A 55,914-nucleotide genomic window follows, 5' to 3' on the forward strand; every position below is an offset into this window, starting at 1 on the left:
CCAGCAGCGCGGCGCCGATTCCCTGCACTGCCCTGCAGACGATCAGCACGATCGCTGTCGGCGCCAGTGCCGCGCCCAGGGAGGAGAACGCGAACAGGCCGATGCCGAGCAGAAACACGCGGCGAAGCCCGTATACGTCGCCGGCGCGCCCGCCCGGCAGCAACAGCGCACCGAAGACCAGTACGTAGGCGTTGATCGTCCACGCCTGGCCCGTGTCCGACAGACCGAGCCCGGCCCGGATCTGAGGGAGGGCGACGTTCACGATCGAAGTGCTCAGCACGACCAGGAACTGGGAGGTGGCCAGAACCGCCAGCGATGTCCAGCCGGTGGTGATCGGTTGCCTTGCGGTGCGGGTCATGGCTCGACACTCGCAGCGAGCGCCCGCCGCTCGCGTCGGTGGTCATCGCCTAGATGACTCCCTGCGGGACGGCTTCTGGGCTACTGGAATCTGTTCTGGATCTCCCTGCGGCGCACAACACAACCGCATAGGTTTCGGACATGCCCGAGACACACACGGATGAGCTGATCGGTCGTCATGACGAGATACGGCAGCTCGACACCCTGCTCGAAGCGGCGCGGGACAGCCGGGGCGGCGCGCTGGTCCTGCGCGGTGAGCCGGGCATCGGCAAGAGCGCGCTGCTGCGGCACGTGGACGAGTCCGCCACCGGATTCCTCGTCATGCGGGCGTCCGGCGCGGAGTTCGAGACGGAGTTGCCTTTCGCCGCGCTGCACCAGTTGCTCGCGCCCGTAACGGACCGGCTGATGGCACTGCCCGCGCCGCACCGCAAGGCGCTGGAGATCGCCTTCGGCCTCGACACCGGCACACCCGATCCGTTCCTGGTCGGCGTCGCGTCGCTGGGCCTCCTGGCGGAGACCGTGCGGGAACGCCCGCTCCTGTGCGTCGTCGACGACGCGCATTGGCTGGACCAGGCGTCGGCCAAGGCGTTGGCCTTCCTGGCCCGCCGCATCTCGGCCGAGTCGATCGCCCTCGTGTTCGCGGTGCGCGAGCCGAGCCGCCTGCCCGAGCTTGACGAACTGCCCGGCCATTCGCTCAAGGGCCTTGGCGAAGCGGATGCCCGCGCGCTGCTGGCCGCCGCGATACGCGCTCCCTTGGACGAGCGGGTGCGCGACCGCATCCTGGCCGAGGCGCGCGGCAACCCCCTCGCCCTGGTGGAGCTTCCGAGGACCGCCGGACTCGGCGGGATGGCGGGCGGATTCGCCCAGCCCGACTCGGTGCCCCGCGTGATCGAGCGGAGCTTCCGGTCCCGGCTGGAGCTCCTGCCGCCGACGGCCCGGCTGCTGGTGACCGTCGCCGCCGCCGACCCGATCGGCGACCCCGGTCTGCTGTGGCGCGCGGCCGAACTCCTGGGCATCGACGCGGCTGCCGCCGCGGAGACCGCGCCGCTCGTCGAGTTCGGTACCCGGATCCGGTTCAGCCATCCCCTCGCCCGCTCGGCCGCGTACCGCGCCGCGGCGCCGGAGGAGCGGCGAAGGGCGCACGAGGCGCTGGCCGCCGTGTCCGACCCGGTCGCCGACCCCGACCGGCGTGCCTGGCATCGCGCCCAGGCCAGTACCGGACCGGACGAGCAGGTCGCAGCCGAGCTCGAAGCCTCCGCCACCCGCGCCCGCGAACGTGGCGGTGTCGCGGCGGTGGCGGCCTTCCTCGAACGCTCGGCCGCGCTCACGATCGCCCCGTTCCAACGCGCCGAGCGGGTCCTCGCCGCAGTCGAGGCCAAGCTCTCGGTGGGCGACTTCGACACGGCGGCCGAATTGCTCACCACCGTCCGGACCGACGATCCGGGCCAGGCCGCCAGGACCGAACTGCTTTGCGGCAGGCTGTCGTTCGTCCGCCGCCGGGGAGATGAAGGCCCCACGGAACACCTCCTGCGTGCCGCCGGACGGCTGGCGGCCACCGACCCCACCTGGTCACGGGAGTGCTATCTGGACGCCATCGAGATGGGCGTCCTGCTGGGCGGCCTCGACCAGGTGGTTGACGCCGTGAGGGAGGCCCCGCCATCGGATGAGCCGGTGTCCGGCGCGGCGGCGGTCCTGACCGGACTCGCCAGCCTTGTCGGTGACGGGCATCGGGCGGCGGGGAAGATCCTCAGGCCGCTCGTCGGCGACGCCGACCACGAGGTGTGGGCCAGGCGGCCGTCACTGGGCTTCATGGTGGCCACCGAGCTGTGGCACCGCGACGCCCTGTACGGCATCGCCACCCGCGCCGTCGCGGCCGGCCGAGAGTCGGGCTCCTTCCACGCGCTGCCCATCGGACTGGCCATGCAGGCCGCGGCGACCGTGCACACCGGTGACTTCGGTGCCGCGATGGAGCTGATCTCCGAGGAGGAGGCGATCGCCGACGCCACCGGTGCGGCACCACTGGTCTACCCGCGCCTCCACCTGGCCGCGTTGCGGGGGCGGCGCAAGGAAGCCGCCGAACTCTTCGCGTCGGTGGATCACCGGATGAGCCTCAGCGTGCAGTGGGCGACGGCCGTGCTCAGCAACGGCCTCGCCGACTACCCGGCCGCACTGAGGGCGGCGAAGCAAGCGGTCGAGTACGGCGCCGTCGGCACGTCGAGCCTTGCCCTGCCCGAGCTGGTCGAGGCGGCGGTGCGATGTGGCGAGACCGAGGTCGCCGCCGCGGCCCTCGCGTCCCTCCAGGAGCGCACGCAGGCGGGCCGGCAGGCGTGGGGCCTTGGCGTCGCGGCCTATGCACGGGCCCTGGTGACCGAGGACGAGTCCGCCTACCAGGAGGCGATCGGTCTGCTCGACGACGGCGCACTGGTCGTATACCGCGCCCGGGCACAGCTGCTGTACGGGGAATGGCTGCGCCGCCAGGGCCGACGGCGTGACGCCCGGTCCGCGCTGCGCCCGGCGCACGAAGCGCTGTCCGACCTCGGTCTGGAGGCGTTCGCCGAGCGCGCCGCCGGCGAGTTGCGCGCCACGGGCGAGCAGGCCCGCAGCCGCACATCGAAGGCATCGGACCAGCTGACGATGCAGGAGGTGCACATCGCACGCCTGGTCGCCGACGGCGCCACATCCAAGGAGGTGGCGGCGAAGCTGTTCCTCAGCCCGCGGACGGTCGACGCACACCTGCGCAACATCTTCCGCAAACTCGGGCTCACCTCACGCAGGCAACTGCGAGACCTGCCCGACATTCGTTAGCCGCATGGTGGTGGCCGCGGCCTCGGGCCCGTTCAACGACTCCACGGGGCCGGGCCAGCTCAACCCGTACTTGGCCCGGTAGGCACCGGAGACACGCTGGACGAGCTCGGGGTCGTCCACCGGCTGGAAGGTGACGGGCAGCCGGTCCCCGGCCACCTCCACCTCCGTGTCCGCGTGCCGCAGGACCCGGCGGTACCAGGCACTGCGCCGCCCGAAAGCCGAGCGGACATACGCCTCCCCGTCGAGCACCACCACCCAGACCGTCCTGGCCGACCACCGGCCATCCGCATGCCGTACCCACAAAACGATCTCGGCGCGATCCACATAAGCGTTCATGGAGCAACTTTCACCGTGTCGGTACTACGCACGCGTCGGCGGTCTTCACCTAGATAGGCCCGTCGGTGCGTCGGTCCTCCGGGTGCCCGGCTGGGTCATGGTTTCCCGGCACCCGGTGCTGGTGCCGGGAACGCCACAACCCGCCCGCGGGGTCGCCGCGACTCGGGTCCGCCCCAGGTCTGGCCGACGATGAACAGGCGGGGGTCGTCCCCGTGGCTGAGCGCACAGGCGAAGGCGCCGCGATCCAGGTCGACCGTGGCGAGCACCTCACCGCCCTCGCGCACACGAACGCAGTGCCGGTTGCCGACGTCGGCGTACCAGACGGCGCCTTCGGCATCCCTGCAGATTCCGTCCGGGTGATCTTCGGGTGTCCCCGCCCACACGCGCCGGTTGCCGAGGAAGCCGTGGCTGCCGATGTCGTAGGCGGTGAGCCGACTCGAGCACATCCCCGGCAATCGGGAGATCATCGACGACAGTCAGTAACTTCTGCAGGTCTTCGTACCGTGTGTAGGGCCGGTCGTATTCGGCCGCGCCGGCCCGGTAGTAGGCCATCTGCTCTGCAAGGAGAGTGTCGTCATTCATGTCGGTTCCTCTCGTCAGGGTTCGGTCGGTGCTGAGCGAGCTCAACTCGGTCGCCACAGACACTGTCGGCAATCACCTTCGGGCAAGGTCAAGAGCCACCAGGTCCTGGGACCGTCCTCGCCAACCGGCCTCGTATGGTCAGTGAGGGCGGGTGACGGTGACGACGGGCAGGCGGCGTCGTACGGCAAGTTCGACGAGGAGCCGACCCGGCCGGAGCTGGAGCGGTTCTTCTTCCTCGACGACGAGGACCGCGAGGTGATCACTCGGGGATTCTGAGAGATGCTCGTGTCCGCTCCCCACCCTCCCGGGCGGGGACGTGGCTGAGCGTGTCAACGAGTCGGCAGGCCGTGCTCTTGCTCGGAGTGGGTTGCGGGCGTGGGCGTCGGCGGTTCTTGCAGAGCCTTGAACGAGGCCAGGCCGGCCTCGATGAGCTTGGCCGCGCGACGGACGTCGGTGGTCACCGCCTTGTGCACCTGCTCAGGTGTGCGAACGCTCTCCAGGTGCTTTCCCAGGCTCCGGAACTGGATGGGCCACAGTCCGAGCAGAGCCGTTGCCGCGATCTGCGGCTCTGGATCATCCGGACTCATCCCGGTGCGCTGGGCCAGCGCCTCGGCTGCGACGCCGATGAGCTGGTCGGTCATGTCGCGGTGATAGGCCCGCAGTGAGGGCGTGGATCGGGTCAGCTCGCGGAAGCGCCTGATCAAGGCAGCGGCCTGGGCCGGGTCGTCCTGCGCGGCGATCCAGGACGTCATGCCGTGCAACTCGTCCGACAGGACCCGCAGCACCGCGTCGACCGGGTAGCGGCCAGAAGCGGCCAGACCGGTGCGCAGGGCGGTCACCGTGGTCTCGCCGAGGTCCAGGATGAGCGATTCCTTGGTGGGGAAGTAGTTGAAAACCGTCTTCTCCGAGACTCCGCACGCCTGAGCGATCTCTGCTACGCGAACGCCGTCGAAGCCGTGCTCCAGGAACATCTCGGTCGCGGTGTCCGTCAGGCGTTGCCGCATCAGACGCTTCTTCCGCTCCCGCAATCCCTCGGCCGCCGACTCCCCGGCCTGTCTGCGCCATCCCGTCCAGTCCACCGTGCTCACGCGTGACAGCGTAGTCCAGCAAGGAGATTATTACTGCTACTGTATATTTTCAGTTACTGTAACTTTCTTCTCCGGCGAGACGCCCGCACTGCCTTGGGAGCCCCCATGAGCGCCATCCACATCGTCCACGACTACCCGCATTCCTCCACGAAGGTCTGGCGCGCCGTCACCGACCCGGCGCTCATCCCCCTGTGGACGGTGACCGGCGCCGGGGCACGACCGGAAGGATTTGCCACCACCGTCGGCACCGAGTTCCAGTTCATCGCGAAGCCGAAGCCGGGATGGAGCGGCATCGTCGACTGCGTCGTGCTCGAGGTGGACGAGCCGCGACTGCTGCGCTACTCGTGGACCGACCATGGCGGTGGCGAGACCACCGAGGTCACCTACCGGATCGAGCCTCATGCCGCAGGAACGCGCTTCACCTACGACCACACCGGCTTCGCAGGAACCGCAGGGTTTTTCATGGCCCAGATCCTGGGCCACGTCCGGCGCAGGATGCTGCGCGTCGGCTTGCCCGCGGTACTCGACAAGCTCGATGAGGCCGGCAGGCTCCACCCTGGCAGCAGTCCCGAGCGCAAGATCTGACGACTGCGGCAGTGCGCTGGGGGAGTTCCGGAACGCCTTGGGCGCGGGCGTAGGGCTGGAAGCGGGGGAGGAGCCCGCCCCTTGTGGCACGTGTTCGCCCCGCTGGTGAACCAGCCCGACGCCGACAGGGGTTGCGGCTGTCAAATTCGGCTTGATGTGGTCGAGTTGGGCCGGGTCGACTCTGGGTGACCGCCCACAGCTGCCTAAGATCACCTTGTTTGTCTGCCAGCGATTGGAGGCCGAACGCTCATGACTGGTCAGCGTGTTGTGGTCGTGACCGGGGGAGGAACAGGCATCGGCGCGGCAACTGCGCAGTTGCTGCGCGAGACGGGGCACGAAGTGGTGATCTCCGGTCGTCGGCCGGAGCCGCTGGACCGTATTGCCGCGGATACCGGAGCCTTGGCTTTCCCTGCTGACGTCGCCGATCCAGACGCTGTTCATCAGCTGGTTGAGACAACTGTCGCGCGGTTCGGGCGACTCGACGGATTGGTCGTCAACGCGGGAGTGGGACGCAGCGGCGGCGTTGGTGAGCTGTCCGATGAGGACTGGGAGTTGGTCATGCGTACCAACCTCACCGGTCCCTTCCTGCTGATGCGGGCGGCATTACCGCATCTGTTGCGGGTTCGGGGGGCTGTCGTGGCGGTCGCTTCGGTCTCCGCCCTGCGTAACGGGGTAGGCAATGCCGCCTACGCGACGTCCAAGGCGGCGCTGCTTCAGCTTTGTCGGTCGTTGGCTGTGGACTATGGGCCGCGTGGCCTGAGGGCCAACACGGTGTGCCCCAGCTGGGTGCGCACGGAGATGGCGGACCGCCGTATGGCGCGCTTCGCTGAAGACGCCGGGCTGGCTTCCGGTGGTGTCGAGGCGGCATACGAAGAGGCCACCCGCCTACTGCCGGCACGTCGCCCGGGCGACCCGCGCGAGGTCGCCGAGGCCATAGCCTGGCTGCTGTCGCCGGCGGCGTCCTTCGTCAATGGTGCTGCGCTGACAGTGGACGGCGGGGTGACCGCGCTGGACCCCGGGACTGTTCCCTTCGAATTCCGTGTCACCCCGCGAGAAGAAGCGAGTTGATCTCGGCTCGTCATGTGCGTTCGTCTTGTGCGAGACCGCTGAGGTCGACGACGTGGGCTCGAGGTCCATGGCGGTACGACGACACATGTCTTCCTCGGCACCGCAGCTGCGGCGGCCCTCATGATCGGGGACCGGATGGTCCTCGATCATGAGCGGCCACCGAGATCGACTCGACGACGGGCCCCCTCAGACCCGGACGCACCGGGCAGCCTGTTTCTCGGGCGCCTCCAACCCGTCGAGGCGCACCCCTTCGACGACTGACCACCGCCGCCGGCGGCGACGCCTCCACCTACTGCGGCGTGCCCGCGCATACGAGGTCGCAGCGTGCGCGGTTCCCTCACCCGGGGCGCCGGACGGCGCTGCAGGACGTCTCGCCGAGCGCACCACAGAAGTCGAGGCGGAACCACGACTCGTGAACGAAGCCCCGGTTTCCGTCAGTGGGCCAAGGACTTGCACGTTCACGCGCGTGCCCCCAGCGCCGCGCAGACCCAGGCGACGCCACCTGCTTCATCCCTTGACCGCGGAGTTGGCGACCCCTTGCACGAACCAGCGCTGGAAGAAGGCGAAGACGACCAGCACGGGCAGGACGAGGAGAACGCCGAAGGCGAGGATCTGGCCCCAGTCCGGGGGCTGCTGGCCCTGGAAGACGCTGATCTCCAGGGGCAGGGGACGCACAGAGGGGTCGGAGACCATGAGGACCGGCCAGAGGAAGGAACCCCACTGGGTGAGGAACGTCAGGATGGCGACCGAGGCGAACGCCGGCTTGGACATAGGGACGACGATCGCGAAGAAGGTACGCCACGGGCCCGCACCGTCCAGGCGCGCCGCTTCCTCGATGCTGGGTGGAATCGTGCGGAAGAACGTGTGGAACTGGTAGACCGAGAAGGCGTTGGCGACGAACGGGACGGCCTGGATCCACACCGTGTTGCGCTGGTCGTTGAACATGTAGAACAGCGGCACGGCGACCGACTCGAACGGGACCAGCATCAGCAGCAGCACCAGCGTGAAGACGGCTTCCCTCCCACGCCACTTCAGCCGCGACAGCCCGTACGCCGCCATCGAGTTGACGAGAAGCCCGCCGGTGACCACTACGAACGCGACCAGCAGCGAGACGCCCATGAAGCGCCAGAAGTAGCCGGTGCTGTCGGTGTTCAGACTGTCCAGGACAGCGGTGTAGTTGTCGAGGGACAGGTCCGTCGGAAGGAAGCCGGACAGTCCGTTCAGGACCTCGTCGGAGGGCTTGAGGCTGCCCAGGAACAGGTAGATGACGGGCAGGACGAACACGAACGCCAGGAGTGCGAGGACGGCGTAGTCGACGGAAGTCCGCAGGCGCGTGCGGGTCGTGGCCATGGGTCAGTCCTCGTTGTCGGGCCGGACGACGCGGCGCTGGATGAGGGTCAGGACGACGACGATCAGGAAGAAGACGACGGTGATCGCGGCGGCCTGGCCGATGTTGTTCTGGTCGAAGGCGGTGGTGACGGCCTGGTACATCACCGTGCGGGTGGCGTCCTCGTCGAGCCCGCCGCCGCGGATGAGGATGTAGACCTGGTCGAAGACGCGGAAGGACAGCACGGAGGTCAGCAGGGCGACGAAGACGAGGGTGCCTCGAATGCCGGGAAGCGTGACGTGCCGGAACTGCTGCCAGCCGCTCGCACGGTCGAGCCGGGCCGCCTCGTAGAGCTCGTCCGGGATCTGCTGGAGGCCTGCCAACAGGATGACCATCTGGAAGCCGACGCCCTGCCACACCGAGAGCACGATGACCGATGCCATGGCGGTGGCCGCCTCGCCGAGCCAGTCGAAGGCGCCCCAGTGGCCGAAACTCAGCGCGTTCAGCACCGAGTTGAGCATGCCCTGATCGCTACGGGCGAGGATCAGCCGCCAGATCACGGCGACCAGCGCCATGGGGAAGACGACCGGCATGAAGAACAGCGACCGGAACAGGCCAATGGCCTTCAGCTTGCGGTTCAGCAGGATCGCCAGCGCCAGCGCGAGACCGGTCTGCAGCGGTACGACAACCACGGCGAAGGTCAGGTTGTTCAGCAGGGCCCGCAGGAACGGTCCCGACAGGTCCGGGTCGGTGAACAGGCGCCGGTACTGCTCCAGGCCGAAGAAGCTCGGCGCGAGCGGGGAGCCGAGGCGCACGTTGTAGAAGGACAGGACGAGGGCGTAGCCGAACGGGATGCCGACGAAGGCGATGAGTCCGGTGACGGCGGGCGCGGACATGAGCAGACCGTGCAGCCAGTCGCGGTGCCTGCGGACGCGCCGCGTGGCCGGGTCGGTGGAGTACATGGGCGTCCGCTTCCGGCCGGAGGTCGCGGCCTGCACGGGTTCCAGGGTTTTCACGGGGGTCCTGTTCCCGGCGGGGAGTGGGGTGCGGCGGCCGGCATGGCCCCGCACCCGCTCCCCGGCCGATGCGTCCTACGGGATCTTGTAGCCGGCGTTGTCGGAGAAGTCCTGGTCGACTGCGTGAGCGGCCTTGGACAGGGCGTCCTTCGGGTCGGTGCCGCCGTAGACGGAGTTGAGGGCCTCGCCGAACTTGGCGGTGACGGTGGGGTATCCGGCGGTCACCGGGCGGGTGACGGCGACGCAGGACTTGGTGATGTCGGTGTCCCCGCAGGGCTTGGCGAGTTGCTCGGCGAACAGTTGCAGCGGCCCGCCCTGCTTGTAGAGGGCGCTCTTGGTGAGGGCGGACTCGGTGGCGGGCGGAGCGCCGTTGGCCGTCGTCATGGCGGTGACGTTCGTGTCGCTGAGGAGGCTGTCGAGGAAGGCGCCGGCGGCCTTGCCGTTCTTGGTGTCGGCGCCGATGCCCCACGTCCAGGAGCCCTGTCCGGTCTTGGGGCCGTTGCCGAAGTCGGGCAGCGGAAGGACGACCAGGTCCTTGCCGAGGGCCTTGCTGTAAGCCGGATACATCCAGTGACCGACCCAGCTGAGAGGGACGCGGCCCTTGGCGAAGGCGTTGCCGTCGGTGTTGGCGTCGACGTACGGCTTCCAGGACTGGAAGGTCTTCAGTGCCGAGACTACGGCGGGGCTGTCCAGGGCGCCTTCGGCCTTGCCGTCCTTGAGCAGGGAGCCGCCCGCCGACCACACGACGGGCGCGAAGCCGTAGGTACCCCACTCGGTGGCCAGGCCGTTGCCCTCCTGGATGTCGAGGACCTTGCCGTCGGAGTCCTTGGCCTTCAGGGCCTTGAGCGCCGCGGTGAACTGCGCGGCCGTCCAGTCGTCGGCGAGGCCCTTGGGGTACTTCACTCCGGCGTCGTCCAGCAGCTTCTTGTTGCCGTAGATGCCGAGTCCGGAGTCGTACATACCCAGGCCGTAGTGCTTGCCGCCGACCTCGCCCTGGGCTTTGTTCGCGTCGGTGGCGTTGGCGAGGGTCTTCGCAGAGACATAGGAGTCCAGCGGGGCCAGCTTCCTGTTGTAGACGAAGTTGGCCATGGTCGGGCCGTCGAACTCCAGCACGTCCGGCAGCTGGGAGGCGTCCGTGGCCGTGATGGTCTTGGTGTAGTCGTTCTCGGGTATCAGCTTGAGCTGGACCTTGACCTTGTCCTGCGAGGAGTTGAAGGACTTCACCGCGTTCTGCAACGCGGTGGCCTCGCTCTTCTGGCCTTGGTGGGACCAGACGCTGATGGTGCCCTTGCCGCTGCCGGCCTCGGCGGAGGTGCCGGTCCCGCCGCCTCCGCCGCATGCGGCGAGAGCCGCCAGGGGGAGTGCGAGGGCCAGGCCCGTACGTGCCGCGTGACGGTACCTTCTGTTTCCGAGGATCATGGTCTGGGTGCCTCCGTGCGTCGGTGCTGAGCTGAGGGTCGGGACAAGGCGGGGTGGGGATTTCGGGCGCGGGGGAGTGGGCCTCGTACCCGTGACGGGGCGTGAGGGCCGGCGAGAGGGAGCGCTTCGTGAAACCGCGTACGTCTACTGCGGTCCGCGAGGACGGGGCGGAGCTGTGGTCTCGCGCAGGACGAGACGGATGGGCATTCCGACCCGAGTGAGCGGCGCACCCTGTGGCTCGTCGAGTTGCCGCAGCAGCAGCCGTGCGGCCTCGGCGCCCTGCCCGGCGACCGGTTGGGCGACGGTGGTCAGCCCGATCACCTCGGCCAGCTCGTGGTCGTCGAATCCGACCACCGAAACATCGTCCGGGACTTTCAGGCGGTGGCGTCGCAGGGCGCGCAGCGCACCCATGGCCATCTCGTCGGACTGGGCGAACACGGCCGTCGGCGGCCGGGCGGCGGCCAGCAGCTCGGTCATGGCACGTTCGCCGCCCTCGACGGTGTAGCCACCGTCCGCCTCCAGCTCCGGATCGTGCGCGATGCCCGTCTCGGCCAGCACGTCCAGGTAGGCCTGCCGGCGCTCGATCGGAGTGGTCCAGTGCAGCGGTTCACTGGCGCCGGAGATCATGCCGATACGGCGGTGGCCGAGGTTCACCAGATGCCGTACGGCGCTGGTGGCTCCGGCGTGGTCATCGATCCCCACGACCGTGAAGCCCTCCCTGAGGCCGCCCACGGTGGTGGCCAGCGGTACCCCGAGCGAACGCAGTGCGAGGGCCTCCTCCGCGTCGGGGACCAGCAGGGACAGCACCGCGTCCACCCGCTTGCGTACAGGCAGCTTGGTGAAGAAACGCTTGCGTGCCTCTGGCGACCCGAGGTTGTACAGGAGCACGTCGTAACCCGCGGAGCTGAAGACCTTCTCGGCGGCGTCCAGAACGGTGCCGAAGAACCAGCGGCCGATGTAGGGGGCGACGACCCCGATGGTGTACGTGCGTCCGCTGGCCAGGCTGGAGGCGGAACGCGAAGCGGTGTACCCCAGGTCGGCGGCGACGGCCGCGATCTGCGCTCGTACCTCCTCCGAGACCCCCGCCTGCCCGCGCAACGCGCGGGACACGGTGGATGCGGAGACTCCGGCGGTGCGGGCGACATCGGTGATGCTGACGGTCACGGCGCACTTCCTCCCGTCGTTTCACGTCGGTGTGATCTGTGAGTGACGTGACCGTAAACCCGTACGCATCGTTGCGCAAGCGTTTGCGTTCAGATTTACTGGGCCCGATCGTCAACCCAGATCTTCATGGCCACCGACCAGCGCACACGTTTGAGCGCTGCGAGCCGACAGGAACCGTGCATGCGATACGCCCCACCCGGCCTCTGCCTGAACGACTTCGCCCTGCTGCGCGATGACGACGGCGTCTACACCGTGCTGCACCTACAGGGGCCGTGGACGGACGAGTTCGATCACCTGCGGATGGAGACCTCGTACGGCAGGGCCACCTCCACCGACCTGGTCGACTGGCATCCGCAGGGCACCGCCTTCGGCAACGGCCTGCCCGGCCGCTTCGACCAGCAGGCCGTGTGGACCATGCACCCCTTCCGGTACGGCAGCGGCATGGCCATGTTCTACACGGGCGTTTCCGGCCTCACCCCGGACGGCTGGCCGCTGCAATCGGTCGGACTGGCCTATTCGGACCGCACCGACGGCACCGGCTGGCGACGCCACGGCACCGGACCCGTTGCCGAGGCCGATCCGCGCTGGTACCGCACCGGTGACCACATGGGCTGGCGCGACCCCTTCGTCGTACCCGACGACGAGTCCGACGGCTGGATCATGGCCGTCTGCGCCAGCGACGCCTCTCTGCCCGTCGAGGTCGGCGGCTGCGTCGCCTGGGCGACCTCCGACGATCTGGAGCACTGGACCGTCCAGCCGCCGCTCGTCTCACCGGGCGATGTCGACGAGTTGGAGTGCCCCGTCCTGGAGCGCCTCGACGACGGCAGCTGGCTGCTGCTGGGTTCTGTCGGCGCCACCCGCGGCTTCGAAGCCTGGACCGCCCCGCGTCTGCGTGGTCCCTGGACGCGTCGAGGCCCCCTCGGCCCGACCGGCGCCTACGCCCCGCGCATCATCGTGGCACCCGACGGAACCCGGGTCGTCCTGCACACCACGCCCCGCCGCGTCGGCCTCACCGACGCGGGCTCGCTGTGCCGCGGCATGCTCGCCCAGCCCAAGCTCCTCGTCACCCCCGGGGACGCGGCACCACATCTCGCCTGGTGGCCGGCCCTGGACGCCTGGCTCGACGAGGAGACCGACAGCCCCGTGCTGCATGCCGTCGGAGACATCGAGGTCACCGGACGCGTCGAGGTGGTCCTGCGCACCGACACCCCCGGCGGCGGTCTCCCCGCCCTCACCGTCGGCTGCGACGGCAAGGAGCTCTGGGCGGCCGGCCCCGGCGGGCACCGGATACGCGAGACGATGCTGACCGAGACCGTCTCCGCCCTGCGCATCCTCACGGTCGGCGAATACGTCGAGGTCTACGCCGACGGGGTCTTCGTCCTGACGGTCCCCTCCTACAGCGGCCAACCCGCCCGATGGTCGGTGACCACTGACGGACGAAGCCGCATCGTCCCCGCCCGCCCCGTCCGCCTGCCCGACCCTCACCGGGACGACGCCTCCGCCGTGTGGCCCGGTCCGTCCGCTCGCTGACCACGCGAGGGAACGAGTCGTACTTCGACGGCGGGGCGCCTCGGACGGCCCCTCCGAAGCACCGCACTCGTGCGGCGCTCCGCGTTACTGGCGTCGGCCCGTCCTGCCGCGCGGTGCCCGGAGCGAGGTGCGCGGAGTAGGAGCGTGGGCAGGCGGGAGTCGCTGATCCCGGAGGATCCTCCGCACGACTTCGCCCAGGGACTGCGTGACCTGCGGGCGGCGGCCGCGTCACCGCCGTACCGGGTCTGGCGTGGCGGGCACGGTACTCGACCTCGGCGCCGGCTGAGGGCGATCAGCCTCCGAAAAACATGTGGCAGCCTTCCAGCTCGCGGCGTCCTGCTGTCTCGGAATTTCAATAATCTGACCGAATTGTCTAATTTGGTAGTTAATTTCCACCCCCCAGGGTCCTGAACACGCAGGAACGTGATGTCACGAATTCTGGCAGTGGGTATGCGGGCCTGGGCACTCTGGATGTGGGCAAAGGGCGGCCGCTCTTGTTGACCAACGCGACGACGATCCGTGCAACAAGGGAGACTTGATGAACCGCAAAACGAGGCAATGCCGGGCCGGCACACTCCACCGAGTCGACAAGAGCCCGTCTCGCCTGCATCCGCTGGCAGATCACATCCCCGCCGTGTTGATCACGGTCATCGTCATCGTGGTCTCGGCTCGGCCGGGAGTCGACCAGCAGACAGCGACGCTCATCGGTACGGCGATCGCCGCTCTGGCGGCAGCGGCAGGGCGCCGACGACTTGCCCGAGATGAGTGACCTAAGGGCCGTCCCGCTCGGTGTCGGGTCGGCGTAGGGTCTGCGGGACGGCGTGACCGGTGGCGCCGTCCCGGCGACCTGAGAGGGCATCGTTGAACCCGAACCCCACCTGCTGTTTCTGCCATCAGGTCATCGTTCTCGATCGAGACGGGGCGGCGACCGAGCTCAGGCTCGGCGCGGTGGATCCGGCGCGAAGCGGAAGCGTGCGGCAGAAGGCATACGCCCACTCAAGGTGTCTGCGCGAGCGCGTCCACCCGAGCATCGACCTCTGGTGGGAGTTCTGAGACCGGGCCGACTTCCAAAGCTGCCGATGGCAGGTGCGATGGCCGTGGCGGACAGGCGCTGAGGTCTACCAGGAGGGACGTTCCGCAAACTCCGTTGCAGCACGACTCGCTCCCATCGGTGCTGCAAACTGCCGAACGACTGGACGCCGAGGGAGCGTGACACCGGGGGACAGGACGACGGACCGAGTCCCACTCAGCCCGTCGACACCGGTTGGAAAGGGCGCCGAGTGCCGGCACCCAGCCGCGTTCACCGATTAGCGGCCAGCACTGCCGCGAGGCCCTCTTGCAGATCTTTGACGAAATACTCGGGGACCTCCAGCGACGGGAAATGTCCCCCGGTTTCGGGCGACCTCCATCGGACGATCTGTCGGTACCGCTCCTGTGCCCAGGGGCGTGGACACTTCTCGATGTCGCGGGGATACATAGTGACTGCTGACGGGACGTCGACCCGAAGTTCGGGGTCGAGCGCGTTGTGGCTTTCGTAGTAGATGCGGGCCGCCGATGCGCCGGTCCGCGTCAGCCAATACAGGGTGACGTCGTCAAGAACGCGGTCCCTGGAAATCGTCTCGAACGGGCTGTCTTCGGTGTCCGACCACTCGCCGAACTTGTCGAGGATCCAGGCAAGAAGCCCGACCGGTGAGTCGACGAGCGAGTAGCCGATGGTCTGCGGTCGGGTCGCCTGCTGCTTCGCGTACGCCGCGCGGTGCCGCCAGAAATCGCGGGTTTCCTCGGTCCATTGACGCTCGGCCGCCGTCAGTCCGTCCGTTGTCAACCCGGGCGGTGCCTCCGCGAACGTTGTGTGGATGCCGAGGACGCGCGCCGGGAACCTGCCGCCGAGAACCGTGGTGATATGGCCTCCCCAGTCGCCGCCGTGGGCTACGAACTTGCTGTAGCCGAGCCTTCCCATCAGTTCCACCCATGCGGCCGCGATCTTTTCGGTTCCCCACCCGGTGGTGGCCGGCTTGTCGCTGTAACCAAAGCCTGGTAGCGAGGGGACCACGACGTGGAACGCCGGAGCGTCTGCGTCTTCCGGATCCGCCAGCTCGTCCACTACATCGATGAACTCGGCAATGGTGCCTGGCCAGCCGTGGGTCAAGATCAGAGGAGTGGCATCTGCGCGCGCGGATCGGCGGTGCAGGAAGTGGACTCCCAGATCATCAATGGTCGTACGGAACTGGCCGATCCGATTGAGGCGGTCTTCGAACGACCGCCAGTTGTACCCGGTGCGCCAGTAGTTCACGACATCGATGAGGTCGGCGAGCGGAACGCCCTGTTCCCATCGGTCGGGGGCGGGCGCGGCGCGATTGACCGTCTCAGTCTCCGGTAGCCGCGCCGCGGCTAGTCGCGCGCGCAGATCGTCGAGGTCAGCGTCAGTTGCGTGGGCTTCAAATGCTTGCACGTCGCTGGTCGGACGGGGCATGAGGCCTCCTGGCCGTCGCGGAACCGGCTACGAACTATCACGAACCGGCTAAGACGGTTCTAACATGCCATCATGGCACGCGCAACCAGCTAAGGTGGTTCCATGCGTGCTGAGTTCCCTGACTTTCGCCTCGGTAAGGTGCTAGCGACCAGCTTCACGGCGACTCTGACGGAGCGTCATGGCGACGCTGTGGAGCGCATTCCCGCGCCGCACCGACTCGCCGACTGGCTGGCAGTGAGCGGCCTCGCTGTGGACTCCTGCACCACTGCCCAGCTCGACCTCGCTCGGGAACTGAGGGAGTCGATTCACGCCGCCGCGACAGCGGCCGCGATCCAGGCCGCTCTGCCTGCAACTGCTGTCCAAGTCATCAATGACTACAGTGCTCAGGGTCGGGCCGCAGCGATTCTGACAGTCGAGGGCAAGCGGCAATGGCGGCTCAGTTCGGCTTCCTGCGTGGAAGACGCCCTCAGCGTGATCGCTGCCGACGCGATCAGCATCATCGCAGGCGAACGAGACGGAAGATTGGCCTTGTGTGCGTCACCAACCTGCCAAGCCGCCTTCTTCGACACCAGCCAAAGTCGCACCCGTAGATGGTGCGACATGAACACGTGCGGGAATCGTCAGAAGAAAGCGCGCTTCAATGCCAACCAGCGCAAAAACCTCAGATCATCGGAGTGACCGTTACCCTCGGTACATCCAAGTGGACCCCACGCCTGCGTCACTGGCAACGCCGACACCAAGCCCGCGCCCGTGCGTCCCACTACCAAGGGCAAGCAACTGGCCGGCCATAGCGATCGCGACCCCTGGGTTCTGGCGGTATTGATATGCCGTGAGGACGGCTGCCGGTGCATGCTTCCTCACTGTGGAAATCACGACGGGCGAGCTACAACGCCTCCGATCCGGACCGGAAGCTGAGGACGACCAGCCGCGCCCATTTCTCGTACGCGTCCGGTTCGCCGCCGGGGATCCGGCGCAGGTCGTAGACAATGCGCGTGCGGTACTGACGTGCGTGGTCGCGCAGATGGGTGACTGGCCGGCATGTGAGCTCTGGCCGCAGTTGCTCCCGACCTGGTTCATCCAGCGATGCGCTCCCGAGCCCTCGGAACCGGAGCACGGCGAGACTTTCGACGCCGAGGCGTGGCTGCGGCGGTGGCGGGCGATGACGCCGGAGCAGAAGGCCGCCGTCGATCAGGGACCGTGGACGCTCTCGGGTTGGCTGTACTACTTCGATCCGACCGGGGAAGGGATGGGAGACGATCGCAGCTGGTGGTGGTGGAACGCGGGAACCGATGAGCCGGACGCCGGTTGGGTGCAGGTGGCCACCACTGGCTGGCCCTTCGGCAGCGGTTCGCTGTCCTGGCTGATTGAGGCCAGCGGGGGTACGGACCTCGTCTACGGGCCGTGAGCAGCGACTCGGCGGGATCGGGATCTACGACTGGAGTGTGAGGCGGGGTGAGTTGGCAGGCCAGGGCGCGACCGGACGCTTGGGGGAGTGCGGTGTTGCGGCCGTCCCAGCGGGTTGGTGTGGGGCGCGGTGAGCGGGCCGGTGACCGCGCGGATGACGGCCTCGGTGGGAGCTGGACATGCCTGGTCTCTGCCGGGTCACCACCAGCCGATTCCAGGGTTTTGCATGAAACGGAGCAGTGGCGATGACCAGCCTTTGTTGGTGGGAAGACTGTTCAAGTGGCCTCCGCAATTTTCGCCTTCGTAGGAGTTCTACTCGGTTCCCTGACTACGTCCGTCTTGACGATCTACAAGGATCGACTCGCAGCCAGGCACGAGAGCATGGTTCGCGACCAGCAGTACGAGCGAGATCGACAAGCTGCCAGGGACGATTTCCAAAGGGAGAGCATTTCGGCCCTGCAGTCGGCTGTCTCAGACGTGATCAAGGCCGCCTACGGAGAACTTGACCGTGCCCTCGCCGAGCTCCGCGCGTCTGGCTCATGGCCCGCGCGTCAGTGGGAGACCCCAACGGCTGAAGGTTGGTCGGAGTCTGTGCTACAGCTTCAACTCTCGGCGGCCCGCGTCCTTGATGAGGAACTGCGTCAATCGGCGCACGAGATCCAACGCGTTGCAGGTGAAGCGATTTGGGCGGCAGACCTCACCGCCGCAAAGCAGCACAGCCGACGCCTTGAGCCCTTGCACGTGCGATTCAACGACACTGCTAACAGGATCTTCACTTCGCTCTTCTGACCCAGCTGGCAGCGCGGGTCGACGTCTGGCCGAAGACGATCGTGCAGACCTGCGTGGTCCACCTGCTGCGGAACTCCTTCCGCTGTGCCGCCCGCCAGGACTGAGAGAAGATCGCCAAGCCCTTCAAACCCGTCTACACCGCACCGGCCGAGGAGGCCGCCCTCGAGCGGTTCACCGATTTCGCCGACGCCCGGGGCAGGATCCGGCGAGCTCTCGGCATCACCCCGAGCACAGCAGTCCGCTGGTCGGATCTCGCCGGACGTACCTGCAGCGGCTACGTCGCCCGCGTGGTGAAGAGCGATACGTCAGGGCTGTGCAGCGGGGTTCTCCCGCTCGGCGAGGAACTTGTCGAGCAACTCGAAGAGCACCTTGAGGACGTGCACTTCCTGCTCGGGTGTGAGGTCCCACCCGGCCTGCCGGCTCGGGAGGGCGATCTGCCGAATCTGGGCTTCCCAAACGAGGTTGCCGCTGACCTGGTGGTTCGCCATCAGCCACTCGCGCCACCCGTCCAGGCCTGGCCCGCCATGCCGACGGGCAGCTTGGTCATAGCCCACCACGAAGGCGGTTACTCCGCTGAGCGTCGTGGGGCCGATGAACATGCCGGTCCGCTTCGCGAACTGGGCGAAGTACTCGCGCTCACTCATCTCCATCAGATTCGTCACCCTGGAATTCTGCCGCCTCGGCTGTCGACTGCGGGCGCCGGTCAGAGCGCGCCGCTGATCCGTTGAGCCAGCCCTTCGAGGAACTCTTGAAGGCTTGCGGCAGCAAGGTCGAACTGGTCGAACCAGGAGGCGGTGGTGGACATCCAGACCCGCCCGGAGCCAGCCAGCGCGAACAGATGGCCGCCGCCGTCGCTGGCGAACACCAGGGCAGGCTCTTCCCCATCGATCTGGATGGACCCGTACTCGCGGAAGTGGCTTGCGACGGTTGAGGACGGATGGATGAAGTAGCCGAACTCCACATCGGGCAGGGAGACCTCGTCGATCACCCAGTACATCGTGGTCAGATCCGAAGGTATCGGCGTCAGTTCCACGAGTGCGTCCGTCGCTTGGTGGCTCTCCTCGGTTGCGAGCGCGACCACGTTCCTGCCAGCTGGGAAGCCGTGCCGCACCTGGAACGACTGCATCACTTTGATGAGCGCCGCACGCACCTGCTCGCACCAGACCCGGACCCACTCGGCATCAAGCCGTTCATCAGCCACCATCGACCTCTTCAGCCGCAGGGAACTCACCTTCCGCGAGCCCGGAAGAACATACAGGAGCGGCTCGCGCCGGCCCGGTCGGGTAGGCGTTGACCGTCGCTGTGGCCGTCGGCGTCGATGACGCGCGAGTGCCCCTCCACTTGGGGGAGGGGCACCTGCCGGCAGCGGCCCAGCGTGTGCGGGAACGTTCCGCGACGAGACCGAGGGCGTGGTAGAGCATCGATGATGCGCGAGGTGCTCTTCGCTAGAAACGGCGCACGCGGAGCATGAACTGGCAGCCGCCGCTGCGGCCATCGGTGTCGATGCTGATCGTCACCGGGTTGCCGTCGTAGGCCGTTTGGTACTGGTCCTTGGGAAGGGGAGGATGGTCCGGCGACCCGCACTGGCCGGCGTCGCCGTCGGCGTAGAACTGCACGTCAAGGCCGACGTCATCACGGCCCGACACAGTGAAGGTGAGGTTGCAGTAGCCCGGACGGTTGTCGCTGTCGATCCTGACGGTGTGGCCGAACGTGCGGATCCGCTTGATCGGCATCGGGAAGGTGCCCTGGTAGTCGCCGCACTGCCCCGCGGCGTCGTCGCTACTGGGCAGGAAGGTGTAGCTGATGGCTGCGCCGTCGATGGCGTGGTCCGGGTCGTAGACGCCGAAGGCCAGCTGGCAGCCTCCAGGGCGGTTGTCGGTGTCGATCCGGATGGCGGGGGTCCAGTCCGGTGAGGCGGCCCACTGCTGTCCTGTCGCTCCGGTGCACTGACCGGCGTCGCCGTCGGGATTGAACTGGACGCCGATCTCCGGAGCGGCGACTTGCGGGGTTGCTTGTGTGGCGTGTGCGGCGGTGCCGGACAAGCAGGCCGTGGCCAGGGCGGTGGCGGCCAGGGTGCAGGCCAGGCGTCTGGTCCGTTGCAGTCTGGTCATACGGTATCCCCTCCAAGGTGGTCCTGGGCCGCGGCAGGCCCGGGGGTGTCGCGGTGGGGATGTTGAACCGCTGCCCCGGGCGGCGCACGCGGTCGGCTGCGCAGCAGTGGTGCGGGTGTCGCGTGGCGCGGGTGTCGCGTGGCGCGTCGTGTCCGGACTTTCAGGGCGAGAGGTGCGGCATATGCCCCGGCGGATTCAGGTTGAGTATGCGGGGCTGTAGCAGCGTGTGCCTGCACGGTAACGCGCCAAATTGCGGGGGTATGGAACCGGCCCAGGTCCCGACGACTGCTCGGCTCGTGGGCCGGGAAAGGGTCTCCCTCGGGCAGCCGGGTCTTCGTCAGGCTGGCTGGCGCGGTGCGGCTCGTTCCACTCCGTAGCCCGGGCCCCCGGTCCGCGCTGCTGCGCGTGCACGACGACATCGCCGACGGCACCGCCTACTGGGCCGCGCTGTCGGCTCGCGTCGACCAGCCGTTCATCTCCGACGACCCGATCCTCCAGCAGTCCGCTTCAGGGGGCGGCGTCCCTGGCGGTGTTCGAGGCGTCGGAGGCCGAAGTCCTCCTCTTGCCGCCCGGCACGCCGTTGGTGCTGGCGAAGTGGTTGACCGTGACCGTCGGTCCGGACATCCACATCAAGGTCGGCTGCACCCTCTGCTCCATGCCATGGAAGCTGATCGGCCGCCACGTGGGCGTCTGTTTCACCACGGCCATGGTGCAGGTCTTCCACGAGGACGGGCTGGCCAACAGATCCGAGACCTGGCAGTCCTGCGCCGGCTCCACCGGGGCGAGTCCGTGATCTTGTTCGGACGCCAGATGACCGCACCGCAGGCCAGCCCTGACCGGCCACCCGAAACGGGGTCTCACCCAGAGGCGAGCTACTCCGAAAGGGGCGGGTGGGGGGGGTAGAAATCCTTCCCCGTCACGGACGCTTCCGGTGGTGCAAGACTCCCTCCAAGACGGCCGCACAACGCGGGTGCTCGGCCGGGTTCCATGCCGCCGACGCTCACCTCGCGCCCTGCTGGTGCGCACGGCTGATCCGTCCATGATGCGAAGGCAAAGCCATGTCCGCTCGGCTCCCTGAGCCTCACCTTCCGCCCCCACGAGCCCCAGAGAATTCTCCTCGGTGCCTACGTGGCGCGGCCTTATTGCAACCGCGTCCCTTGCCGTTGAGCGCGCTGCGTGTGCGCTTCAGGCAGAGCGTGGCCAAGAAGGATGGGAACACCGGGGCCATGCGGCACCTGACCGCGCAGGGTCGGCGTGCATCGGAGCAGCCCCTGTCCGACGGTCACTGGGCGCATCGAGGGCGCCGAAGTGAACCAGCGATCGATGACCGCACCACGCAGACGTTCCACGACCGCCCCCAGACTGGCGCGGCAGCTGGCCTCCGTGCGGCTGCCGGGCCTCTCCGGGCCGGTGCCGTATCCGCTCCCCGTCGGCCAGGACAGCGGCCCGTCCGCTGCTCATGGAGTACAAGAGCATGCTGAACATCGCGGAATCCCTGTACCGCTGGTACGGCGAACCACGTCCCTTCGCTCTGGCCACGGTCGTCGGTGTCGAGGGCAGTGCGCCTCTTCCGCTCGGCACGTCCCTGGCTGTCGATGCCGACGGCAACGCGGTCGGCAGCATCTCCGGAGGTTGCGTCGAGAGCGCCGTCTACGAGCTGTGCCAGCGCCTGCTTCAGGACGGTGGTCCGGCACAACGAGCACGCTTCGGCTACTCCGACGACGACGCCTTCGCGGTCGGTCTGACCTGCGGCGGCGAACTCGACGTCCTTGTCCAGCGGATCGACCCGATCGCGCACCCGCACCTCGCCGACGCCCTGGCCGCCGTGGCCGACGGCAGACCCGCCGCTGTCGCCCAGGTGGTGGACGGACCGGAAGACCTGGTGGGCCGCATGGTGTGTGTCGACGGCGCAGGCACTTGTCCGAGTGACCTCCCTGACGCGCTGAGTCGGCAAGTGACGGCCCAGGCCCGAGCACTGCTCCACGCCGGGCGCACGGCCCTGGTGGAGTCGGGAGGGGACGCCGTCACCTGCCCGGACCGGGTCTCCGTGCTGGTCCACGTCCATGCCTCCCGTCCCCGGATGCTCATCTTCGGTGCCATCGACTTCGCCGCGGCCCTCAGCCGGGCCGGCCGCTTCCTCGGCTACCGGGTCACCGTCTGCGACGCCCGGCCCGTCTTCACCACGCGCGCCCGCTTCCCCCACGCCGACGAAGTCGTCGTCGACTGGCCCCACCGCTACCTGGAGCAGACACCGGTAGACGCCCGGACGGCGGTGTGTGTCCTCACCCACGACCCCAAATTCGACGTCCCCGTGCTGCGTCAGGCACTTGCCCTGCCCGTGGGGTACGTCGGGGCGATGGGCTCACGCCGTACGCATGACCACCGCATGCGGTTGCTGCGCGAGGCGGGTGTTTCCGACCGACAGCTGGCACGGCTGCACTCCCCGATAGGCCTCGACCTCGGCGCTCGCTCACCAGAGGAGACGGCGATCTCCGTCGTGGCGGAAATCCTCGCCACCCGCCATCGGACAACCGGTCTTCCCTTGTCCGACCTGACCGGCCCCATCCACGCGGTCCCTCGCCCGCCGAAGTCGGAGGATCCCCACATGTCCCTGTCCCAAAGGATGGCCAAGCCATGACGACATCGCCCCCCAAGCCGACGGCCGGCCTGATCGAGACGGCCTTCACGGTCAACGGCGAGAACGTGAGCCTCGCCTTGGATCCTCGTGAGTCCCTGCTCGACGTGCTGCGTGAGCGTCTCGTGCTGACCGGTACCAAGAAGGGGTGCGACCAGGGACAGTGCGGCGCGTGCACGGTGCATGTCGACGGTCGCCGCGTCGTGTCCTGTCTGACTCCGGCCGTCCAGGTTGCGGGACAGGAGGTGAAGACCATCGAAGGGGTCACGGCTCCCGATGGCACGCTGCACCCGTTGCAGCAGGCGTTCGTCGACTGCGACGCGCTCCAGTGCGGCTACTGCACGCCTGGGCAGGTGATGTCCGGTCTGGCATGCATCGCGGAGGGTCATGCCGAGACCGACGACGACATCCGTGAGTACATGAGCGGCAACCTGTGCCGGTGTGGCGCGTATGTCGGCATCGTTGCCGCCATTCGCCGGGTAGCCGACGAGAACAAGCAGAGCGAGGTGTAGACGGTGCGCTCATTCGCTTACACGGTGCCCGACAGCGTGGCCGCGGCCGTTGACGCCCTCGCCGTCGCCGAGCCCGGCACGAAGATCCTGGCCGGTGGTACGACTCTGTACGACCTGATGAAGATCGGCATCGAGGCGCCGCCGGCCGTCATCGACATTCATCGTCTCCCCGAGCTCACCGAGATCAGCACGGGAGACGATGAGCTGTCGTTCGGCGCCGGAGTGAAAATGGCCGACGTCGCCGACCATCCGGTCGTGCGCCGGGACTATCCGGCTCTGTCGGAGTCTCTCTGGCGCGGGGCTTCGCAGCAGCTGCGCAACATGGCGACCGTCGGCGGGAACCTGCTGCAACGCACTCGCTGCGGCTATTTCCGGGGTGGAGAGGAGTTCCCCTGCAACAAGCGGAATCCCGGCAGCGGCTGTGCGGCTCTGGAGGGATTCGACCGCGGCCACGCCATGCTGGGCACCAGCGACACCTGCATCGCCACCTACCCGAGCGACATGGCCACAGCCCTGATCGCGTTCGACGCCGTCATCGACGTGGCCGGCCCCGGGGGCGAGCGGACGCTGCCGCTGGGGGAACTGCACGTCGAGCCGGGAGACGATCCCCGGCGTGAACACACCCTGGCTGAGGATGAGTTGATCCTGCGGATCCGCGTTCCAGTGACCCCTGCCGGGCGTGGCTCGACGTACCTCAAGATCCGGGACCGGGAGTCCTACGCCTTCGCCCTCACCTCGGCTGCCGCCGCCCTGACGCTGGATGCCCAGGGGATCGTCACGGACTGCCGGATCGGCCTGGGCGGAGTGGCCACACGTCCCTGGCGGGCATCGGCGGCGGAACGCTCGCTGATCGGCGAAACGCTCACCGAGCAAACCGCCCGCCACGCAGGCGAAGTCGCCTACGCCGACGCCCGCCCCCGTGTCCATGGCGGGTTCCGAGTCGAACTGGGCATCCGCACCGTCACCGACGCACTGCTCACCGCCGGGAAGCGAGCCATCTGATGAAAAACGCAGACCTGCGTCGCGTCGACGCCTACGAAAAGGTCACCGGCACCGCAACCTACGGCGCCGACCGTGTCCCCGAGAACCTGGCCTACGCCACGTTCGCGGTGGCCACGATCGGCAAGGGCCGCACCGTGGCCATCGACACCGCCGCAGCTGAAGCGGTCCCCGGTGTCCGCCTGGTGCTGACCCGCTTCACCGACGAGGAGCTGCGCGGCCCTGGATTCCTGATGGCCGGGGGATACGCCTTCCAGAGCCTTCAACCGCTGCTCAGCGATGCCGTCGCCTACCGCGGACAGCCGATCGCGTTGATCGTCGCCGACACCCCGGTCGCCGCCACCGAGGCCGCGGAACTCATCCGGGCACGCTACGAGACCGAGCCGTTCACCGTCCGGATCGACGACGAAGGCGCGACCTCGGTTCTACAGGAAGAGGCCATCGGGCTCCCCGACATCAAGGTGGGCGACGCCGAGGCCGCGTACGCGGCGAGCCCGGTGCGGATCGACGAGACCTACCTGCACCCGGCCCAGCACCAGGTCCCGCTGGAACTGATCGGCGGAGTCGTGGAATGGCACGGCGACAGGCTCGTCGTGCACGAGAGCACCCAGACCGCCGGCGCGCTCCGCAACGGACTGGCCAAGCAGCTGAACATCGACCCGGCCGACGTCGAAGTCATCTCTCCCTACACCGGCGGTGGCTTCGGCGCCCGGAACTCACTGCAACCGCACATCGGACCGCTGGCGCTCGCCGCACGCCGGCTGAACCGTCCGGTCAAGCTGGTCATCCCGCGCACGCAGACGTTCCACACCGGGAGCTTCCGGCCGGTCAGCCGCCATCGTGTCCGGCTGGGCGCCGATCCGTCGGGACGGCTCCTGGCGGCCCTCCACGACGTGGAGCAGCAGACCTCCCGGCACGATCTGTACCCCGCCATGTACACGGAGGTGACGTCGCGACTGTACGGCGTTCCCAACTTCGGGGGACAGCAACGCCTGGTGCAGACCGACGTACAGACGCCGGGATTCATGAGGGCTCCGTACGAGGGAGCGGCCGCCTTCGCGTTCGAGTCGGCCATCGACCAACTTGCCTACGCCACCGGTCAGGACCCGGTCGAGCTGCGGCTGGCCAATGACACCGCCACGGACCCGATCACCGGTCTCCCGTTCTCCTCGCGCCATCTGGCGCAGTGCCTGAAGAGGGGCGCGGAGCGGTTCGGATGGGAGAAACGCGATCCGAGTCCGGGCTCGATGCGTGCCGACGACGGATCGTTCGTGGGCCTCGGCGTCGCCGCCGGCTGTTACGCGGCCATGGTCGCACCCGGCATAGCCCAGGTGTCCGCGGCGGCCGACGGCCGGGTGACCGTCGGTGTCGACGGCCACGAGATGGGGCAGGGCATCCGCTCGGCCATCGCTCTGCTCGTCGCGGAGGACCTCGGCATTCCGGTGCGGGACGTCGCCGTACAGGTCGGCGACTCGCGCGTCGCCCCGCAGCACCTCACCGCCGGCTCCTGGGGCAGCGCGACCGCCTTGCCTGCCGTGCACAAGGCACTGCGCCAGCTGCGCCAGCAGCTCGGCGTGGCCGACACGGGCGCGCTGGATGTGGCAGCAGCCGTGCGGGCCACCGGACACCAGTCGTTGGAGGTGGAGGCGACCAACGTGGGACCGGGCCAGCCCCCCGAAGCGCTTGACGTGTCACGGTCCGGCCTGATCGCACCTGCCGGCCCGGTGTTCCCGGACTTCACGGCGTTCAGCTGGGTGGCCCACTTCGTCGAGGTCCGAGTCGAGGTCACAACACGCCGCATCCGTGTGCCCAGGGTGGTGAGTGTGGCCGACGGCGGCAAGGTCGTCAGCCCGGTCACCGCGGCCAGCCAGGTTCGCGGGGCCGTTGTCTGGGGCATCAGTGGGGCGCTCCGGGAGGCCAACGAGGTCGACCCGCGTTTCGGCGGATTCCTCAACACAACGCTGGAGGAGTACGCCGTTCCGGTCAACGCCGACATCCACCGGATCGACGTCGACTTCATCGACGAGCCCGACCTGCTCTTCAACGACGTCGGCGTGAAGGGCATCGGCGAGGTCGCGATGGTCGGTGTGTCAGCTGCCGTCGCCAACGCGGTCTTCCACGCCACCGGAAAACGACAGCACCAGCTGCCCATCACGCTCGAGCACGTGCTGTAGACCACCGACACGACGGGCTCGCCGCGGATCCCAAACGCTTGGGTGGTCCGACAGAAGCACACCACCCAAGCAACGCAGGCTTGCTCATGGCACGTCGCAGGCTGAGCCGCAGGTGCTCTCTGCGGCGGGTACGCACTTCACCGGCAGGCCCGCCGCTTCTGGGGTGATCTTGTCCCGCCGTACCGGCGTGTCCTGGATCTGTAGGCTCCTGAGGCCGGGCCCGGAGAGATCCGCATCCGAGTGCACACGGCCGGCCTTGTCGAGCAGTTCGGCGAAGGAGTCGATACCGCGCTACGCACGCGAACACGCCAAACCCGTCCGCCTTCTGCGGCCGGCGGAGGAAGGTCGGCTCGTCCCGCCAGTCGGGTGGGCCTCGTCGGCCGAGCAAGCCGCCGAGGCACAGCGGCCGCTGGAGGCAGGCGGCCTGCGCGGGCGTGCGGTCCTCACCGCCTGAGCCGTGGGGAAGTCGGCCCGACGACCTGAGGCCGTGGCCGCATGTGCCTTTCCGGCGTCTTTGAGGCGCGCCCGGTCGCCCTTGGTCAGAAAGTGAGGACCACCCGTCCACGGAGGCCACCTGCCTCCAGCAGCCGGTGTGCTTCTGAAGCCTGTTCGGCCGGCAGGGTCCGTGCGACCCGAGGGGTGAGCCGGTCCTCCTGGGCCAGCTGACGCAAGCGGTCGAGCTTGGCGTGTTCCCGTGCGTACTGCGGAACGAACGTCGTCCGCGTCACGATGCCGCGTTCAGCGGACACCTTGATGCGGTGGACCGACGACGCGATCCGGCCGTTGTCACGTACCGCACGGGAGGCGAGTTCGGCGATGCCCGCGGTGTCGACCAGTCCGTCCACACCGTCGGGTACCTCCCAACGCACCGACTGCGCGAAGTCGTCCCCGCGGGCCACGACGACGTCAGCGCCCAGGTCCTTGACCCACTGCCTGTCCTTCGGCGCCGCGTCGGCGATCACCCTGTGGCCGTCGGACTTGGCCAGTTGGACGGCATAGGCGCCGACCGCGCCGGCCGCTCCGGTGACGGCGATCGTGGCCTGGGCGGGAAGTTCGAGCAGGTCCAGGGCCATACGGGCGGTCAGGCCGTTCATCGGCAGTGTGGCGGCCTGGACGTCGCTGAGGCCTGCCGGCGTGCGGACCACGGACTCGGCGGGAACGACGAGGTGCTCCGCGTAGGCGCCGTGCGTCCCGGATATGACGGCGACGGCCATGACGTGGTCGCCGACCCTGAGATCGGTGTCGGCTCCCGCGCCGATCTGCTCCACCACGCCTGCCGCGTCCATGCCCGGGACGTAGGGCGGCTCGGCGTCGGAAACGAAGGCCATGCCCCGGCGCACCATGGTGTCGACCGGGTTGACGGCTGCCGCGTGCACGCGGATTCGGATCTCGCCGGGACCGGCCTCGGGGGCGGGAAGTTCCAGGACCCGCAACACTTCGGGCCCGCCGAATTCAGTCAGTCCTACAGCCTTCATGGGGGAAATCACTCCTGGAGAAATCTGGCATGGAGATGCTGCAATTCACCAGGTTTCCTCCGCGTGCACGTCTGTAAAAGGGGAGACTCCCATCCCTGGGCGGGAGCGACCAGGGTAGGAATCCTTCCCCCTCAGCCGGATTGCCAGAGATGCCAGGCTGAGGAACGCGGCGCGAACTCGGTCTGGAAGGACAGGAGAATCCCATGACAGCCACCTGCGACCACCTTCCGGCCGGCGGCACGGCCACGGCCCGTACGCCGGACGGCTGTGAGGAGTGCCTGGCGAACGGCGGGTATTGGGTGCATCTGCGGCTCTGCCTGATCTGTGGACACGTCGGGTGCTGCGACAGCTCACCCGGCAGACACGCCACCGCTCACTTCAACGCAACCGATCATCCGGTCGTCCAGTCCTTCGAACCCGGCGAGGACTGGCGCTGGTGCTACATCGACGAGCAGATGGTGTGACGGCTGCTCAGGAGAGGCTCATGAACATTCCCGATCCGGTGATCCTGACTGTCGACGACGACCCCGCGGTCTCGCGGGCGGTTGCCCGTGACCTCAGGCGCCGCTACGGAGACCGCTACCGGGTGGTGCGCGCGAGCAGCGGGGAGGAGGCCCTGGAAGCGCTGCGCGAGCTCAAGCTGCGCGGCGGGAAGGTTGCGATGCTGCTCGCCGACTACCGGATGCCGAAGATGAACGGGGTCGAGTTCCTCGAGGCCGCGATGGACCTCTTTCCGCTCGCCCGGCGGGTGCTGCTCACCGCGTACGCCGACAACGGCGCGGCGATCGACGCCATCAACGTGGTCGACCTCGACCATTATCTGCTCAAGCCGTGGAACCCGCCGGAGGAGCACCTGTACCCGGTCGTCGACAGCCTCCTGGAGGCATGGCGGGCGACGCCGGACCCTGCCGCATCCGACGTCCGGGTGGTCGGGCACCGCTGGTCGGCGCCGTCCTTCGCGGTGCGGGACTTCCTCACCCGGAACCTGGTGCCCTACCGCTGGCTGCTGGCCGACGAGCCGGAGGGCGGCCGACTGCTGGCCGCCGCAGGGCTCACCCCCACCCAGGTACCGCTGGTGGTCACCGCCGACGGAACGACCCTGACCAGGCCGACGGAAGCGGAGCTGGCCGCCCAGGTAGGGCTGAGCACCTCGCCTGCTGCCGAGCTCTACGACCTCGTGGTGATCGGCGGCGGCCCGGCGGGCCTGGGCGCGGCCGTCTACGGGGCGTCCGAGGGGCTGCGGACCGTCCTGGTGGAACGTCAGGCGACCGGAGGGCAGGCGGGGCAGAGCAGCCGCATCGAGAACTACCTCGGCTTCCCCGACGGGGTGTCCGGCGCCCAGCTGACCGACCGCGCCCGGCGACAGGCAGTGAAGTTCGGCGCCGAAATACTCAGCACCCGAGAGGTGGTGGCGCTGGAACCGGCCGGATCCGCGCGGGTACTGCGGTTCGACGACGGATCCGCCATCACCGCCCAGAGCGTGATCCTGGCCACGGGTGTCTCCTACCGGCGTCTGGAGGCACCTGGCCTGGAAGCGCTGACCGGCTGCGGCGTCTTCTACGGCTCCGCCCGCAGTGAGGCCCCCAGCTGCAAGGACAACGACGTCTACGTGGTGGGCGGCGCCAACTCTGCCGGGCAGGCCGCGGTGTACTTCTCCCGCTACGCGGGGCACGTGCACATCCTGATCCGCGGCGAGGACCTCACCCGGTCGATGTCGAGCTACTTGATCAGCCAGATCAACGCCATCGACAACATCACGGTTCACCCATGCACCGAGGTGGCGGCCGGAGAGGGCGAGGGCCATCTGGAGCGGCTGACCCTGCGGGACAACCGGTCGGGAACCACCCGATCCGTGGACGCCTCCTACGTGTTCGTCTTCATCGGCGCCCAGCCGCGCACGGACTGGCTGGACGGGGTGGTCGCCCGGAACGCCCAGGGTTTCCTGCTCACCGGCACGGGCCTGGTGACCGACGGCCGTCTCCCGACGGGCTGGACGCTGACGCGGGCTCCGTACCATCTGGAGACCAGCGTGCCCGGGGTGTTCGCCGCCGGGGACGTGCGGGCCTCCTCGGTCAAGCGGGTGGCGTCCGCCGTCGGTGACGGCGCGATGGCCGTCTCGCTGGCGCACCAGTATCTGGAGACGCAATGAGTGGCCGGCGGAGCACGGAAGACCGGGAGGCCCGCAAGCGGCTGTCCCCGGCGGAGCTGCGGACCCTGTTCCTGTTCGAGTCACTGAACGACGCCCAGCTGGAGCTGCTGGCCGAGCACGGCCGGGTGGAGCAACGGGCGGGCAACAGCGTGGTGTTCGCCGAGGGTGACCCCGCGACCTGCTTCTTCGTGCTGCTCGAGGGATCGGTGGTCCTCAGCCGCCGGGTGCGCGGGGACGACGTCGAGGTCCTGCGCTCCGACCAGCGCGGTGTGTACGGCGGGGCGAACCAGTCCTACCTCGGGGACCATGTCGAGCAGACGTACATCAACACCATGCGGGCACTCACCGACAGCTCCTTCTTCGTGCTGCCGGCCGCGGAGTTTGGCGCCGCCGTGCGTACCTGGTTCCCGATGGCGGTGCACCTGCTGGAAGGCCTGTTCTTCGGTCTCCGGCGGACCAACACCGTCACGGGCGAACGGGAGCGACTGATCGCGCTCGGCGCGCTGTCGGCGGGACTCACCCATGAACTCAACAACCCGGCGGCGGCCGCCCTGCGAGCCACGTCGGCGCTACAGGAGCACATCACGGGTACGCGGAAGGAATTCGAGGTCCTGGCCGACGGCGGACTGGACGGCGACCGGCTGCACAGGCTGGTGGAATTCCAGAAAGCAGCGGTGAAGCAGATGGCAACCGCTCAGCAGCGGTCCGCCCTTGACGCCTCGGACGCCGAGGACGAACTCGGCGACCGACTGGAAGAGCGCGGGGTCGAGGACGGTTGGGACCTCGCTCCCACCCTGGTGGCCGGCGGAGCCGACGCGACGTGGCTGGACTCGGTGGCCGAGACGGTTGGTGAGGAACAGCTGGCCCCGGCACTGCGCTGGATCACCCACAGCATCGACACCGAGCTGCTGGCGGCGGAGATCGGGGACTCGGTGTCCCGCATCTCCGGCCTCGTCGACGCGGCCAAGCAGTACTCCCAGCTGGACCGGGCGCCGCAGCAGACCGTCGACGTCCACACGCTCCTGGAGGCGACTCTGACGATGCTGCGGGCCAAGATCCCGCCCGGCGTCACTGTGGTGCGGCAGTACGAGCCGGACCTGCCGCACATCCTGGCGTACGGCGCGGAGCTCAATCAGGTGTGGACCAACCTCATCGTCAACGCCCTGTACGCCATGGGCGACGAAGGCACCCTGACCCTGCGCACCCGGCGGGACGGTGACAGGCTCTTGGCCGAGGTGGGCGACACCGGGCCGGGCATACCCCCGGAAGTGCGACCCCGGATCTTCGAGCCGTTCTTCACCACCAAACCGGTCGGTGAGGGAACGGGGCTCGGGCTGGACATCTCCTACCGCATCGTCGTGAACAAACACCATGGCGACGTCCGAGTGGAGTCCCGCCCGGGAGAGACCTGGTTCCGGGTGTGCCTGCCGCTCCCGGACGACCTGCCGGTGGGGACCCACCGGAAGATCCATATCTGAGCAGGGACGTCACCTATGTTTCTCGATTACGACTGTTCGTCGGACCGGGGCGCATCCCGCCCCGTCGGCATGCGCCAAACCCCGACCAGCCGCAGCATTGTCCTGCCCGCACCTCAAAGGTCGTGAACCCATGATCAACCTCACCCTCAACAACGGTGTCACCATGCCGGCCCTGGGCCTGGGAGTCTTCCAGAGCAGCCCTGAGGACACGGCCGACGCTGTCGCGAGTGCCCTGGCCACCGGCTACCGCCACATCGACACTGCCGCGGTCTACCAGAACGAGCGGCAGGTCGGCGAGGGCCTGCGCCGCTCGGGACTCGACCGTTCCGAGGTCTTCCTCGAGACCAAGGTCTGGGTCAGCGACTACGGCTCCGACGCGACTCTGCGCGCTTTCGACAAAGCGACACGCAAGCTCGGCGTGGAGCACCTGGACCTGCTGATCCTGCACCAGCCCGCCCCGAGCCGCTTCGACGCGACCGTGGCCGCGTACACCGCCCTGGAGAGGCTCCTCGGCCAGGGGCAGGTGCGGGCCATCGGCGTCAGCAACTTCATGCCGGACCACCTGGCCGAGCTGATCCGGCGCACGAACGTGGTGCCCGCTGTCAACCAGATCGAGCTGCACCCGTACTTCACCCAGCCGGCCGTACAGAAGGCCGACGCCGAGCACGGCATCCTCACGCAGGCGTGGTCGCCGATCGGTGGGATCACCTTCTATCCGGGCTGGGGAGATCACCGTCGCAGCGTGCTGGACGACCCCGCGATCACGACCATCGCTCACGCGCGTGGCAAGAGCCCGGCACAGGTCCTGCTTCGCTGGCATCTGCAGCAGGGGCGCTCTGTCATCCCGAAGTCGACCAACCCCCGCCGGATCGCCGAGAACTTCGACGTCTTCGACTTCGCACTCGCCGACGACGAACTCGCCACGATCGACGCCCTCGACACCGGTGTCCGGCACGGACCCGACCCGGACGTGGCCCGACCGGAGGTGTTCGACATGGTCATCCCTGACGCCTAGAAGACGCCACTTCCCAGGCGGGACCGGTCGACGCTAGTCGTTCACCGAGACCACGATCCGTCGGGCGGTGGCCGTCCGGAAGGCAGTACAGATGTTCCTGTCCCGACGCGACACCAAGGCTGAGAGGCCTTCCTCATGCGGCATCGGCGCGCCGCCTTCGCGTCGACCGGCGCGTGTTATTCGCCGCCGGAAACACTGAGTCGGCGGAGGGCCTCCTGAGCTGGTGTACCAGGTTCGGCGGTCCACATGACGAGTTGCTGTTCGGGGTCCTCGGCGCAGAGGAGGGTCGTCCAGTCCACCTCGATCTCACCGAGATCGGGATGGTGAAGTGTTGTGTGGCCGCCGGTGCGGGTCTGCACGTCGTGGGAGGTCCACCACTGCCGGAAGTGGGTGTCCCGCTCGGAGAGTTCACGTACGAGTTCGGCCAGTTGAGCATCGTCGGGGTACCGGGCGGCTTCCATCCTCAGCTGAGCCACGGTGATGCGACCTGATTCTTCCCAGCGGGCGTGACCGCGCCGGATCGGTGTATCGGTGAACATCTGCCAGACGAAGTTGCGTTCCGGTTCGGGGATCCGGCCGAAGTCGCAGAAGAGAGCGGCGGCGGTGTGGTTCCAGGCGAGGATGTCGGTGCGCCGCCCCACGACGAAGGCCGGGGTGGTGTTGAGGTCATCGAGCATGCGGCGCAACTGGAGCTGAACCTTCTGCCGTTCTTCCGGGGTCGGACGTGTTGCGGCTCCCTTCCCGGCGAGTTCGAACAGGTAGATGCGCTGATCGTCGTTGAGATGCAGCACTTTGGCCAGCTCGGCGAGGACCGGCTCGGAAGCTTGTACGCGGCCTTGTTCGAGACGGGTGTAGTAGTCGGTACTGATTGCGGCGCGCTGCGCGACCTCTTCTCGGCGCAGACCGGGGACACGTCGTGCCCGCCCGCCTGTAGTCAGACCGCCTTCCTCGGGGCTGACCTCGGCACGGCGCTTCTTGAGGAACTCACCCAGGCGGCTCAGCTGCGGCTCTCCAACCATGCCCACCATGATCCCATCACGTGAGTCGCGCGGCCCGGTGAGGGCCTGGTTCCTCGGAAGCGTTGTTGCGCACATCCCGGGCGTCTGACCGGCCGCCGCCGGTAGTCCTGGCCCTGGCCGCTGGGACATTCCTGCTGGGCACCACCGAATTCATGATCGCGGGGCTGCTGTCGGAGATGGCGCGGTCCTTCTCGGTGAGTGTGGCGTGGCCGGCGCCGGCCGCCGCCGCGACGGGCTCCGGCGCGGTGATGGCCGTATACAGCTACATCACCCCGCTGCTCACGGAACTCGCCGCCGCTCTGAGCGCCTCGTCCGTCAACATCGGTATCGCCGCGATCTCGCTCCACCGCCACGTCCCTGCTGTGGCCCGTCCGGCTGGAGGGACGTCACCCTCACCGGTGTCGACCTCAGCTGCTTCGCTCTCGTCGTCTGGGGCATCGGCCGAAGGGGGCCACTCGTGCCCATCACGCCCCCTTCGCGGCCGGCCAGGTCATTGCACCTGGTTCAACCGTGTATCCAGGCCACAGCGCCCTCGCCCTGCGCCCGCAGCAGGGACTCAGATCACGGTCCGCCCTGGTCCAGGACCCCGTCAGACTTCGCTGTTTCTGTAGTGGCGGCCCAACTGGCCAGCAGCTTCAGGGCGTCCTCGTTCGGGGAGCCCGGCTCGGCGGTCAGGACGGTCAGACTCAGGGCGGGCTGCGCGGGCAGTTGCATGGCGTCGAAGGCGAGGGTGAGGTCGCCGACGGCGGGGTGGCGGACGTGCTTGAGACCGGTGTAGTGCAGCCGCACATTGTGCTGGGCCCACGCGGTGCGGAACTCGTCGCTGCGGGTGACGAGTTCGCCGATGAGGTCCGTCAGTGCCTTGTCGTGCGGGTTGCGTCCGGCTTCGGTGCGCAGCAGGGCGACGGTGTTGCTCATCGATTCCTCCCACTGGAGGCCGAAGAACTCGCGGCCGCGAGGATCGAGGAACTTGAACCGGGCCATGTTCACCGGTGGCCTGTGCCCGTCGGCGAACATGGGCGCGTACAGCGCGTAGCCGAGTCGGTTGGCGGTGAGGAAGTCCAGACGGCTGTTGCGCACGAAGGCGGGCACGTCGGTCATGGAGTCCAGGACGCGCTGCACGCTCTGCGGGACCTGTGCACGCTGCTGGGTGGAGCGACGGCGCCTGAGCGGTGTGGTGTTGGCAGCGCGGGCCAGGTCGTTGAGGTGGTCTCGTTCGGCCTCGTCCAGTTGGAGGGCCCGGGCGAGGCTGTCCAGCACGGCCTCGGAGACGCCGGTCAGGTTGCCGCGTTCCAGGCGGACGTAGTAGTCGACGCTCATCCCGGCGAGCATGGCGACCTCTTCCCGGCGCAGACCGGGAACGCGGCGGTTGCCACCGTAGGCGGGAAGCCCGGCCTGCTGAGGGGTGATCCTGGCCCGGCGCGAGGCGAGGAACTCTTTGATCTCTCTACTGCTGTCCACGCCTTCCAGGCTAGGACCGCTCCGCGCTACCTGGGGGGTACTGCCATTACCTGGAACAGCCTTACCTTCTCCACCCAGGTGACCAGCGGTTCCATTGGTGATAGCGGCTGGGAGCCCGCAGCTCGCAGCCGTCGGCATGCCATCCCCACCGGGGATCACACCTGGTCCCGCACGGACCGCGTGAACGATCGACACAAGGAGCCGTAAGCACCATGGCCAAGCAGACCGCACCACAAGCACTGGCCTCCGTCGCCCCCAAACTGGTCGAGCTGACCGACGACGTTCTCTTCGGTGACGTATGGGAGCGCGCCGAGCTGTCGCCGCGTGACCGCAGTCTGGTCACGATCACCGCGCTGGCGGCGCTCTATCGGACCGAGCAGCTCGGCTTCCACCTCAAGCTCGCCCTGGACAACGGGCTGACCAGGGAAGAGCTCGGCGAGGCGTTGACCCACCTGGCCTTCTACGCCGGCTGGCCCACCGCCATGACCGCGGTCACCCAGCTCAAGAGCATCGTCGAGGAGTCCGACGGTTCCGCCGCCTGACTCGACGACCATTCCCGGCGGCCTCGCTGCCGGACCCGCCCGACGTACACCGCAGGAAGAGGAATCCCACCATGGAACTGTTGAAGAAGCAGCCGACGCTGAAGCTGCCTGCCGAGTGGTTCACCGGTGACGCGTGGGCCGATGTCATCTACCGCGGTGAAGATCCCTCCCGGGCCCGCGCGAACGCCGTCCGCTTCGCCCCCGGCGCCCGCACCGCCTGGCACTCCCACGGCGTCGGCCAGACCCTCTACATCGTCGAGGGCATCGCCCTGATCCAGTCCCGCGACGAGGAGATCCTCGAAGCCCACCCCGGCGACGTGATCTGGACCCCGCCGGGCGAGGAGCACTGGCACGGAGCCGCTCCCGACCACTTCATGACACACATCGCCCTGTGGGAGACCGACGACGTCGACTGGCTGGAGCACGTGACGGACACCGAGTACGGCGGCCCCCGCCACAGCACCCGCGCCTGACCGACCCGACCGAGCACCTGGTCGGCGCCGGTCGGGCTTCCGCCCCAACACTTAAGGAAACGTCATGCGAGGAGCAGTTCTCCACGCGCCTGGGGACGTACGCGTCGAAGAGCGCGACACCCCGAAGATCATCAATGCGGCCGACGCGGTCATCCGCACCGTCGCCACCTGCGTGTGCGGCTCGGACCTGTGGGACTACCGGGGAATCAACCCGGTCAGCGAGCCCACACCGGTCGGGCACGAGTACGTCGGCATCGTCGAAGAGGTCGGCAGCGACGTCTCGCAGATCAAGCCCGGCCAGTTCGTCGTGGGTTCCTTCTTCGCCTCCGACAACACCTGCCCGAACTGCCGCAACGGCTATCAGACCAGTTGCCTCCACCGTGAGTACGTCGGCGCGGGCGGCTGCCAGGCCGAATACGTCCGCATCCCGCTGGCCGACGGCACCTTGGTCGCCACCCCCGAACAGCCTGACGAGGAGCATGTCGCCGGCTTGCTGGCCTGCTCCGACGTCATGGGCACCGGCTGGTACGCCGCCGTCGCCGCGGAGGTCAAGCCCGGCTCCACCGTAGCGGTGGTCGGTGACGGCGCGGTCGGCCTGTCCGCGGTCATCGCGGCCAGGGAACTCGGCGCCGAGCGCATCATCGCCATGTCCCGCCACGCGTCCCGGCAGAAGCTCGCGACCGAGTTCGGCGCCACCGACATCGTCGCCGAACGCGGCGAGGAGGGTGTGGCCCGCATCAAGGAGATGACCGAGGGCATCGGCGCCGACGCCGTCCTGGAGTGCGTCGGCACGGCGCAGTCGATGCAGCAGGCCTTGCGCTCCACCCGGCCTGGCGGAAACGTCGGCTTCGTCGGCGTGCCACACGATGTGGAGATCAACGGGGAGGAGCTGTTCTACTCCCACGTCGCCCTGCGCGGTGGCCCGGCTCCCGTCCGTGCCTACCTGCCCGACCTGATCGACCGCGTGCTCGCGGGGCGGATCAACCCCGGGAAGGTCTTCGACCTGACCCTGCCTCTTGAGCAGGCCGCAGAGGGCTACAAGGCCATGGACGAACGCCGCGCCATCAAGGCCCTGCTGCGTCCCTGACAACGTTCTGGCTCGGTACGGCCGCCGTCCCTGCGAACGGCGGCCGTACCGCCCGGGAACGGCCCGATCAAGCTTGCCCACCTCTCTGCCGACCCCATCGTCCGCATCTCGCGACTGGCTGAGGAGTATTCATGACCACCTGGACCGACGACGAACTGAACCGCATCGCCTCCGCCGACGAACTTCGCATGGCCCCGAGGAACAGCGACGGCAGCCTGCGCAGGGCCACCACCATCTGGGTGGTCCGCGAAGGTGACGAACTGTACGTGCGTTCCTGGCGCGGGACACAGGGCGGTTGGTGGCGGACCGCCCACTCCAGCCACGCTGGTCATGTCACCGCTGGTGGCGTGGAGAAAGAAATCACCCTCACCGAGGTGACCGACCCGGATGCCAACGCCCGGATCGACGACGCCTACCGCTCCAAGTACGGGCACTACAGCGGTTACGTCGAGCCCATGGTGGCCGAACAAGCCAGGGTGACCACCCTCCGGCTGCTTCCCCAGCGGTAGCAGGTCCACGGTTTCGGCGCCGCCTGAGCGGCTGCGGCTCAGGTGGCGGTCTCACGCCCGTCGGTCCTGAGCAGCGATGTCGCGACCATGGCCGCGAGCAGGAGCACCACGGTGATGACCAGGCTGGTGCGCAGACCGTGCAGGAACGTGGCCCGGTCGGCGAGCAGGGCGCCGAAGACCGCCACGGCCAGTGCCCCGCCGACCTGCCGGGCGGTGTTGAGCAGGCCGCTGGCGGTGCCCGCCCGGTGGGCCGGCACGCTGTCCAGCAGTGCGGCGGTCAGGGGAGGCATGACCAGGGGCGCACCGAAGCCGACAGGGAACATCAGCAGGGCGACCAGCCATACGGGAGTCGTCGCGGGCAGTGCGGTCAGGGCAACCATGCCGACGATCATCAGCAGCAGTCCGGCGGTGATGGCCGCTCGGCGGCCGATCTTCTCCACAAGTCGCGCGGCGACCGGATTCAGCAGGGCGGAGAAGGCCATCATCGGCACGAATGCCAGGCCGGTGGCCATGGAGGACAGGCCGCGGAGCTCCTGGAAGTAGAGGCTGAACAGGAACGGCAGTCCGTAGAAGCCGATCATGAACGTGAAACCCACCACGACGGCGATCACCACGGTGCGGTCGCGGAACATCTCCAGCGGCAGCATCGGATGCGGCGCACGGGCCTCGATCAGCAAGAACGCGGCCAGCGCGGCGACGGCGACGCCCAGTGCGAGCAGGACGTGGGGCGCGGTGAAGCCGTCGGCGCCGGCCTCGATCACTCCGTAGGTCAGACCGCCCATCGCCAGGACGGCGGCGATCTGGCCGGCGAAGTCGAAGGGCACCTGCCGGTGGGGCGACGGCTGGGTGCGAGTCAGCAGGACAAGGGCGGCGGCGCCGACGGGCAGGTTGATGAAGAAGATCAGCCTCCAGTCCGCTCCAGCCAGCAGACCGCCCACGATGGGCCCCGAGGCGGCGGCCGCGGCCCCGCCCATGGCCCACAGCGCGATGGCACGGGCTCGCTCGACCTGGTCGTCGTACGATTCGCGAATCAGGGCGAGAGTGGCGGGCATCATCGCCGCCGCCCCGGCACCCTGCATGAACCGAGAGGCGATGAGAACGCCCAGATCCGGAGCCAGGCCACAGGCGGCCGAGGCCACGACGAACATCGCCAGGCCGGCCGCGAAAGCCCGCCGCGCGCCGATCCGGTCCGACAGGGCCCCGGCGGACAGCAGCAGCGCGGCGAACATCAGGGTGTAACCGTCGACCACCCATTGCAGTCCCGTCATGCCACCCCCGAGGGCGTCGCGGATCGAGGGCAGAGCGACATTGACCACGGTGGCGTCCAAGGTGATCACGAAGAAGCCGATCACCGAGGCAGCGAGCACAGGAGTCGCGCGGCGGTTGCCTTCCCCGGCAGCCGAACCGGCAGGGCGCCGGGTGGTGGGAACAGAGGACGACACAGGAATCTCCCAGGACGAGGCGGGTGGGTGGCGACCCGTCCAGGAAACGGCCTGTTCACGGCGGCGCGGAAGGTACAGCTGTTCCAGGTACTGGCAGAACCCCCCACGCGGAACCGAATCTTCATAGGCTCGAAGACGTGGACAAGCGGAACGAGATCCGGGAGTTTCCGGCCTCGCGCAGGGCCAGGATCACCCCAGAGCAAGCGGGCCTTCCGGTCTACGGCGGCAACCGGCGCGTCCCCGGTCTGCGTCGCGAAGAGGTCGCCCTGCTCTCCGGAATGAGCGTCGACTACTACGTGCGCCTCGAACGCGGCAATCTCAGGGGCGCCTCCGAGGCGGTCCTGGACTCAGTGGCCCGCGCACTCCAGTTGGACGAGGCCGAGCGCGAGCACCTGCACGACCTGGCCCGTACCGGAAATGCCTCGACTCCACGCCGACACCGTCCTGCCGCACGACCGCAGGTCCCACCGAAAGTGCAGCGCTCCCTGGACGCGATGTCGTACGTGCCCGCGATCATTCCCAACAACCGTCTCGACATCGTCGCCGCCAACCGGCTCGGATTCGCGCTCTACGCCCCCATGTTCACCGACGGGCACAAGCCACCGGCGAACATCGCCCGGTTCAAGTTCCTCGACCCCCGCGGCAGAGATTTCTTCGGCATCAACTGGGAGGAGTCGAAGAACATCACGGTCGCGCTGCTGCGCACCGAGGCCGGCCGTACGCCGCATGACAAGGCCCTGACCGATCTCATCGGCGAACTCGTCACACACAGCGACGAGTTCCGCACGGCTTGGGACCGGCACGATGTACGGCAGCTCTACACCGGCGCCAAGAAGTTCCGTCACCCTGTCGTCGGCGACCTCACCCTCGACTTCGACGCGATGTACCTGCCCGCACAACCCGGCCTGACGATCGGGGTCATGAGCGCCGAACCCGGATCTCCGGACGAGGACGCCCTCGAGCTCCTGGCCGGGTGGGCAGCCTCCGGCAAGGGAACCGGCCTGGCGCACCTTCTCTCCCGTGCCGGTTAGGGCCCCGCCTTGCCGACTTCCTCAAGAACGTCCCAGCCACAGGTCATTCAACCGTCGCGCCACCCGACAGGCGAAGTTCCTCGCTGTCGAGGTCGGCTTGGAGGCCGCGCAGCACGGTGTCGTCGATGCGGTGTTCGTCGCGGAGACGGATGACGGTGGCACGTCTGTGGGCGATGAGGGCCAGGTGCAGCGAGGTGTAGTCCTGGTGCATGAGCAGCGCCGGGTCGTCCTCGGCGCCCGTGCTCCGGGCCTGCGCGGACGCCAGGCGTCCCTCGTACTCCTGGCGTAGCCATGCGACGGTCTTCGGGCCGGTGCCCAGGCTGTCGGCGAGCTGCGGTATCGCCCCGAGTGCCGCTTCGACGGCAGCGGTCTCGGCGAGGCCGCGCTCCTCGTCGACCGAGGTGTCCGGGGGCAGCTTCGCCCAGCGCACCGCCACCGGCAGCAGGAGTCCCTGTGCCACCAGCGTGACGAGGATGACGCCGGAAGTGACGAAGATGATGAAGCTGCGGTCGGGGAACGGCGCGCCCGAGTCGAGCGTCTGCGGCACCGAAAGCGCCACCGCGAGGGAGACCGCGCCTCGGAATCCGGCCAGCCCGCTGATCACGCGGGCCCGGTGGCCGAGCTGGAGCGTGCGTTGCTGGGGCCGGCGGTCGAGCAAGCGGGTCAGGTAGGCGGCTGCAAACAGGAATGCGAACCGTACGGCGACGAGTACGGCGCAGACGACCGCCACGGCGATCAGCGCGTCCTTGAGGTCGCTACCGCTGAGGTCGCGGACGGCGTACTGGAGTTCCACGCCCACCAGTACGAACAGTGTGCCGTTGATGATGAACGTGGACAGCGACCAGAACGCCATGGCCTGCGTGCGGTGCTCGGCCCGGATGATGCGAGGGGCGATCTGGGACATGATCAGACCGCAGGTGACCACGGCGATGACGCCGGAGGCCTCGACCAGTTCGGCCAGCAGATACGCGGTGAAGGGCACCAGGATCATCACCAGGTTGCCCAGCAGAGGGTCGTCCAGACGGCGCCGCAGGATCGTGTTGCCCCACGCGACCGCTGCTCCGACTACGGCCCCGCCGCCGTAGGCGAGCAGGAACAGCCCGCCGACGTGCGGAACCCCGAGGTGTTCCTCGCCGACCGTGATGCCGACGGCGAGACCGTAGACGACGAGGGCTGTGCCGTCGTTGACCAGGCTTTCGGCGCGCAGCATGGTGACATTGCGGCGGGGCAGGGCGCGGGCCAGAACACCGACCGCCGTGGCGTCCGTGGGTGCCACGGCCGCACCGAGCACCCAGGCCGGTCCCCACGAGAGCCCGAGGGCGTGCCCGGCCGCGGCGACGGCCCAGGCTGTGAGGATGACCAGGACGGTGCTGTTCAGCACGATGCCGATCAGGTTGGTGCGGATCTCCCGCAGGGAGGTGGTGATGCTTTCCCAGTGCAGCAGCACGGGCAGGAAGAGCAGCAGCACGAGCTCTGGTGGAAACTGTGCCCCGCGTACCTCGGGGATGAACCCCAGGGCTGCGCCGGTCAGCAGCAAGGGAATCGGCGGGGCGATACCGAGACGTCGCCCCACGGCGTTGCCCACCAGCACGGCCACGCCCAGGACCACGACGAGTTCAAGACCGTGCAAGGCGTTTCTCCTGGAAGAAAAGGGTTTCGGGAAGGGGCCCCGTCGGCTGCGGGCCCGTTAGGGAGTGGTGGTGGGGTCCCAAGCGGTGACGAGGTTCTCGTCGAGAGCGTCCAGGGTTTCCATCTCGTCCTCTGTGAGGGCGAAGCCGAACACGTCGGCGTTGCCGGCGATACGGTCCGCGTGAGTGGACTTCGGCAGGACGACCAGCCCCTGCTGAAGGGCCCAGCGGATCAGCACCTGCGCCGTGGAGCACCCGTGAGCCTCGGCGATACGGACCAGCGGCGGATCGTCGAGCTTGCGGCCCTTGGTGAGCGGACTATAGGCCTCCACCTGGATGCCGTTCTTCCGGCTGAGGTCGACGACGTCCGCGCGGGAACGGAAGTTGTAGGGGCTGATCTCGAACTGGTTCACCGAAGGCAGGTGCTGAGCGTAGCCGAGGAGTTCTTCCAGGTGGTGCGCCATGTAGTTGCTGACGCCGATGGCGCGGGCCTTGCCCGTCTCCAGCAGGTGTTCCATCGCTCGCCAGGTCTCCTCGCGGGTGCCGGGCACCGGCCAGTGCACGAGGTAGAGGTCGATGTGATCGACGCCCAGTTGGCGCCGGCTGCGCTCGAAGGCGTCGAGGGTGGGCTGGTATCCGTGGTCCGCGTTCCACAGCTTGGTGGTGATGAACACCTGGTCACGGTCGAGGCCGCTCGCACGCAGCCCATGACCTACGTCTGCCTCGTTGCCGTAGACGGCGGCGGTGTCGATGTGCCGGTAGCCGGCGTCCAGGGCGGCGATTACGGCCTGCTGGGTCGCTCGGCCGGCGGGGCTGCGGAAGACGCCCAGTCCGATGACCGGGATCTCCACTCCGTCACGCAGGGGCAAGGTGTCGGCCGGGCCGGTCGAGGTGTGGCGGGGGTCTGGGCTTGTGCTCATGACGGCGAGCCCTTTCTGTACGGGTGCTCGGCAAGAGGTTCGGGCCGGTCGGCGACCTGGACTGGCGTGGAAGAAGGCACACCGCACCACCGAGCTTGAACGGCGACGCCATTGGCTGTGGCTCCGCGCACTGCGCCGTGGGCGGTCACCACGGGGTGGGCGGAATCCGGGCAGGCTGCGCAACGGCAGTCGCAAGTGGTCATGGCGGCAGTGTTCCTGGAAGGGGTGGTGCATGATCTGCCACTCAGCCTTGCACCTGAATCGGGCGCTGTGAGGGGTAAGAAATCTTCCCCCGCTTGCATCGGCCGTGCTGCGCAGGCAGCAGGTCAGGTAGCTGAGGAGTTCCTGTCGATGCCGGCGGTCCATGCGGCCAGGAGACGGAGGCCGTCATGGCTGGGCGAGCCGGGCTCCGCGGTCCATACGGTGAGGTACTGGTCGGAGTTGGTGCCGACCATGAGGGTGTCTCAGTTGAGGGCAAGATCGCCGGCCACCGGATGGCGGAGGGCTTTGGCCCCGATGGTGGCGGAGGTGACCTTCTGGCTGCCCCACCACGTACGGAAGTCGTCATCCCGCACAGACAGTTCGCCGACCAGTGCGGCCAGGTGCGCGTCCGCGGGACGCTTGGCGGCCTCGGCGCGCAGCATCGCCACGGACAGCCGCGCCGCGCCGTCCCAGTCGGCGTACAGAGTGCGCATGGCGGGGTCGGTGAACAGGATGCGCACGTAGTTGCGGTGCTTCTGGGGAATGTGGGAGAAGTCGGTGACCAGGGCGGCGCCGAGGGCGTTCCAGGCAAGGATGTCCAGGCGGCGGCCCATCACGACGGCCGGCGTGGAGGTGAGGCCGTCGAGCAGTCTCTGCAGCACCGGCAGGACCTTCTGCACTTCTCGGCGGCGGGGCCGGGCGGTGTCCTTGCCGGCCAGCTCAAAGACGCGGTCCCGCTGCTCGTCGCTGAGGTGCAGGACGCGTACGAGGACCTGTAGGACCTGGCCGGAGGGCTGTGTACGGCCCTGTTCGAGGCGGGTGTAATAGCCGGTGCTGACGGAGGCGAGCTGGGCGACTTCCTCCCGGCGCAATCTCGGGACACGGCGCGAACCGGTGCCGGGCAGGCCAACGGTGCGGGGGCTGAGTTCGCCACGGCGGACCTTGAGGAGCTCGCCCAGCTCCTTGAGGTGGGCGTTGCTGGTCATTGAACCAGTCTGCACAGACGGGCTGTCCGGCTGGAGGGGAGAGTATTTGTCCAGGACAACGCTTCCCAGGATGTTTTGCTCCCCTGCGGGACATGTCAGGGGGCGTGCGAGCGTGACGGTGGAGGTGGGCCGACAGCCCGCGGCGCGAGCGACCGTGGGGGTGACTTCGCGGGCGATCGGGCTCGGGACGCGACCGTGGCCTGTCACCAAGACGCTGTCGATGCCGCTGTTATCACCTCGGCCGGCCTCCACCCGCAGACACCCTGTTCCGGTCGTCGCATGGGTGCTGATCCCGGTACACGTGAAGTGCTGCCGGCAGACGTTCTGACAACTGGTCAGGAGGGGCTGCTGGAAGACATGAGGTTCTGGTCCGCGGCCCAGGAGGCGAGGAGCCGCAAGGCGTCATGGGAAGGGGAGCCGGGCGGGGCGGTCCAGGCAATGATGTGTTGGTCGGGGTCGCCGGCGCATCCGAGGGCGCTCCACCCGAGGGTGAGTTCTCCGACGACCGGATGGCGCAGCCTTTTCGTCCCCAGGGTCCTGGCGGCGACATGGTGCTCCGTCCACCACCGCCGGAACTGTGCGTCCAGTGCCGAGAGTTCTTCGACCAGGGCGATCAACTGCGGGTCGCCCGGATAGCGTGCGCTCTCCATGCGGAGCTGGGCGATACCCAGGTGGGCGACCTCTTCCCAGTCCACGTACAGGTCTCGCAGGGCGGGGTCGGTGAACAGCATCCGGATGTAGACCCGGCGGTTCTCCGGGATACGCCCGAAGTCGGCGAACAGGGCGGCGCCCAGTTGGTTCCAGGCCAGCACGTCGGTACGACGGCCGACGACGACCGCCGGGCTCGTGCCGAGGTCGTCGAGGAGGAACTGCAGCTGGGGGTCCACCTGCTGCCGGGTGGTGTGAGGGGGCAGGTCGTTCTTGGCGGCGAGCTCGAAGAGGTAGGTGTGCTGGTCCGCGTCGAGTCGGAGCACCCGGGCGAGGTCGACCAGCACCGGAGTGGATGCCTGGAGACGACCCTGCTCGATCCGCGCGTAGTACTCGGTACTGATGGATGCCAACAGCGCGACCTCCTCGCGACGCAGACCGGTCACTCGCCGTGGCGGTTCGCTCACGGTGGGAAGGCCCACGTCGGCAGGGCTGAGGCTTGCGCGCCGTGCTTTGAGGAATTCCCCCAGCTCGTTCAGGTGAAGGTCACGACTCATGTTTCCCAGAATCGCACGATGTCCAGGCACGTGAGGGGAACAGTCTGTGCCTGGACATCGCGTCGTGGAAGTAGTAGATGGACGTTTGCCGGGATCCGGCTTCGTGGCGCAGTCACAAGGGGTGAATTCGGTCCTGCGGGCGGCGTTCTTGAACGCCTTCCACGGCCGCGCGCCTGCTCGGACGTATGCCGGTCGGCTTCCCATGCGCGCCGGCAGGCCCCCGGTGGGGGCAGGGTTCAGCTGTTCAGTGCCTGCTGCAGAACGTGGCTGTCCGCGGCCTGCACCAGGCCGGCGATCTTGCCCTCGCGGATGGTCCACAGGTGGATGAACCGCACGTCCGCCTTGTTCCCGGTCCTGGTCTCGGCGTGGTAGTGCCCGAGCACGAATACGTGACCGTCGCCGTCGGTGTAGTACTGCTCGGGGACGGATCCCAAGGACTCGAAGTTCGGCTGCATCGGGCCGAAGAAGTCGCGGGCGACATGGTCCCAGCCCTGGTAGATCCCACCACCTGGGAAACCGGGGGTGATGTCCCAGACGATGTCCGGCGCCACGACCGCCGCGATGACCTCCGGGGCCATACGGGATTCGTAGAACCGACGGACCAGGGCGATGTTCGCCGAGTCGGACATGGCGGGCTCCTTCGACTGCGGATCGGCTGTAACGGGAATGCCGGGAATCAGACGCTGACGGCGGTAAGACCGGCCTTGAAGATCGAGGCGACGCGGGCGACGCGAGCACCGAGGGTTTCGGCGGTGGCGATGTCGGCCTTGTGGACGCCCTCAGGGCCAGTGTCGGTCGGGGTCTGGGCGCCGGCGCCCAGGAAGTAGCCGAGACGGTTGATGTCGTTCTCGCTGCCCGTGGTGCTGCCCCAGCCGGGCAGCAGCCCGAGGTTGACCCAGTGCATGCCGTGCTGGGCGGCCAGGGTGGAGAAGTAACCGAGGGTGGAGGACTTGTCGCCGCTCTTGCCCCCGGAGTTGGTGAACCCGGCGGCGATCTTGTCGACCCAGCCCTGGACGGCCCACCGCTTGCTGCTGGCCTCGGCGAACGCGTGGAAGGCCGCCGAGGCGGTGCCCATGTAGGTCGGGGAGCCGAAGACGATCGCGTCCGCGGTGTCCAGCCGGGCCCACTGCTCGTCGGTGATCGTGTCCACGGGGATCGACAGGACCTCGGCTCCGGCCTCGTCCGCACCGCGTGCCACGGCCTCGGCAAGGACGGCGGTGTGGCCGTAGCCGGAGTGAAATGCGACAGCGACGACGGGGCGGTCAGAAGAAGACATGGTGGTGCTGCTTTCCGGTTGGGGAATCGACGTATGCGGCCAGCATGGCACCGGTTGCGAGCGGTGTGAGGGGGAAGAATTTGTACCCGGGCGGAGTCTGCCTGGGAATGCGGCGGGCCCGTCTGCGGAAGATTCCCGTGTCAATCCGCCTTGCCGGTTGGGTGGCACACCGACACCGCGCCGCGCCCGCCCTGAAGGTCGGTGTGTGCGCGCCAGAGCCGGCGTGGACAGATCGCTTTCGAGGAAGCGCGGGTGTCCCGGCGCCACGTCGAGTAGCGGGCGCACAGGCTCACATCAGGTGCGGGATTCGGGGCTGCCGCGTGTCACGGCCTTCTCGAAGGGGACATCGGCGGCCTTCAACTCTGCGGCCCCGTCCCGGACATGGACAAGAAGGGCCCGGTCTGGAGTGCGAGGGCGAGCAGTTGGTCGAGGACCTTGATCAAGTGGTTGCCGTCTGCGCCTGATCGCCGTGGGTGTGCGCCGGGGCCCACTCGCGCAGCCACGGCCATGTCGTCGGCGCCCTTGCGCAGTAACTCCGCCTGCTGCGCGCGGGTGTAGACGATCGTGGCCGATTCGCGGAATGACTGGGCGCCGAAGCCGTGCTCGGGGTGGTTCCGGAAGGTTCAGGGGGGTGGAGGACAGGGGGTGCAGGCCTGTGAGTTGGGCGAGCGGTCCCATAGGTGCCGTGCCAGCTCCAGGTCACGGGCTTGGCCGGGGGCGGGGTTCTCGGGTTTGAGGCGGTTGAAGCAGGTGCCGTTGACCGTTTGCGGTTCGGCAGTGGCCGGGTGCAGCAAGGGTTCGGCGCCCTGCTCGGGGTGGATGGGACGGTGGCGAGCTTCGGGCCGACGCACGCCCGCTGGGAGCGGTACCGGCGTCGGGAGCCGTCGCGATCGTCCCTGTCAAGGTGTCAGCGGCGGTGGGTGCTGCTCGCGGTGTTGATCACCGGGCGCCGTCGGGGGCGTCGGTGAGCCTGGACAACAGCAGGTTCGTCAGCAGGCGGCGTTGTTGGCCAGGATGTCGATGCATTCGTAGGTGGTCAGCAGTTCGGCGGCGAGCCGGCGCACGTCATCCAGGCGGCTGTAGTCCGCCGGGTGGGCCCTGCCTCAGATCCGACGGGCGACTGCCTCGGTCTTCTGGGGCGAGCGCCCCACGACCGCCACCGTCGTTCCCCGTTCGCTGACCCGCTACTGGGGTACGGCGCGGGACGGGAAAGGCAGCCACCACGCCGGTCAGGGCGATGGTGGTGCAGATCCAGAACCCGGTGGTGAGATTGACCTCGGCACGGCGTCTCTTGAGAAGCCCGCCCAGACGGCTCAGCCGCGGCTCTCGAACCATGTACACCATGATCCCATCGGGTGGGTCGCTCGGCGGCGAAGGGGGGTATGGGCTTCCTAGGTTCCCCGAGCCCGGGGATGAATCCTTCCCATTTTCCCGTATCGGCGGCAGGGGCATGCTGACGGCATGGCCGGTGTGGTCGTGGCTTCTGCGAAGCGCTGTTCCGGGTGATTCGGGGCACCAACAGCGCTGGCCGACCTGCGTCCCGTCTGCGCCAGCCCTGGGTGCCCATGCGAGACCCCCCGCAGTGGGCCTTGATCCTGTGTGATGAAGTGAGGCATTTCCCATGCTGTGCGCCCACCGCCGCCGTCCGGATCTCAGACCGGCGACCGCTGGCGCTCCTCGTCCGCGCTTTCGGCAGGGATCCACGACGCGGACGCCCAGCACGGCACCCTCACTCAGTCCTGGGTGCGGCATCACCTTCGACATCTTTTTGACTTTGCGTCGTCGGCACGGAGCGAAACTCGCCGCTCCATCAGTAACTGCACAAAAGCATGAATAAAACGCACAACTCGGTAAGGAGAGTTTGATGACAGATATGCATAAGCGTGAATTGGCTGCCGGGGTGAAGGTTCCACTTGTCGGCTTTGGAACTTACCTCATCCCGAACGACAAGGTCGCGCCTGCCGTAGAGGATGCCCTGGCCGCAGGATATCGACACGTCGATACGGCCGAGGTGTATGAGAACGAGCGCGGCGTCGGCGAAGGGCTACGCCGTGGTATGCGACAAGCAGGTCTCGACCGCGGCGACGTGTTCGTGACGACCAAGTTGTGGCCGCTGGCGCGGGAACGTACCAAGACGGCCGAAGAGGCCGTGCGCTCCTTCGACGAGAGTCTTGACCGGCTCGGTCTGGAGCAGATCGACCTGTATCTCATCCATGCCACGTTCGGGCGTGAGCAGCGCCTGGAGCAGTGGCAGGGGCTGGTTGAGGCTTACGAGACCGGAAAAGCGCGTGCGATCGGCGTGTCGAATTTCAACGCCGCTCACATCGACGAGCTGATTGAGGCGGGACTTCCCGTTCCGCACGTCAACCAGATCGAATTGCACCCCTGGTCACAGAAGCCCGAACTGGTCTCTTACTTGAACCAGAAAGGTATCACCCCTGTCGCCTACAGCAGCCTGGCTCCGTTGTCGACCTGGCGTACCGCGCCCGGCCACGCAAGCGGAAAGACGCAGGAGATGCGAGCCGAAGGTGAACGGTCTGATTCTCCATTCAAGAAGTTGGCGGCAAAATACGGTGTGACTGAGGCGCAGTTGCTTCTGCGCTGGGGTGTGCAGAACGGCTACCCGGTGCTTCCCAAGAGCACCAACCCGGTCCGTATGCGTGAGAATCTGGACGTTTTCTCGTTCCGTATCGACGACGCCGACATGGACGACATCCGTGGCATGGACCGCGGAGCAGGGCTCGCCTGGGGCGAAGTAGACCCGACCACGCACGGCTGAGCCGCGCACAGCACTCCCGCGCCTTCAAGAGGGCCACCGAAGGAAGGCGATTCTTTCGCCCGAATGGCGAGACGGCACGAGACCCCGAGCCACTGCGGCCCGGGGTCTCTCCGTCGCGACGTGGAGTCCGGCCAGGTAGATCGTGGCGGTCTTCTCGTAGCGGGTGGCGATGCCGCGCCACTGTTTGAGGCGGTTGATGCATCGCTCGACAGTGTTGCACTGTCTGTACGACTCCCGGTCGAAGGCGGGTGGCCGGCCGCCGTAGCTGCCTCGACGGACCCGATGGCCATGCTGGTCGGCTGGGACTGGGATGACCGCCCGAATCCCCCGTTGTCGCAGGAGTCCGCGGATGGCCCGGGAGGAGTGCGCCTTGTCGGCAAGGACCACGTCCGGCCGGGTCCGGGGGCGTCCGACACGACGGGGGATGCGCAGTCGTGCCATTACGTCAGTGAAGGCGGGCGCGTCGCCGGCCTGTCCTGCCGTGAGTACGAAGGCCAGAGGTCGGCAGGTGCCGTCGGCGGCGAGATGGATCTTCGTCGTCAGCCCACCTCGGGAGCGACCGATGGCGTGGTCAGCGGGCTCCGGCCGCATGCTGATGTGCTCGAACGACGGTGGAGTCGACGGACACCACCCGGCTCAGGTCCTCGTTGGCGTCCGCCTGGGCCGGCAAGGCGGTGAACACTCGCTCCCAGGTCCCGTCGAGCGCACAGTTCCGCAGACGACTGTAGGCACCCTTCCACGAGCCGAACTCGGCAGGCAGATCCATCCACGGAGATCCAGTCCGGTACTTCCAGACGGTCGCGTCGACTACCTGCCGGTGATCACGCCATCGTCCACCTCGGTGAGGAGCCCGGTCCGGCAACAGAGGCTCGATCCTGGCCCACTGGGCATCGGTCAACACGCTCAAGACAACGACAGGCGGCCCGCGCCGCAACGGCTCAGAACCCGGCCATGGACTTGTCAAACACTCCGCCCAGCGCACCGTAGGCGCTGCAGCGAACCGAATGCCTTGCTCTGAGCCTCCGCCAACTTGAAGTCGCAGGTCAAAGGACTGGTGTGACCGGTACTCAGGGTACTCACGCTGGTCGTGGGCGGGAGTCTGTCGAGTAGATCGTCTGTCAGCGGTTGACTTCGAGGTTCGCCGTTCTCCGCCAGAGGCGCGCCACCGGCGCGCAGCCGAGCCTGTATCGTCGGGCGGCAACTGGGCCCCGGCTGCTTTCCTCAGACGCTGTTGGATTCGGGGTCTGCTTCGCCCCGCTGATCATTGGTCGAGTGGGGGCGCAGGCAGTGCGCGGCATTGAACCGTCCGGACACTGTGGAGCGGACAGTCGAGGCGTTCACCAACGGCCCGAATAAGTCGGCGCCCGAGCAGGCGTAGGAGCTGAACGAGATGATCCGCACGTGCATCTGTGATCACTAAATCACACAGGCAGCCTCTGTCAGCCTCTGGGTCGGCGGGGGCTTCGTCGTTTTCTACCGGCCCGCTGCCAGCGGAGGGGGGAACGGTCAATTCCACGACCGGGAACCGGACAGACAACGGGAAGTTCGCGCCACGGATCTTGTGTGGCGCCTGTGAACCCATGAGGGTGGTCGGTGGTGAGACGCGCATTCGATTTTTCTTGGGGGAAAAATGAAGGCACGTTTTATCGTCCCGCTTCTCGCGGCGGGGGTCCTGCTGGTGCCGACTGCTGCGGCGTCGGCTGCTCCGAGCGGCAACACGGGAAGGGCCGTTGCGAAGATTGCTGCCTTTCCCGTGTGGTGCAAGTTCCAGGGTGAGAAACCGTTCCAGGTCACCCATGGCGGGCCGCTGTTCGCCCAGGGCCATTACTCGGGTTGCTCAACTCCGGCACCCGACCAGTGCCGGGCCCAGGTCGATCTTCAGGAGTACGTGCGCGACGGGTACTGGCGCGCGGTGAAGCACAAGGACAGCGAGTGGACGAGGTGCAGCGGGCGCTACATCACTCCGCCGCTCACGTGCGTGCATGATGGAGAGAAGGAGACGTACAACACTCAGGTGACCTTGCCGTCGAATACCGCGGATGCATCAGCGAGCCCGGAATCGCAGACACGGGCAACACCGTGATCGACTGCTGAAGTCCGTTCACCCGTAACGGCCTGCCGGATTGATTCGGTAGGCCGTTTTCGGTCTCGGTCGCACAGATGAAAGTGAGACAGCAGCATGCACGTTCATTTTGAAGCAGTAGACCCAGAGAAAATGATCAGGTTCTGGGGCAGCATCCCGGGTCATGGTGCGTACAGCGTCGGCAAAGCGGAATCTCCGGCTGTACTGCCGGTCGTCACCGTCCTTGTCGGAACGATCGCCGAACAGGTTCAGACGCTGATTGCCAAGGGCGCCTCTCTGGTGGAACCTCACGATTGCATGCAGGCCCTGATGACGGATCCGGAAGGCAACAGGTTCATCGTGGAGCTCGACCCCGATCACGAAGCATGACGTTCTCCAGCGTGGATGCGGTCCGGCGTACGGCACTCGCCCTTCAAGGGCGCCGGGTGGACGATCCGGTGTGGGGCGCCTTCATCGTCGTTCCGACGTCGAGGCCGACGGAACCTGCTGGCCATTCCAGGTCGCTTTCTCGGCAGCCGGATGGCGTTGGGAGACGGCCTGCACCGCTACGTGAATCGACGGCGACGCGAGGAGGCCGACAGCCAGCGCGGGTGAGGGACGTGCGGGAGGCCGCCGAGTAGGAGCGGGCAGCTCTGCGGTTCCCGCTCGCTGAGGCCGGGTGGCCTTCTACGATCCAGTGCATGGATCCCGAGCTGCTGGAACGGATCACCGCGCGGCGCGCGGAATTGGACGAACTCGAAGAACAGCTGGCCAAGCAGTTGGCGGAGGTACGGGCCGAGCGGGACGAACTTGACGTCGCCGAGCGGGTCCTGGAGCGGGCGAGCGAACAACTCGCCGACGAGCGCGCCTCAGCCGCGCCGATGCCCGGGCAGGTGGGTGGACGGTCGGTGATGCTGATTCCGCACCGCGAGCCGGACCTGGAGGAGACCATGCTCCCGCCGGACTACGAGCGCATCCTCGCCGCTGTGCGGCAGGCTGCCGGGCCCGTCATGTCGGCGAGATGCTGGGAGTCGACGTCAGCGTGCGGGCCAAGCTGGAACCGCTGCGCGGGAGGCTGGTCAGACTCGTTGATCGCGGCTGGCTGCGCAAACTGCCCGACGGCCGGTTCACCACCCGCCTGTGACCGGGGACACTGTCGCCCGGAGCAGTCCGGCGCGAGCGTAACCGCGGTGCCTCCGAAGGCCGTTGGAATTGTGTGACGAAAACCAAAGGACGCGCCGAGGACACGAGCACGCTTGTCTACCAGTGCCGTCTGCCGCTGTCCACGCACACCGTCAACCACCTCGCCGGTCTGCTGCGCCGCCATCTGAAGGCGATACGGTCCAGGTGGCGGATCCTGCCGCCCGGCCGGATCGCGGTGATCGTTCTGGCCGTGCTGCGGCACGATCAACGCCTGGCCGACATGGCCGGCGGCAACAACGTGTCCGAGTCCACTGTCCGCCGTTGGCGCGACGAGTTGATCGCCCTGCTCGCAGCCCAGGCATCGTGCCTGGACCGCGCTTTGAAGAGGGTCGCCAAGACAGGCGGGGAGGTGGTCCTGATCGACGGCACCCTGACCCCCACCCAACGTCGCACCGGCAAGGCCAACCGGCGGAACTACTCCGGCAAACACCACCATCATGGCCTGCATTTTCTCGCCTTGACCGACGAACGTGGCCGCCTGATCTGGATATCCGCCGCCCGGCCCGGCCGCACCCACGACATCACCGCCGCCCGCCACGACCACATCCTGGCCCAACTGCGCGCCGCCGGCCTCGGCGCCCTGGCAGACCTCGGCTTCCGCGGCCTGGACAACGACGTACGCGACCCCGTGATCGTCACCGGCTTCCACGCCAGCCGCACCCACAAGCTCACCCCAGGCCAGAAGGACGCCAACCGCGTCCTCGCCGTCGGACGCGCGCCAGTCGAACACGGCTTCGCACACCTCAAGAACTGGCGAACCCTCACCAAGCTCCGCCGGCCCCGCCCGCGCCACCCGCCTCCTGCGAGCCTTGCTTGTTCTGACGAACCTCGAAGTCAACCGCTGACAGACGATCTACTCCACTGGCTCCCGCCCACGACCAGCGTGAGAACCCTGAGTGCCGGTCATACCAGCCCTGTGACCTACGACTTCAAGTTGGCGGAAGCTCTCTGAGCTTCAGTGAAGATCCGGCTGGACCTCGGTCAGTCGATGCCTTCGACGATGCGGAAGTCGCGCTCGACGCCGTCGGAGAGGGCGACCAGCGCCTCCTGGTAGGCCGCGCTCTCGCGCGCCGCGACGGCCTGCTCGAAGCTGTCGAACTCGACCAGGATGGTGCGCTCGGCGATTCCGGCGTCATGCGCCACGACCCGACCGCCGCGGACGATGGTCCGGCCGCCCCCGGCCTTGACGGCCGGAGCGGCCAGTTTGTTGTAGGCAGCCAGCTTCTCAGGGTCCGAAATGGTGCGGTAGACGCTGACCCAGTAGCCCTTGGGCATGGCACCTCCAGTGTTGTAATAAGTGTGTCCAGCTTACGAGTTGGTCTCGGACGAGCGTCGGCGGGCGAGAGCGAGGCTCGTCAGCCTTGTGATCGCCATGGCGCCGATGCCGACCAGCGCCGCGGTGGTGTAGGCGCTGTCGTCGGGGAAGAGGTGGCCGGGGCCGGTGCCCGCGGCGAGGATCAGGCCGCCGATGGCGCTGCCCAGGGAGTACCCGACGCTGCGGACGACGTAGTTGAAGCTCATGGCGCTCGACGTCTCGCTCTTGGGGGTGACGGCCAGGATGACGCCGGGCATCGCGGCCGAGAAGCCGCCGACGCCGAAGGCGAGCACGCCCATCGCCGCGAACACTTCGGCCAGGTCCGACCGGGCCGCCGCGAACGGGGCGAACCCGCCGCCGACCACGACGGCGCTGCCGGCCAGGAGCAGGGGGTCGGCGAACGGCGTCCGGACCCGCGGCGTGAGCTTGCCGGCGACGAACCCCAGCACCGAGAACGGGATGAGGACCAGCCCGGCGACGAAGGTCGTCAGCCCGAAGCCGTAGCCGGCGCCGTGCGGCGTCTGCGCGGACCGGGTGATGAGCGGCTGAGCCTTCAAGAACCCGCCGACGGCCCCTACCGGCCGCGCCCGCCCACGGCGTTCCAGCAGTACCGCGACAAACGAGGACTGCCCGGCCCCTGTGGTGGAGGCAGGGTAAATGACCCCGAACCTCAAGATTCCCGACAGAGTAGCTCTCTGCGGCACAGCCCGAACCCCACGACGAACGACAATGCGAGGAGCCCACCGAGAACCATCGCCGCGACCGGGTGGTAGGCGAAGTACATCACACCACCGACACCTCGCTACTTGTGCGGTGATCCGTAAGAAACGGCGCCTAGCCGCCCCTGATGAGGATCCTTACTCTTGGCTCTGTCCCCAGTTCCGTGAATGGTGTTGGTGCTGCGGCAGACAGCCGCCGAATCAGTCTCACTTCTCGATCGCGCTGCCGAAGTGGCACGTCGTCTGCCCAGCCATCGGCTCGACACGGGCGGGCGCCGGATTACCGATGAGGCGGTTGCCTTCGGCAGGATGGGCGCATGACCGAGATCCGCACACCCCGTCTCCTCCTCCGTAGCTGGCACGACGACGACCTCGTGCCGATGGCGGACATCAACGCGGACCCACGGGTCATGCGCTGGATCGACGACGGCTCGGTGCGCGACCTGGACCACACGGCCGAGGCCATCGAGCGATGGGAGGAGGAGTGGGACGAGGAGGGCTTCGGACTCTTCGCCGTCGAGCTGCTGGGCTCGGGCGAACTGATCGGCTTCACGGGACTGTCCGTGCCCGAGTTCCTGCCGGAGGTGATGCCCGCCGTGGCGATCAGCTGGCGGCTCGGCTCACAGTTCTGGGGCCAGGGATACGCGTCCGAAGCCGCGCACGCCACGCTGGAGTTCGCGCTTCAGGACCGCGGCCTGGACCGAGTCATCAGCATCAACCGGATGGGGGACAACGCCTCCGAGAACGTCATCCGCAAGCTCGGCATGGTGCCCGAGCGGGAGACGGTACACCCGGTGTACGGCTACCCTCTGCGCGTTCACGCCATCGATCTCACTGAGTTCCAGGCATGAATCGGCCGAACCGTCGATCATCGCAAGGCAGCCGACCAATCTCCCTACGTCCCCGAGCGCATTGATCGCGACGGTACGGACACCGAGGGACGGACGATGTCCTCCCGTTGCTGACGTACGCTTTCACGGAACTGCGGGTGAGGTTGCCGGTCAGCCCAGCGAGGCGCTCGCCGCACGCAGTTCGTCCAGGGCCGCCAGGGTGTACCCGGCGAGATCGTCCTTGCCGTCACGGTCGCCCTCGGACCATTGGGCGAACCCCCGTTTGAAGGCGAGGACGCCCAGCTCGCCCGCGAGAGCCGCGGTTGGATCGGGTATGCCTCTGGCGACCAGAGCGGTCGTCATCGCGGCCGCGAGGCTGACGCTCTTGAGGGCGTCACGCTCCTGAAGTTCGGCGCTGGCGGCAACGGCCGCCTTCAGGCGAGGAGCGAGCTCGCGGTTCATGGGACCCATCGCGCTCGAGGCGCGCTCGAGACCGGCGGCGACCGCCTCGAGCGGGCTGACGTCACCGGGTGCCTCGGCGATCCCCTCGGTCAGCAGTCGGCTCAGCGTCTCCTGTCCGGCCACCAGCAACTCGCGCTTGTCGGGGAAGTGCCGGAAGAAGGTGCTTTTGGTGACTCCGGCGCGCTCGGCGATCTGCGCGACCGTCGTGGTGTCGTACCCCTGTTCGGTGAACAGGTCGACGGCAGCCACGACGAGGCGTTCGCGTGCGCCTGG

53 protein-coding genes and 2 pseudogenes (2 of these 55 cut by a window edge) are annotated in these 55,914 nt (G+C 68.0%); 29 read left to right on the forward strand and 26 right to left on the reverse strand.

Annotated features, from left to right (window positions below; all coding sequences use genetic code 11):
• Nucleotides 1-358: the 5' end (the start) of an MFS transporter gene (locus tag ABZ915_RS40030; protein WP_361813718.1), read on the reverse strand. Its footprint begins 923 nt before the window's first position; 358 of the gene's 1,281 nt are visible here — the first part of the coding sequence; it begins with the start codon at nucleotides 356-358; its stop codon lies beyond the left edge, outside the window.
• A 140-nt stretch (nucleotides 359-498) separates the two neighbouring features.
• On the opposite strand from ABZ915_RS40030, the gene ABZ915_RS40035 reads away from it, so the two are divergent.
• Complete coding sequence (locus ABZ915_RS40035) at nucleotides 499-3,162, forward strand: AAA family ATPase (RefSeq protein ID WP_361813720.1); 2,664 nt, start codon at nucleotides 499-501, stop codon at nucleotides 3,160-3,162.
• Here the strand turns inward: ABZ915_RS40035 and ABZ915_RS40040 are convergent.
• Together ABZ915_RS40040 and ABZ915_RS40045 are read right to left on the reverse strand one after the other, a co-directional pair.
• Entirely contained in the window at nucleotides 3,124-3,498 is a 375-nt protein-coding gene (locus ABZ915_RS40040; RefSeq protein WP_361813722.1) for a DUF2255 family protein, read from the reverse strand. The two genes, ABZ915_RS40035 and ABZ915_RS40040, sit on opposite strands and share 39 nt — an antisense overlap.
• A gap of 95 nt (nucleotides 3,499-3,593) precedes the next feature.
• The gene (locus tag ABZ915_RS40045; RefSeq protein WP_361813724.1) at nucleotides 3,594-3,965 is read right to left on the reverse strand and encodes an SMP-30/gluconolactonase/LRE family protein; all 372 of its coding nucleotides are present in this window, start codon (nucleotides 3,963-3,965) and stop codon (nucleotides 3,594-3,596) included.
• Between the two features lie 256 nt (nucleotides 3,966-4,221).
• On the opposite strand from ABZ915_RS40045, the gene ABZ915_RS40050 reads away from it, so the two are divergent.
• Nucleotides 4,222-4,356: a hypothetical protein gene (locus ABZ915_RS40050; RefSeq protein WP_361813726.1), complete on the forward strand. Its 135-nt coding sequence runs from the start codon at nucleotides 4,222-4,224 to the stop codon at nucleotides 4,354-4,356.
• 53 nt (nucleotides 4,357-4,409) lie between these two features.
• Here the strand turns inward: ABZ915_RS40050 and ABZ915_RS40055 are convergent, their stop codons facing one another.
• Nucleotides 4,410-5,168: a TetR family transcriptional regulator gene (locus ABZ915_RS40055; RefSeq protein WP_361813728.1), complete on the reverse strand. Its 759-nt coding sequence runs from the start codon at nucleotides 5,166-5,168 to the stop codon at nucleotides 4,410-4,412.
• A gap of 105 nt (nucleotides 5,169-5,273) precedes the next feature.
• Here ABZ915_RS40055 and ABZ915_RS40060 point away from each other — a divergent pair, with 105 nt between their 5' ends.
• Together ABZ915_RS40060 and ABZ915_RS40065 are read left to right on the forward strand one after the other, a co-directional pair.
• A complete protein-coding gene (locus tag ABZ915_RS40060) occupies nucleotides 5,274-5,753 on the forward strand; it encodes an SRPBCC domain-containing protein (protein ID WP_361813730.1) in 480 nt (159 codons plus the stop codon).
• A gap of 249 nt (nucleotides 5,754-6,002) precedes the next feature.
• A complete protein-coding gene (locus tag ABZ915_RS40065) occupies nucleotides 6,003-6,821 on the forward strand; it encodes an SDR family oxidoreductase (RefSeq protein ID WP_361813732.1) in 819 nt (272 codons plus the stop codon).
• 507 nt (nucleotides 6,822-7,328) lie between these two features.
• Here ABZ915_RS40065 and ABZ915_RS40070 read toward each other — a convergent pair.
• From ABZ915_RS40070 to ABZ915_RS40085, 4 genes are all read right to left on the reverse strand, one after another.
• Nucleotides 7,329-8,171 (reverse strand): carbohydrate ABC transporter permease, encoded by an 843-nt coding sequence (locus tag ABZ915_RS40070; protein ID WP_361813734.1) that lies wholly within the window; start codon nucleotides 8,169-8,171, stop codon nucleotides 7,329-7,331.
• A gap of 3 nt (nucleotides 8,172-8,174) precedes the next feature.
• A complete protein-coding gene (locus ABZ915_RS40075) occupies nucleotides 8,175-9,164 on the reverse strand; it encodes a sugar ABC transporter permease (RefSeq protein WP_361813736.1) in 990 nt (329 codons plus the stop codon).
• Nucleotides 9,165-9,239: 75 nt separating this feature from the next.
• Entirely contained in the window at nucleotides 9,240-10,583 is a 1,344-nt protein-coding gene (locus tag ABZ915_RS40080; protein WP_361813738.1) for a sugar ABC transporter substrate-binding protein, read from the reverse strand.
• A 144-nt stretch (nucleotides 10,584-10,727) separates the two neighbouring features.
• Entirely contained in the window at nucleotides 10,728-11,747 is a 1,020-nt protein-coding gene (locus ABZ915_RS40085; protein ID WP_361813740.1) for a LacI family DNA-binding transcriptional regulator, read from the reverse strand.
• 180 nt (nucleotides 11,748-11,927) lie between these two features.
• Between ABZ915_RS40085 and ABZ915_RS40090 the strand changes: the two genes are divergently transcribed.
• Together ABZ915_RS40090 and ABZ915_RS40095 are read left to right on the forward strand one after the other, a co-directional pair.
• Complete coding sequence (locus ABZ915_RS40090) at nucleotides 11,928-13,277, forward strand: mucin-1 (RefSeq protein WP_361813742.1); 1,350 nt, start codon at nucleotides 11,928-11,930, stop codon at nucleotides 13,275-13,277.
• A gap of 538 nt (nucleotides 13,278-13,815) precedes the next feature.
• Nucleotides 13,816-14,046: a hypothetical protein gene (locus ABZ915_RS40095; protein WP_361813744.1), complete on the forward strand. Its 231-nt coding sequence runs from the start codon at nucleotides 13,816-13,818 to the stop codon at nucleotides 14,044-14,046.
• Nucleotides 14,047-14,577: 531 nt separating this feature from the next.
• Here ABZ915_RS40095 and ABZ915_RS40100 read toward each other — a convergent pair.
• On the reverse strand, nucleotides 14,578-15,750 hold the full coding sequence (locus ABZ915_RS40100) for an epoxide hydrolase family protein (protein WP_361813746.1): 1,173 nt from the start codon (nucleotides 15,748-15,750) through the stop codon (nucleotides 14,578-14,580).
• Nucleotides 15,751-15,852: 102 nt separating this feature from the next.
• Here ABZ915_RS40100 and ABZ915_RS40105 point away from each other — a divergent pair, with 102 nt between their 5' ends.
• The 3 genes from ABZ915_RS40105 to ABZ915_RS40115 all read left to right on the forward strand — a co-directional run bounded on the left by ABZ915_RS40105 (nucleotide 15,853) and on the right by ABZ915_RS40115 (nucleotide 17,943).
• The gene (locus ABZ915_RS40105) at nucleotides 15,853-16,428 is read left to right on the forward strand and encodes a CGNR zinc finger domain-containing protein (RefSeq protein ID WP_361813748.1); all 576 of its coding nucleotides are present in this window, start codon (nucleotides 15,853-15,855) and stop codon (nucleotides 16,426-16,428) included.
• A gap of 184 nt (nucleotides 16,429-16,612) precedes the next feature.
• Complete coding sequence (locus ABZ915_RS40110) at nucleotides 16,613-17,155, forward strand: hypothetical protein (RefSeq protein WP_361813750.1); 543 nt, start codon at nucleotides 16,613-16,615, stop codon at nucleotides 17,153-17,155.
• A 338-nt stretch (nucleotides 17,156-17,493) separates the two neighbouring features.
• Nucleotides 17,494-17,943, forward strand: a complete 450-nt coding sequence (locus tag ABZ915_RS40115; RefSeq protein WP_361813752.1) for a hypothetical protein — start codon at nucleotides 17,494-17,496, stop codon at nucleotides 17,941-17,943.
• Nucleotides 17,944-18,248: 305 nt separating this feature from the next.
• On the opposite strand, the gene ABZ915_RS40120 is transcribed toward ABZ915_RS40115, so the two are convergent.
• The 3 genes from ABZ915_RS40120 to ABZ915_RS40130 all read right to left on the reverse strand — a co-directional run bounded on the left by ABZ915_RS40120 (nucleotide 18,249) and on the right by ABZ915_RS40130 (nucleotide 20,054).
• Nucleotides 18,249-18,605, reverse strand: a complete 357-nt coding sequence (locus ABZ915_RS40120; RefSeq protein WP_361813754.1) for a hypothetical protein — start codon at nucleotides 18,603-18,605, stop codon at nucleotides 18,249-18,251.
• A 41-nt stretch (nucleotides 18,606-18,646) separates the two neighbouring features.
• The gene (locus ABZ915_RS40125; protein ID WP_361813756.1) at nucleotides 18,647-19,147 is read right to left on the reverse strand and encodes a hypothetical protein; all 501 of its coding nucleotides are present in this window, start codon (nucleotides 19,145-19,147) and stop codon (nucleotides 18,647-18,649) included.
• Nucleotides 19,148-19,388: 241 nt separating this feature from the next.
• Nucleotides 19,389-20,054 (reverse strand): hypothetical protein, encoded by a 666-nt coding sequence (locus ABZ915_RS40130; protein ID WP_361813757.1) that lies wholly within the window; start codon nucleotides 20,052-20,054, stop codon nucleotides 19,389-19,391.
• Nucleotides 20,055-20,709: 655 nt separating this feature from the next.
• On the opposite strand from ABZ915_RS40130, the gene ABZ915_RS40135 reads away from it, so the two are divergent.
• The 5 genes from ABZ915_RS40135 (at nucleotide 20,710) to ABZ915_RS40155 (ending at nucleotide 26,374) form a co-directional block, all read left to right on the forward strand.
• Nucleotides 20,710-20,847, forward strand: a complete 138-nt coding sequence (locus ABZ915_RS40135) for a hypothetical protein (RefSeq protein ID WP_361813758.1) — start codon at nucleotides 20,710-20,712, stop codon at nucleotides 20,845-20,847.
• Between the two features lie 681 nt (nucleotides 20,848-21,528).
• The gene (locus tag ABZ915_RS40140) at nucleotides 21,529-22,692 is read left to right on the forward strand and encodes an XdhC/CoxI family protein (RefSeq protein ID WP_361813760.1); all 1,164 of its coding nucleotides are present in this window, start codon (nucleotides 21,529-21,531) and stop codon (nucleotides 22,690-22,692) included.
• On the forward strand, nucleotides 22,689-23,201 hold the full coding sequence (locus tag ABZ915_RS40145) for a (2Fe-2S)-binding protein (protein WP_361813762.1): 513 nt from the start codon (nucleotides 22,689-22,691) through the stop codon (nucleotides 23,199-23,201). Before ABZ915_RS40140 ends, ABZ915_RS40145 begins: the two co-directional genes overlap by 4 nt.
• Before the next feature lie 3 nt (nucleotides 23,202-23,204).
• Complete coding sequence (locus ABZ915_RS40150; RefSeq protein ID WP_361813764.1) at nucleotides 23,205-24,203, forward strand: xanthine dehydrogenase family protein subunit M; 999 nt, start codon at nucleotides 23,205-23,207, stop codon at nucleotides 24,201-24,203.
• Nucleotides 24,203-26,374, forward strand: a complete 2,172-nt coding sequence (locus ABZ915_RS40155; RefSeq protein ID WP_361813765.1) for a xanthine dehydrogenase family protein molybdopterin-binding subunit — start codon at nucleotides 24,203-24,205, stop codon at nucleotides 26,372-26,374. Before ABZ915_RS40150 ends, ABZ915_RS40155 begins: the two co-directional genes overlap by 1 nt.
• Before the next feature lie 539 nt (nucleotides 26,375-26,913).
• Here the strand turns inward: ABZ915_RS40155 and ABZ915_RS40160 are convergent.
• Entirely contained in the window at nucleotides 26,914-27,849 is a 936-nt protein-coding gene (locus ABZ915_RS40160) for an NADP-dependent oxidoreductase (protein WP_361813767.1), read from the reverse strand.
• Nucleotides 27,850-28,052: 203 nt separating this feature from the next.
• On the opposite strand from ABZ915_RS40160, the gene ABZ915_RS40165 reads away from it, so the two are divergent.
• From ABZ915_RS40165 to ABZ915_RS40180, 4 genes are all read left to right on the forward strand, one after another.
• Nucleotides 28,053-28,313: a UBP-type zinc finger domain-containing protein gene (locus ABZ915_RS40165; RefSeq protein WP_361813769.1), complete on the forward strand. Its 261-nt coding sequence runs from the start codon at nucleotides 28,053-28,055 to the stop codon at nucleotides 28,311-28,313.
• Nucleotides 28,314-28,333: 20 nt separating this feature from the next.
• The gene (locus ABZ915_RS40170; protein ID WP_361813771.1) at nucleotides 28,334-29,998 is read left to right on the forward strand and encodes an FAD-dependent oxidoreductase; all 1,665 of its coding nucleotides are present in this window, start codon (nucleotides 28,334-28,336) and stop codon (nucleotides 29,996-29,998) included.
• Nucleotides 29,995-31,476 (forward strand): ATP-binding protein, encoded by a 1,482-nt coding sequence (locus tag ABZ915_RS40175; protein ID WP_361813773.1) that lies wholly within the window; start codon nucleotides 29,995-29,997, stop codon nucleotides 31,474-31,476. Before ABZ915_RS40170 ends, ABZ915_RS40175 begins: the two co-directional genes overlap by 4 nt.
• Before the next feature lie 130 nt (nucleotides 31,477-31,606).
• Nucleotides 31,607-32,491, forward strand: coding sequence for an aldo/keto reductase (locus ABZ915_RS40180; RefSeq protein ID WP_361813775.1), 885 nt, complete (start codon nucleotides 31,607-31,609; stop codon nucleotides 32,489-32,491).
• A gap of 176 nt (nucleotides 32,492-32,667) precedes the next feature.
• Here the strand turns inward: ABZ915_RS40180 and ABZ915_RS40185 are convergent, their stop codons facing one another.
• Entirely contained in the window at nucleotides 32,668-33,510 is an 843-nt protein-coding gene (locus ABZ915_RS40185; protein WP_361813777.1) for a helix-turn-helix domain-containing protein, read from the reverse strand.
• Nucleotides 33,511-34,071: 561 nt separating this feature from the next.
• Nucleotides 34,072-34,980: a helix-turn-helix transcriptional regulator gene (locus ABZ915_RS40190; RefSeq protein ID WP_361813875.1), complete on the reverse strand. Its 909-nt coding sequence runs from the start codon at nucleotides 34,978-34,980 to the stop codon at nucleotides 34,072-34,074.
• A 203-nt stretch (nucleotides 34,981-35,183) separates the two neighbouring features.
• On the opposite strand from ABZ915_RS40190, the gene ABZ915_RS40195 reads away from it, so the two are divergent.
• The 4 genes from ABZ915_RS40195 to ABZ915_RS40210 all read left to right on the forward strand — a co-directional run bounded on the left by ABZ915_RS40195 (nucleotide 35,184) and on the right by ABZ915_RS40210 (nucleotide 37,582).
• Nucleotides 35,184-35,513 carry a carboxymuconolactone decarboxylase family protein gene (locus tag ABZ915_RS40195; RefSeq protein ID WP_361813779.1) on the forward strand — a complete coding sequence of 110 codons (330 nt, stop codon included), beginning with the start codon at nucleotides 35,184-35,186 and terminating at the stop codon, nucleotides 35,511-35,513.
• Nucleotides 35,514-35,584: 71 nt separating this feature from the next.
• The gene (locus ABZ915_RS40200; RefSeq protein WP_361813781.1) at nucleotides 35,585-35,986 is read left to right on the forward strand and encodes a cupin domain-containing protein; all 402 of its coding nucleotides are present in this window, start codon (nucleotides 35,585-35,587) and stop codon (nucleotides 35,984-35,986) included.
• Nucleotides 35,987-36,050: 64 nt separating this feature from the next.
• On the forward strand, nucleotides 36,051-37,073 hold the full coding sequence (locus ABZ915_RS40205) for a zinc-dependent alcohol dehydrogenase family protein (RefSeq protein ID WP_361813783.1): 1,023 nt from the start codon (nucleotides 36,051-36,053) through the stop codon (nucleotides 37,071-37,073).
• 131 nt (nucleotides 37,074-37,204) lie between these two features.
• Complete coding sequence (locus tag ABZ915_RS40210; protein ID WP_361813785.1) at nucleotides 37,205-37,582, forward strand: DUF2255 family protein; 378 nt, start codon at nucleotides 37,205-37,207, stop codon at nucleotides 37,580-37,582.
• A gap of 38 nt (nucleotides 37,583-37,620) precedes the next feature.
• Here the strand turns inward: ABZ915_RS40210 and ABZ915_RS40215 are convergent, their stop codons facing one another.
• A complete protein-coding gene (locus ABZ915_RS40215) occupies nucleotides 37,621-38,934 on the reverse strand; it encodes an MFS transporter (RefSeq protein ID WP_361813787.1) in 1,314 nt (437 codons plus the stop codon).
• Nucleotides 38,935-39,161: 227 nt separating this feature from the next.
• Between ABZ915_RS40215 and ABZ915_RS40220 the strand changes: the two genes are divergently transcribed.
• Complete coding sequence (locus tag ABZ915_RS40220; protein ID WP_361813789.1) at nucleotides 39,162-40,055, forward strand: helix-turn-helix transcriptional regulator; 894 nt, start codon at nucleotides 39,162-39,164, stop codon at nucleotides 40,053-40,055.
• Nucleotides 40,056-40,098: 43 nt separating this feature from the next.
• On the opposite strand, the gene ABZ915_RS40225 is transcribed toward ABZ915_RS40220, so the two are convergent.
• From ABZ915_RS40225 to ABZ915_RS40250, 6 genes and pseudogenes are all read right to left on the reverse strand, one after another.
• A complete protein-coding gene (locus ABZ915_RS40225; RefSeq protein WP_361813791.1) occupies nucleotides 40,099-41,685 on the reverse strand; it encodes a Na+/H+ antiporter in 1,587 nt (528 codons plus the stop codon).
• A gap of 57 nt (nucleotides 41,686-41,742) precedes the next feature.
• A complete protein-coding gene (locus tag ABZ915_RS40230) occupies nucleotides 41,743-42,603 on the reverse strand; it encodes an aldo/keto reductase (RefSeq protein WP_361813793.1) in 861 nt (286 codons plus the stop codon).
• A gap of 326 nt (nucleotides 42,604-42,929) precedes the next feature.
• A pseudogene (locus ABZ915_RS40235) lies at nucleotides 42,930-43,790 on the reverse strand (helix-turn-helix domain-containing protein).
• A gap of 335 nt (nucleotides 43,791-44,125) precedes the next feature.
• On the reverse strand, nucleotides 44,126-44,995 hold the full coding sequence (locus ABZ915_RS40240) for a helix-turn-helix domain-containing protein (protein ID WP_361813795.1): 870 nt from the start codon (nucleotides 44,993-44,995) through the stop codon (nucleotides 44,126-44,128).
• 236 nt (nucleotides 44,996-45,231) lie between these two features.
• Nucleotides 45,232-45,624, reverse strand: coding sequence for a nuclear transport factor 2 family protein (locus tag ABZ915_RS40245; protein ID WP_361813797.1), 393 nt, complete (start codon nucleotides 45,622-45,624; stop codon nucleotides 45,232-45,234).
• 47 nt (nucleotides 45,625-45,671) lie between these two features.
• On the reverse strand, nucleotides 45,672-46,271 hold the full coding sequence (locus tag ABZ915_RS40250; RefSeq protein WP_361813799.1) for a flavodoxin family protein: 600 nt from the start codon (nucleotides 46,269-46,271) through the stop codon (nucleotides 45,672-45,674).
• A gap of 1,864 nt (nucleotides 46,272-48,135) precedes the next feature.
• Here ABZ915_RS40250 and ABZ915_RS40255 point away from each other — a divergent pair.
• Entirely contained in the window at nucleotides 48,136-49,050 is a 915-nt protein-coding gene (locus tag ABZ915_RS40255) for an aldo/keto reductase (RefSeq protein WP_361813801.1), read from the forward strand.
• Between the two features lie 24 nt (nucleotides 49,051-49,074).
• Here the strand turns inward: ABZ915_RS40255 and ABZ915_RS40260 are convergent.
• A pseudogene (locus ABZ915_RS40260) lies at nucleotides 49,075-49,957 on the reverse strand (IS5 family transposase).
• Between the two features lie 723 nt (nucleotides 49,958-50,680).
• Here ABZ915_RS40260 and ABZ915_RS40265 point away from each other — a divergent pair.
• The 4 genes from ABZ915_RS40265 to ABZ915_RS40280 all read left to right on the forward strand — a co-directional run bounded on the left by ABZ915_RS40265 (nucleotide 50,681) and on the right by ABZ915_RS40280 (nucleotide 53,267).
• Nucleotides 50,681-51,133 (forward strand): hypothetical protein, encoded by a 453-nt coding sequence (locus ABZ915_RS40265; protein ID WP_361813803.1) that lies wholly within the window; start codon nucleotides 50,681-50,683, stop codon nucleotides 51,131-51,133.
• Nucleotides 51,134-51,229: 96 nt separating this feature from the next.
• A complete protein-coding gene (locus tag ABZ915_RS40270) occupies nucleotides 51,230-51,502 on the forward strand; it encodes a VOC family protein (RefSeq protein WP_361813805.1) in 273 nt (90 codons plus the stop codon).
• A gap of 311 nt (nucleotides 51,503-51,813) precedes the next feature.
• Complete coding sequence (locus ABZ915_RS40275; protein WP_361813807.1) at nucleotides 51,814-52,332, forward strand: hypothetical protein; 519 nt, start codon at nucleotides 51,814-51,816, stop codon at nucleotides 52,330-52,332.
• A complete protein-coding gene (locus ABZ915_RS40280; protein WP_361813809.1) occupies nucleotides 52,329-53,267 on the forward strand; it encodes a transposase family protein in 939 nt (312 codons plus the stop codon). The genes ABZ915_RS40275 and ABZ915_RS40280 overlap by 4 nt, the downstream gene beginning before the upstream one ends.
• Before the next feature lie 29 nt (nucleotides 53,268-53,296).
• Here ABZ915_RS40280 and ABZ915_RS40285 read toward each other — a convergent pair whose 3' ends face one another.
• Nucleotides 53,297-53,590, reverse strand: coding sequence for a DUF1330 domain-containing protein (locus ABZ915_RS40285; protein ID WP_361813811.1), 294 nt, complete (start codon nucleotides 53,588-53,590; stop codon nucleotides 53,297-53,299).
• 33 nt (nucleotides 53,591-53,623) lie between these two features.
• Entirely contained in the window at nucleotides 53,624-54,187 is a 564-nt protein-coding gene (locus ABZ915_RS40290) for a hypothetical protein (protein ID WP_361813813.1), read from the reverse strand.
• A gap of 479 nt (nucleotides 54,188-54,666) precedes the next feature.
• Here ABZ915_RS40290 and ABZ915_RS40295 point away from each other — a divergent pair, with 479 nt between their 5' ends.
• Nucleotides 54,667-55,200 (forward strand): GNAT family N-acetyltransferase, encoded by a 534-nt coding sequence (locus ABZ915_RS40295; RefSeq protein WP_361813815.1) that lies wholly within the window; start codon nucleotides 54,667-54,669, stop codon nucleotides 55,198-55,200.
• 150 nt (nucleotides 55,201-55,350) lie between these two features.
• On the opposite strand, the gene ABZ915_RS40300 is transcribed toward ABZ915_RS40295, so the two are convergent.
• Nucleotides 55,351-55,914, reverse strand: partial view of a helix-turn-helix domain-containing protein gene (locus ABZ915_RS40300; RefSeq protein WP_361813817.1) — the 3' portion only. 15 nt of this gene lie beyond the right edge of the window; only the last 564 of its 579 coding nucleotides appear in the window; its start codon lies off the right edge, out of view; the stop codon is at nucleotides 55,351-55,353.

Source organism: Streptomyces sp. NPDC046915, from assembly GCF_040644935.1.
Lineage (GTDB): Bacteria > Actinomycetota > Actinomycetes > Streptomycetales > Streptomycetaceae > Streptomyces.

Bases quoted from the DNA above. Each gene is read 5' to 3' on its own strand.
- ABZ915_RS40230 (WP_361813793.1), bottom strand. From the start codon at position 42,603: ATGAGCACAAGCCCAGACCCCCGCCACACCTCGACCGGCCCGGCCGAC.
- ABZ915_RS40195 (WP_361813779.1), top strand. From the start codon at position 35,184: ATGGCCAAGCAGACCGCACCACAAGCACTGGCCTCCGTCGCCCCCAAA.
- ABZ915_RS40080 (WP_361813738.1), bottom strand. From the start codon at position 10,583: ATGATCCTCGGAAACAGAAGGTACCGTCACGCGGCACGTACGGGCCTG.
- ABZ915_RS40060 (WP_361813730.1), top strand. From the start codon at position 5,274: ATGAGCGCCATCCACATCGTCCACGACTACCCGCATTCCTCCACGAAG.
- ABZ915_RS40040 (WP_361813722.1), bottom strand. From the start codon at position 3,498: ATGAACGCTTATGTGGATCGCGCCGAGATCGTTTTGTGGGTACGGCAT.
- ABZ915_RS40205 (WP_361813783.1), top strand. From the start codon at position 36,051: ATGCGAGGAGCAGTTCTCCACGCGCCTGGGGACGTACGCGTCGAAGAG.
- ABZ915_RS40170 (WP_361813771.1), top strand. From the start codon at position 28,334: ATGAACATTCCCGATCCGGTGATCCTGACTGTCGACGACGACCCCGCG.
- ABZ915_RS40185 (WP_361813777.1), bottom strand. From the start codon at position 33,510: ATGGTTGGAGAGCCGCAGCTGAGCCGCCTGGGTGAGTTCCTCAAGAAG.
- ABZ915_RS40045 (WP_361813724.1), bottom strand. From the start codon at position 3,965: ATGATCTCCCGATTGCCGGGGATGTGCTCGAGTCGGCTCACCGCCTAC.
- ABZ915_RS40245 (WP_361813797.1), bottom strand. From the start codon at position 45,624: ATGTCCGACTCGGCGAACATCGCCCTGGTCCGTCGGTTCTACGAATCC.
- ABZ915_RS40210 (WP_361813785.1), top strand. From the start codon at position 37,205: ATGACCACCTGGACCGACGACGAACTGAACCGCATCGCCTCCGCCGAC.
- ABZ915_RS40250 (WP_361813799.1), bottom strand. From the start codon at position 46,271: ATGTCTTCTTCTGACCGCCCCGTCGTCGCTGTCGCATTTCACTCCGGC.
- ABZ915_RS40145 (WP_361813762.1), top strand. From the start codon at position 22,689: ATGACGACATCGCCCCCCAAGCCGACGGCCGGCCTGATCGAGACGGCC.
- ABZ915_RS40265 (WP_361813803.1), top strand. From the start codon at position 50,681: ATGAAGGCACGTTTTATCGTCCCGCTTCTCGCGGCGGGGGTCCTGCTG.
- ABZ915_RS40240 (WP_361813795.1), bottom strand. From the start codon at position 44,995: ATGAGTCGTGACCTTCACCTGAACGAGCTGGGGGAATTCCTCAAAGCA.
- ABZ915_RS40070 (WP_361813734.1), bottom strand. From the start codon at position 8,171: ATGGCCACGACCCGCACGCGCCTGCGGACTTCCGTCGACTACGCCGTC.
- ABZ915_RS40035 (WP_361813720.1), top strand. From the start codon at position 499: ATGCCCGAGACACACACGGATGAGCTGATCGGTCGTCATGACGAGATA.
- ABZ915_RS40140 (WP_361813760.1), top strand. From the start codon at position 21,529: ATGCTGAACATCGCGGAATCCCTGTACCGCTGGTACGGCGAACCACGT.
- ABZ915_RS40160 (WP_361813767.1), bottom strand. From the start codon at position 27,849: ATGAAGGCTGTAGGACTGACTGAATTCGGCGGGCCCGAAGTGTTGCGG.
- ABZ915_RS40180 (WP_361813775.1), top strand. From the start codon at position 31,607: ATGATCAACCTCACCCTCAACAACGGTGTCACCATGCCGGCCCTGGGC.
- ABZ915_RS40165 (WP_361813769.1), top strand. From the start codon at position 28,053: ATGACAGCCACCTGCGACCACCTTCCGGCCGGCGGCACGGCCACGGCC.
- ABZ915_RS40125 (WP_361813756.1), bottom strand. From the start codon at position 19,147: ATGGTGGCTGATGAACGGCTTGATGCCGAGTGGGTCCGGGTCTGGTGC.
- ABZ915_RS40105 (WP_361813748.1), top strand. From the start codon at position 15,853: ATGCGTGCTGAGTTCCCTGACTTTCGCCTCGGTAAGGTGCTAGCGACC.
- ABZ915_RS40270 (WP_361813805.1), top strand. From the start codon at position 51,230: ATGCACGTTCATTTTGAAGCAGTAGACCCAGAGAAAATGATCAGGTTC.
- ABZ915_RS40090 (WP_361813742.1), top strand. From the start codon at position 11,928: ATGCGATACGCCCCACCCGGCCTCTGCCTGAACGACTTCGCCCTGCTG.
- ABZ915_RS40255 (WP_361813801.1), top strand. From the start codon at position 48,136: ATGACAGATATGCATAAGCGTGAATTGGCTGCCGGGGTGAAGGTTCCA.
- ABZ915_RS40285 (WP_361813811.1), bottom strand. From the start codon at position 53,590: ATGCCCAAGGGCTACTGGGTCAGCGTCTACCGCACCATTTCGGACCCT.
- ABZ915_RS40275 (WP_361813807.1), top strand. From the start codon at position 51,814: ATGGATCCCGAGCTGCTGGAACGGATCACCGCGCGGCGCGCGGAATTG.
- ABZ915_RS40175 (WP_361813773.1), top strand. From the start codon at position 29,995: ATGAGTGGCCGGCGGAGCACGGAAGACCGGGAGGCCCGCAAGCGGCTG.
- ABZ915_RS40095 (WP_361813744.1), top strand. From the start codon at position 13,816: ATGAACCGCAAAACGAGGCAATGCCGGGCCGGCACACTCCACCGAGTC.
- ABZ915_RS40065 (WP_361813732.1), top strand. From the start codon at position 6,003: ATGACTGGTCAGCGTGTTGTGGTCGTGACCGGGGGAGGAACAGGCATC.
- ABZ915_RS40135 (WP_361813758.1), top strand. From the start codon at position 20,710: ATGCCATGGAAGCTGATCGGCCGCCACGTGGGCGTCTGTTTCACCACG.
- ABZ915_RS40130 (WP_361813757.1), bottom strand. From the start codon at position 20,054: ATGACCAGACTGCAACGGACCAGACGCCTGGCCTGCACCCTGGCCGCC.
- ABZ915_RS40200 (WP_361813781.1), top strand. From the start codon at position 35,585: ATGGAACTGTTGAAGAAGCAGCCGACGCTGAAGCTGCCTGCCGAGTGG.
- ABZ915_RS40155 (WP_361813765.1), top strand. From the start codon at position 24,203: ATGAAAAACGCAGACCTGCGTCGCGTCGACGCCTACGAAAAGGTCACC.
- ABZ915_RS40295 (WP_361813815.1), top strand. From the start codon at position 54,667: ATGACCGAGATCCGCACACCCCGTCTCCTCCTCCGTAGCTGGCACGAC.
- ABZ915_RS40100 (WP_361813746.1), bottom strand. From the start codon at position 15,750: ATGCCCCGTCCGACCAGCGACGTGCAAGCATTTGAAGCCCACGCAACT.